This is a genomic window from Candidatus Ishikawaella capsulata Mpkobe (assembly GCF_000828515.1).
GTDB classification, from domain to species: Bacteria; Pseudomonadota; Gammaproteobacteria; order Enterobacterales; family Enterobacteriaceae; genus Ishikawella; species Ishikawella capsulata.
This window is the reverse complement of the sequence record NZ_AP010872.1, coordinates 669,385-727,055: the sequence shown is the minus strand read 5'-3', so window position 1 is coordinate 727,055 and position 57,671 is coordinate 669,385. Positions and strand designations below refer to the sequence as shown.

Here is a 57,671-nt window from a genome sequence, read left to right as displayed (position 1 = left end):
GAATAAAATACCAGAGCAGCCATGCTTACTCAAGCACATAATTAATAGCTTTGGAGTAGCTATAGTTAGTTATAAAGTATTTAATATTGACCTTTATAGATAATCCTTTTCATTTTGGTATTATGTTAAGAGAAGCATTAAACGTTGAGTAAGGTTACCAAAACACAAAAGAAATAAAAACTATTACTGAATAAATTTATAAAATATTTTTTGTAAAAATCTGTAAGAAAATTTGCTTTCTATTGATTAAAATGTACCTCTAAGGAGATAAAAATAATATTACAAATTAATACTGTAGGTATTTTATAAGGAGAGAGATTATGTCTAAGGAAGAATTAGAATTAATTTGGTATCAAATAAAAAGTGAAGCGAGAAGCTTATCAGATTGTGAGCCTGTATTGGCGAGTTTTTACCATAATACAGTGCTTAATCATATAAATCTTGCTAGTGCTTTAAATTACATATTAACCAATAAATTAGCGAATTTTAGCATTCCTTCTCTAGAAATTTATAATCTGATCGAAGAAACTTATATTCAAAATCCTTCCATTATAGAATCAGCTGCTTATGATATTCAGGCCGTATATAAACGCGATCCCGTTGTAGAGCAATATTCAGTTCCGTTACTTTATTTTAAAGGATTTCATGCATTGCAATTTTATAGAATAGGAAATTGCTTATGGAAAAAGGGACGTAATTCATTAGCTATTTATCTACAGAATTTGGTTTCTACCTTTCTAGCTATTGATATACATCCAGCATCTCAAATTGGTCATGGTGTTATGTTAGATCATGCTACTGGTATTGTAATTGGAGAAACATCAATTGTTGAAAATAATGTTTCTATTTTACAATCAGTAACGTTAGGTGGTACTGGAAAAGTAGGTGGTAATCGACATCCTAAAATTTGTCAAGGTGCAATGATTGGAGCTGGTGCAAAAATTCTAGGTAATATTGAAATAGGATGTGGAGCAAAAATAGGAGCTGGATCGGTAGTGCTTCATTCTATTCCTGCTTATGCAACTGCTGCAGGTATACCAGCACGTATTATTCCCAACTGTATGGAAAATTAAAAAATAAATACTCTTTAAAAGATCTATAATATGAATATAATTTATGTTATCATTAATAATGATTACAAATATTCTATTTTAATTAAAATTACTTTGAATAAATCAGGGGTTATCATGATAAAAAAAATAGCTGTTTTGACCAGTGGTGGTGATGCTCCAGGAATGAATGCAGCTATCCGTGGAGTTGTCCGTTCAGCTTTAAGTGAAGGGTTAGAAATATTTGGTATTTATGAGGGATATCTTGGTTTATATAGAAATCGGATAATTAATCTAAATCACTATAGCGTAGCTGATATTATCAATCGTGGGGGTACATTTTTAGGATCATCTCGTTTTCCGGATTTTAATTTGGAAGAAATACGTAAAATTGCTATAAAAAATATGAGAAAAGATAATATACAAGCTTTAATTGTGATTGGAGGCGATGGTTCATATATAGGTGCTAAACTACTTACAGAAATGGACTTTCCTTGCATTGGAATTCCTGCAACTATTGATAATGATGCAGCTGGAACAGATTATTCTATAGGATATTATACTGCGCTGGAAACTGTAGTACAAGCAATAGATCGCTTAAGAGATACTTCTTCATCTCATCAACGCATTTCTATAGTAGAAGTGATGGGTAGATATTGTGGTGATTTAACTTTAACAGCAGCTATTGCTGGTGGATGTGAATATATTGTGATTCCAGAGATCCCTTATTCTAGAGATGATTTAGTTAAGAAAATAGTAGCTGGTATTGCGCAAGGTAAAAAACATGCTATTGTTACTATTACTGAGAATATTTGTGATATATACGAATTAGCAAATTATATAGAATTAAAGACTAAACGGGAAACTAGAGCTACAGTTTTAGGACATATACAAAGAGGAGGTGCTCCATGTGCATATGACCGCATTCTTGCTTCTAGAATGGGTGCTTATGCTATTAAATTAATTATGCAGGGATATGGTGGGCATTGTGTAGGCATTAAAAATGAAAATATGGTACATAATGATATTGGATATGCTTTAAAAAATATAAAACATTCATTCAAAAAAGATTTATTTGAAACAGCAAAAAAACTCTATTAATATTTTTTTATTGAAACTGCACATTTTATAATATCTGCAAAAATTTCTGCATTTAGAGAAGCATTACCTACTAGCACACCATCAATATCAGGTTGCATAAAAAATGCTAAAGCATTTTTATTATTTACAGAACCACCATATTGAATAACTAATTGTTGGGATATGTTAAAATCTATACTGGAAATATAGTTACGGATAAATTTATGGGTTTTTTGTACTTCACTGGGGGTAGCAGATTTACCTGTCCCTATAGCCCATATAGGTTCATAAGCAATAATAGCATCTTCCAATATAGATATTCCTTGTAGTTCGAATATACTTTCTAGTTGGGTAATACATACCTCCTGAGTTTTACGTGCTTGTCTTTCTTCTTCGGTTTCTCCAATACATAAGACCGGTATTAATCCGACTTCTTTAATAATTGTAAATTTTTTAGCAATAAATGTATTGCTCTCGTTATGGTAACGTCTTCTTTCTGAATGTCCAATCAGAATATATTTAACACCTATATCTTTTAACATATCTGCGGAAATATCACCTGTAAAAGAACCGTTTTTATTAACATCTACATTCTGTGCTACTAGTTCTATATCAGTATTTTCCAGCAAACATTTCGCTTGATCCAAATAAATCAAAGGTGGAGCAATAGCTATCTTACACCCTTTTACACCTAAGAGGTTCTGTTTTAAATCGTTTATTAACTTAACTATTGTACATTTATTACCATTAAGTTTCCAGTTTCCTATAATTAAAGGATATTTCACTAATATATCTCCATATATTTTTTATCATACTATAAATAAGCCAATGAATGTATTAATGTTTTTATTAAAACATGAATATACTATAAAATCCTTTTTTAAATAAACCATACATAACATGGTGTATTATTTCTCTTACCAATAGTTTTCTGTGGTAATATGACCTGGTTTATCTCTCATATTTTTATACATATTACGTGATTCTTGTAATAATTTTTGGGTATCCACGATCATTTGAGGATTACCACATAACATAATATGATTGCTATTATCATTATTTATTGATATACCGATTGTTTCTTCTAGCAAATTATTTTTAATTAAACAAGGAATTCTACCATGTAAATGTCCGTGTTTTTTTTCTCTACTAATTATAGTTTGAATATGTAATTTTCCTTGATAAATTTCTTTTAATTCTTCCATAAGTAGTAGATAACTTAAATCCTTTATATATCTTACAGCATGTACTAAAATAATGTTTTTAAATCTCTCTAGTCCATCTCGTTGTTGTAAAATTGATAAATAAGGCCCAATAGCAGTTCCAGTTGCTAACATCCAAAGATTATCACATTTAGGAATTGCTTTTATAATAAAAAAACCAGAAGCTTCTTTAGCTATCATTAAATTATCTTCTGGTTTTAATTTTAAAAGTTTTGGAGTAAATTTGCCATCCGGTATATTAATAACATAAAATTCTAATAATTTTTGAGATGGTGCATTAACATATGAATAGGCCCGCGATATGCGCTTACCATTAACATTCAAAGATAATTTAGTAAACTGACCTGCAATAAAATTTGCAATTGGTGCGTTTATACGTAAACTGAATAAAGAGTCAGTCCAGTTGATAATATCTATTACTTCCGCATTTACCCATTCAGTCATATAATTTTCATTATCCTATTTAAAAATTAACTAATTTACCGTAATTAATCAAAATATCTTTTAAAGATTTACCAATAATTATTATTGAATGATAATATATGCGATATATACTTAATAAATATATTATACTTACTCGTAATAATTATTTTAAAAAACCTAACTTCTCATATACTTTTCTAAAAGTTTTTTTTGCTTTATCACGTGCTTTATTTGCTCCCTCGTCTATTACTGTTTTTAAAAATTTCTCATCTCCCCTATAATGATAATAACGCTTTTGTAATGTTGTTAGCAATTTAACAATTGCATCAGCAACTGCATATTTTAAATGATTATACATTTTTCCTTTAAATTCACGTTCTAAGTCATTTACACTTTTACCAGTTATACAAGAAAGTATCTCTAATAAATTAGAAATACCTGGTTTATTTTTTAGATCATAACGAATATCAGCAGGTTTATCAGAATCAGTTACTGCTTGTTTTATTTTATTGAATATAGATTGAGCATTTTCTAATATTTCAATAACATTATTACGATTAATATCAGATTTAGACATTTTTTTTCTAGGATCTAATAATGACATTATACGTGAACCCCGTTTAGAAATATAAATTTGTGGAATATTAAACGTATTACCATAAAGCATATTAAAGTGATTTGCTATATCTCGAGTTAATTCTAAATGCTGTTTTTGATCTTCTCCTACTGGTACATAATTAGCTTGATATAGTAATATATCAGATGCCATTAATATAGGATAGTTAAATAAACCTACACTAACATTTTCTGATTGTTTAAGAGACTTCAATTTAAATTGAGTCATATGAGTTAATTTACCAAAGCTAGTAAAACAATTAAGAATCCAATTTAATTGAGTATGTTCTGGTATATGAGATTGTATAAATATTGTGCTTTTATTAGGATCAAGCCCGCATGCTAAATATAATGCTATTGTATCTAGAATATTTTTTGTGAGAAATTTTGGATCCTGACGCACTGTAATAGCATGTAAATCAACAATACAATAGAAACAATGATAATCATTTTGCATTTTTACCCATTGAGTTAATGCTCCCATATAGTTACCAATAGTTAACTTACCAGAAGGTTGAGCGCCACTAAAAACAATAGGTTTAGTCATTATAATATCCTATACTCATACTTATAGTATAAAAATTTATTATTGCATTAATAAAGATTCATATAAAATATATTATATGCTTATTTCTTTTCTGATGGCATCTATTGCTTGTTTATAGTCCCTATTATTAAAAATAGCAGAACCTATAACAAAAATATCTGCTCCTGCTATAGCAAGTTGTCTTATATTATCAATTTTCACACCACCATCTATTTCGATAAGTATATTATATCCACTAAAGTCGATAATTTTTCTTAATTTACATAACTTATTTAATATGTTTGGAAGAAATTTTTGATTTCCAAAACCTGGATTTACGGACATTAATAAGATTATATCTAATTTGTCCATAATGTACTCAATATAGTCTAAGGATGTAGTTGGATTCAAAACTAAACCGCTTTTACATCCATGTTCTCTAATGATTTGTAATGTCCTATCAATGTGATCACTAGCTTCTGGATGAAATGTAATATAAGTTGCACCTGCTTTGGCAAAAGCAGGAATCAAATTATCAACAGGTTTAATCATTAAATGAACATCAAAAGGAACTCTAATACCATAATTAATTAATGATTTTAGTATCATAGGACCCATTGTCAAATTAGGAACATAATGGTTATCCATTACATCAAAATGAATAATATCTCCACCAGCGGTTATTACTTTAGTAATATCTTCCCCCAATGAGGCAAAATTTGCGGAAAGTATTGAAGGTGCTAATAAATAGTGTTTCATGCAATTATCTCAATTTTGTTACGAATATCTTAAATATTGCTGTACTACAGCTAGTAATAATATGTGTTTTGGTTACTGTAAACAGCAATAATTTTTATCTAATCACTTAGTTAATAGTATATTAGTAACAATGTTTAATCTTTAATATCAAAAAATATTACAAAACTTATTTATATACACAATATACGAATACAGATTAAAATATCATTTTAATAAATTTGAAGCATTACTGATAAAAGACTAATAATTTATTATTACATATTATGATGTTCAACAATAATAATTTTAATTTGTTTTTAAGAAACACTTAATTTAAATCTAGTAATTAGAGCATATATTAATTAAAATTTATAGTTTATTTTTTAATAAAATTTAAAGGATTTTTTCTTGCATCAAGAAATAAGACACATTTATATTTTTATTCACTTATTAATAGCTGACAATCCTACTTATAATAAATATACTATATGTTTTTGTCATATTTGAATATTATTTTTCAATTCAGTAAAGATTCTACATTCATTTATAGCAGCTACTAAGATTTTATCTGAAACACTCTTATGTAAGATTGCACTACCTATTTTGGTAGGTAAAACAAGATGCATTTTTTTAGAAAATACTTTCTTATCGCGCTGCATATAGGGTAAATAATCTGTTGCTTTCATCTCAATAGGTCCATTTACTGGTAATTTAGCTCTTTGTAGTAAAGCTATAATTCTATTAGTGTGTTGAGATTGGAAAATTTTTAAATGTTCTGCAGTGCGCGCAGCCATGATCATGCCAACTGCAATTGCTTCTCCGTGTAACCAATTGCCGTAACCCATATAAGCTTCAATAGCATGTCCAAAAGTATGACCAAAATTTAATAAAACACGTATTCCTCTAATCTCTTTTTCGTCAGATGATATTACATTAGCTTTTAATTCACAACATCGACGAATACAATATTCTAACGCTTGCGGATTTAAAGATATTAATGCATCTATATTTTGCTCAAGCCAATAAAAAAATTGTTCATCAAAAATTACTGCATATTTAATTACTTCAGCTATTCCTGAGGCAAACTGTCGAGAGGATAATGATAATAAAAAATCTGTATCAATTATCACTGCAATAGGTTGATGAAATGCACCTATCATATTTTTGCCTAACTCATGATTTACTCCTGTTTTTCCACCAATTGCTGCATCTACCTGTGCCAGAAATGTTGTAGGAATTTGAATATACTTTATACCTCTTTGATAAATTGCCGCTGCAAAACCAGTTAAATCGCCTATAACACCGCCCCCTAAAGCAATCAATATAGTATCGCGGCCATGTAAGTTATTTAGCAATTCATTAAATATATAATTTATACTTTCCCAAGTTTTATATTTTTCACCATCTGGTAAAATTACATTATTGACTTTTATACCTTGTTTATTTAAATGTTGAGTTATTTCTTTTAAAAAAATTGGAGCTAACGTTTGGTTTGTAACTATCATGACAGTACTTTTTTGCTCTAAAGGCAAAAAAGTGATCAGATTTGTTAATAAGCCAGAAGCAATTGTAATTGGATAACTGCTTTTACCAATCGATACTGTAATTTTCTCCATAGTAAGATTTATTAACCTATTTGCTTAATCTACATCCACATACAATGTAATGATTTTTTATCTAATATCTGTATGATTTGATTAGCTACTGCTTTAGCATTCTGATCATCTGTGCGAATAATAAGATCAGCTATTTCTTGATATAATGGATTACGTTTTTTTGCTAGTTTTTCCAGTACTTCATTAACAGGAGAATCAACTTGTAACAATGGACGTTTTTTATCCCTTTGTGTTCGTGAAATTTGTTTTTCAATTGTAGTTTCTAAATATACTACTATTCCTCTAGCAGACAAACATTTCCGTGTTTGAGGTGAGGTAATACATCCTCCTCCTGTAGCTAAAATGATTCCTTGCCTTTCTGTTAATTCAGAAATAATTTTTTCTTCGCGTTTACGAAATCCTACTTCTCCTTCAACATCAAATACCCATCCTATGTCTGCACCAGTGCGACGTTCAATTTCCTGATCCGAATCATAAAATTCCACATTTAGTTGTTGTGCTAATTGACGGCCAATTGTGCTTTTTCCCGCACCCATTGGCCCAACCAGAAAAATATTACGTTTATCTGCCATTTTATTGATACTAATTAAGAAATTGGTTGAAGATGTATCCCATATTATCAAATAAGGGACAGAAACTAATAACTAGTTATACAGAATATTTATTAAATATCAATATATTACTGCTGATAACTTGCTATAGTTTTATTTAGTAATTTATTTATTTTAAAAAAAATATAGACATCAATAATATACTGAGAAACAATTAGCATAACATTATTTTATATACAAGAACTTTTTTCATTAAGAGAATATGGGAAGAATAATCCATCAATTAACAAAAGTAAATTGTATATATTTCGAAACTGATATAGCTGATGACCACGGCAAGTTGGTGTCAATAAATCAATATATTTAAGATATTTAATTATTTTAAAAAATTTTACTTGTGTTTATCAAAATTATGTAGTAATAAATCACTATCATTTAAATATTAACTAAAAGGTTATTTTGGAATAATTGGTTTAAATAAATATATTTTTTTATATCCATAAAAGAAAACATATAGAAATTAAATTTTATTGAATATATTTAAATAATATGTTATAATGAAATTATTATTTCATAAATATATCATCAATATATAATGCCAGTAATAAATACAAACAATTCAACTAAACCATTGTCATGTGGAGCTACTAATAATATGAAGCCTAATAAAATCATTGAACTGACTGATGAAAATTTTCATGAGAAGGTTATTAATGCTAAGAGTATAATCTTAGTAGATTTTTGGGCTGAATGGTGTGGTCCTTGCAAAATGATGACACCTATACTTCAAGAAGTAGCTGAAGAATATGCTGATAAGTTAACTATTGCAAAACTGAATGTTGACAATTGTCCAAAAGTTGCGCCGAAATATGACCTTCGTGGTATTCCAACATTATTAATATTTAAAAATGGCAAAGTAGTAGGAACTAAGATAGGTTTTGTTACAAAAAAACAATTGATAAAATTTATCAATGCAAATTTGACTTAATATAATCCTATTATATAACTACCAAGTCGTTATTAATAATATGCTCATTCAAACTGCGGTTGTTTTTTTAGACCGCAGTTTAATAGATAGTTATGAAATTTATACTATGATCTAATAATAATTTTTCCCAAAAGTTACAATCTTGAAATATTGAATAATGCTAATTCTTCTAAAACTGCATTGATATAATTTAATGACTTTAAATAAAGTTATTCATTTTCAAATTTCATTTGAAGGATAAATTAACTTTATAATTGATGTTTAATATTAAGTATTCATGATTATTTAACTGTATTTTGTCACTATGACTAATGAATATTTATTCTAAACATTCCTATAATGACCTCGAGTTTAAGAACCCATCCTATGAATCTTACCGAATTAAAAAATATGCCGGTTTCAGAGTTAATTATTATCGGCGAAAAAAACGGACTAGAAAATCTAGCCAGATTACGTAAACAAGATATAATCTTTGCAATATTAAAACAACATGCCAAGAGTGGTGAAGATATATTTGGTGATGGTGTACTAGAAATACTACAAGATGGATTTGGTTTTCTACGATCAGCAGATAGTTCCTACCTTGCCGGTCCTGATGATATTTATGTTTCTCCTAGTCAAATTCGTCGTTTCAGTTTACGGACTGGAGATACTATTGCTGGTAAAATTAGACCACCCAAAGAAGGAGAGCGTTATTTCGCACTTCTAAAAGTAAATGAAATTAATTTTGATAAACCGGAAAATACTCGTAGTAAAATACTTTTTGAAAATCTCACTCCTTTACATGCAAATAAACGTTTACGTATGGAACGAGGTAATGGATCTACAGAAGACCTAACTGCTAGGGTTTTGGATCTTGCTTCACCAATTGGATGCGGTCAGCGTAGTTTAATTGTTGCTCCTCCAAAAGCTGGTAAAACTGTTTTATTACAAAATATAGCTCAAAGTATTACATGTAATCATCCAGATTGTGTTACCATTGTACTATTGATTGATGAACGACCAGAAGAAGTTACAGAAATGCAACGTTTAGTAAAAGATGCGGTTATTGCTTCAACTTTTGATGAACCGGCATCTCGTCATATTCAAGTAGCTGAAATGGTTATTGAAAAGGCTAAACGTTTAGTAGAACATAAAAAAGATGTGGTAATTCTACTTGATTCAATTACACGTTTAGCCAGAGCGTATAATACTGTAGTACCGTCATCTGGCAAAGTATTGACTGGAGGAGTAGATGCTAACGCATTACATCGACCAAAGAGATTTTTTGGTGCAGCTCGAAATGTAGAAGAGGGCGGCAGTCTTACAATTATAGCTACTGCTTTAATTGATACTGGTTCCAAAATGGACGAAGTGATTTATGAAGAATTTAAAGGTACTGGTAATATGGAATTACATCTTTCTCGTAAAATTGCTGAAAGAAGGATTTTTCCTGCTATCGACTATAATCGTTCTGGTACACGTAGAGAAGAGCTTTTAACTTCTATACCAGAGTTGCAGAAAATGTGGATATTGCGTAAAATTATTCATCCAATGAGTGAAATGGAGGCGATAGAGTTTCTTCTTAACAAATTATCAATAACTAAAACTAATGATGAATTTTTTCATATGATGAAACATTCATAAATATAAACAAGTTTATTATTAATATATACTAATTAATGATACTTTACATACTTGCAAGAAGTAAAATCTTGTTTATAAGCTACTAGACAAATCCTCTGGAAAAAGGTAACATAAATACAGATTTTTATCTGTATCAAGTGCACCCGTAGCTCAGTTGGATAGAGCAATACCCTCCGGAGGTAAAGGTCTCAGGTTCAAATCCTGTCGGGTGCATTATTTAATAATGGTGGCTATAGCTCAGTTGGTAGAGCTCTGGATTGTGATTCCAGTTGTCATGGGTTCAATTCCCATTAGCCACCCCATTTGATGAGTAAGCGAAGATGGCGGAATCGGCAGACGCGCTAGCTTCAGGTGTTAGTGTCTTAAGACGTAAGACGTGAGGGTTCAATTCCCTCTCTTCGCATTAGTAGTGAATATTATCAGTCGGCGGCGAGTAGCGCAGTTTGGTAGCGCAACTGGTTTGGGACCAGTAGGTCGGAGGTTCAAATCCTCTCTCGCCGAAAAAGTAATTTATTTATTATACAAGTGTATTAATTTATTTAATAGCGCTTGATTAGTAGCATTATCACATATTTCAATATTTTCCCATCCTAATTGGTAAGCTAAATTAGCTAAACGATTACTAACTACCAAGATTCTACACTGTAGTAACCATTTATTAACATCGACTATATAAAATAGTGAAAAAAGTTGTTTTAACATTTCACAACTAGTCACGACAATAGTATTAATACCATAATTTTTCCACCTGTTACATTCAATTATACTTGAATATACATTGTTATATCGTTGATAACACTCACAAAAGCTAACATTACTACCACGATCACGTAATGTATTTGCAAGTAGTTGACGTCCTCCATTACCAGATAAAATCAACGTTCTTTTATTTTTAATTTCTTGTAAAGATGGTATGTTGATTAGTGCATCACTTGTTTCTTGATTTCGAGGATATTTAACACATTTTCCAGTTATTTGTTGTAATATTTGTGCACTAGCACGACCGATAGAATAATATTCTACATTAGATGGCCAAGTTGTTTTTGTTTTTTTCAAATAATGGTCAGCATATATGATGGCTCTTTTAGAAAGCACAAAAATCATATCTCTAGGTTTAATAGATAATATTTTATTTGGTAGAAGATTTAATTCTCTACCTGGAACAAAATAAATTAATGGAAAACTCCATGCTTTTATTCCGTATTTACGTAAAAGTACAACTAGCTCAGTAGCAGCCGGGTTAGGACGGGTGACTAAAATATTCATTTATGTATTTCCTTTACGTATCTTTTGTAGAATATCATATGCTCCTAGATCTAACATTTCTTCTGCTAATAAAGTTCCTATTTGCTCAGCTAATTTTTTATGTCCTCGACGTTCTGCACTTACCATATTGGTACCATCTGGCAGGCCTATTTTACTGCGAAGCCAAATTTGGTCACCTTCTAATATAGCGAAACTACCTATAGGTACCTGACATGTTCCGCCTAAACGAGTATTTAAGGCTCTTTCTGCTTTTATACAAATAGCAGTATCGTCGTGATGAATTATTTTTAGTAATTCGATTAATCTCTTATTGTTGAGCTGACATTCAATACCTATTGCACCTTGACCAACCGCAGGTAAAAAAATATCAGATGACAATATTAATTGTACTCTATGATCTAATCCTAGGCGTTTTAATCCAGCATAAGCAAGAATAATAGCATCATATTCTCCATTATCTAATTTAGATAATCTAGTATCTATATTACCACGCAGTGGTTTAATAACTAAATCAGAACGATATGACATTAATTGACATTGACGACGTAGACTTGAGGTTCCTACTATTGCACCATAAGGTAGTGTATTAATAGAACTATATAAATTGGATACAAAGGCATCATGTGGATTTTCGCGTTTACAAATACTAACTAAACCCAGTCCTGGAGGAAAATATAATGGTACATCTTTCATAGAATGCACCGCTAAATCAGCACGTTGTTCTATTATAGCTAATTCAAGTTCTTTAACAAATAAACTTTTACCTCCGAGCTGTGTTAGAGGATGCTCAATAAGTATATCTCCTTTAGTTACTATTGGTAGTAATTCGATATGAATATTAGAATAAGCACTGGCTAAACAGTTTTGTATATATTTAGCCTGCCATAACGCTAAAGGACTTTTTCTGGTAGCAATTTTAAATTTATTTTTCATAGTAAAAATTATCATATTTTATAGAATAAAATATAATAAAAAATTACTAATTGATATTTTTTCTTTTTACAACAATGAAATAAAATTTAGCATTTTATACCTGATAACATATAGCTAAGTAAATAAATATATTTGTGAAATGTATTAATTAAAAATTAGGCATAAAATTAATATCTAAAATTTTATTTTAAGGAAGCATGAATGAAATTTTCTAAAATGCACGGTCTCGGTAATGATTTTATGGTTATAGATGCTGTGACGCAAAAAGTTTCCTTGTCTGCTGATCTTATCAAGAAATTATCTAATCGTCATAAGGGAATTGGTTTTGATCAATTATTAATTGTAGAACCTACATGCAATCCATCTATAGATTTTAATTATCGGATTTTTAACGCTAATGGTGTTGAGGTAGAACAATGTGGTAATGGAGCACGTTGTTTTGCATTATTTGTCAGATTGAAAGGATTAACAGAAAAAAGCGATATTTGTGTGAGTACCAAAAATAATCGTATCCTACTAAATATTAAAGAAGATAATTGGATACGTGTAAATATGGGAGAACCTCTTTTTGATCCTAATCAAATACCGTTTTTAGCAAAAAAAACACCAAACAATAGATATAATATACTATTACAAAATAATAATATTATTTTTAGTGTCGTATCTATAGGTAATCCTCATTGTGTTATTCAAGTGAAAAACGTTAAGACTACAGCAGTAGAAATTATTGGATCAATATTAGAAAGTCATCCTCTTTTTCCAGAACATGTTAATGTAGGATTTATGGAAATAGTAAATCCTGAATCTATTCGTCTACGTGTTTATGAACGTGGTGTAGGAGAAACTCAAGCTTGTGGCAGTGGTGCTTGTGCTGCTGTAGCTTCAGGCATTCAACAAGGCCTACTGATGAAAAAAGTACGTGTTACTCTAAATGGTGGTATAGTATATATTAGTTGGAATGGCATAGGACATCCGTTATTTATGACGGGTTCAGCAACCTATGTTTATGATGGATTTATTAATTTATATAATTTTAATAAAACTTATGAGAAAAGTTGACTTGTTAATGAATTTAAATAATGAACAACGTAAAGCGGTACAATCTTCATCCAATCATTTACTGATTTTAGCAGGGGCAGGCAGTGGAAAAACACGTGTTTTAGTTCACCGTATTGCCTGGTTATTATCTGAACAAAAATGCTCACCTTGTTCAATAATAGCAGTAACATTTACTAATAAAGCAGCTATAGAAATGCGTGCTCGTATAGAACAGTTAATGAGTATAAATTGTGATAAAGATGGTATGTGGATAGGCACATTTCATCATATAGCACATAAATTATTACGATTTCATTATGTTGATGCTCACTTGCCGAAAGATTTTCAAATTATTGATAATGAAGATCAAATACGTTTAATTAAACGCTTAATTAAAGCTCTAGATTTAGATGAAAAAAAGTATACCATTCGTAATATTTTACGATATATTAAACATAAAAAAGATAATGGTTTACGTCCAGATAACATAGAAATTTCGAATAATTATGCTGAATCAAATTTGCTAAAGATATATAAAATATATGATGATACTTGTAATCGTTCTGGACTAGTTGATTTTTGTGAATTGCTATTACGTGCTTATGAATTATGGCTTAAAAAACCACATATTCTTAAAATTTATCATGAACGCTTTAACAATATTTTTATAGATGAATTTCAAGATACCAATCGTGTACAATATTCTTGGATTCGCCTCCTTGCTGGAAAATCAAGTAGAATCCTTACTGTAGGGGATGATGATCAATCTATTTATGCTTGGCGTGGAGCAGAAGTAACAAATATGCAGCGGTTTTTAAAAGATTTTTCTGACTCAAAAACTATTCGTTTAGAACAAAATTATCGTTCAACTAAAAATATTATTAAAGTAGCTAATGCTCTTATTAAAAATAATCATGATCGGTTAGGAAAAAAATTATGGACAAACAGTCAAGATGGAAATCTAATATCTTTATATTGTGCATTGGATGAATTTGATGAGTCACGATTTGTAATGAACTATATTAAATCTTGGCAAGCAAAGGGAAATTCATTAATAGATTGCGCTATTCTTTACCGCAGTAATGCACAATCACGTTTATTAGAAGAAGTACTATTACAAAATAGTATAAGTTATACTATTTACGGTGGTCTTCGCTTTTTTGAGCGGCAAGAAATTAAAGATGTTCTAGCATATTTACGTTTAATATTGAATAATAATGATGATACTGCTTTTGAACGAGTGATAAATACACCATCTAGAGGTATAGGTATAAGCACCCTGAATTTGATTCGTGAAATAGCGCGCTCTTATCAATTAACTCTTTGGCAAGCAGCTAATAAATTATTACAGGAAAATAAATTGTCAACTCGTGCAGCATCATCAATAAAAAGTTTTTGCGAGCTTATTAAAATACTGGAAAAAAAAACTATTAACATGCCTTTACATATACAGGTAGATAAAGTTATTAAAGATTCTGGTCTTTGGTGCATGTATAAAGAAGAAACAGGAGAAAAAGCAGAAGGAAGAATTGAAAATCTCAAAGAACTTGTAAATGCTACTAGACAATTTGGCAATATTAATAATAATTTAATATTACAGGATTTTCTTTCTCAGACTATGTTAGAAATGACTAAAGAACAAGGAGTAAGCTCAAGAGATGCAGTGCAATTAATGACTATACATGCATCTAAAGGATTAGAATTTAAACAGGTCTTCATGATAGGTATGGAAGAAGGTTTATTTCCTAGTCCTGCATCTTTAAATAAATCAGTAAAATTAGAAGAAGAACGTCGTCTTGCTTATGTAGGTATCACACGTGCTAAGGAAAATTTAGTTTTAACTTATTCCATTATGCGACGCATATATGGTAAAATAGCTTATAATTTACAATCGCGTTTTATCAAAGAATTACCTCAAGAATGTATTAAAAAAATTATTTCATATAATTAGTTTTAATCAGTAGATATAGAAATATTCTAAGTATAGAATATAAATGTTTTTTATACTAAATTGAGTAAAGTACTATTTTTAACTAAAAAACTAATCTTAAGAGCCACCGTATCAACTGTTGTTAGTAAATAATAAATAAAATTATTATGTTTAACAAAAAAATTTTTTAAATTTTGTGAACTATATTTATATTTATGGTAATAGATACTATCTTGTTATAATAGAATTATTACATCTGTTAATTTTAATGTAAATAGAATGTTTATATATTAAATCATTAAACACAGTATTATAATAATGTTATTATTAATGCAATATTCTTGAATACTTTATAAGGAGTTATTGTTATGCTAAGGATCTTTAATGTAAATAATAGCCGCTTGACTAGCATTAACCCAATCGAGTCAGCAAATTTATTTTCAGCCATATGGATTGATTTAATCTCACCAAAAGATGATGAACTTCAGCTCATTAATAATAGTTTCGGTCAAGTTTTAGTCACCTCTCAGGAAAATATATCAGAGAATCCTGATATTTCTGTGCGTTATTTTGAAGATTTAGATGGATTACATATAAAATCTTTATTTTTTTATATAAAAAAAACAGAAAAATTAAATGAATTTGGTAATACAAATGTAGAGTTCACTATTCGTGATGGTCGTCTTTATACATTAAGAGACCGTGAATTACCTGTTTTTAGTTTATATACTATGCACGCTAGCAATAAAAAAATGGCAAATGCAAATCCATTTGAAATTTTACTGGATTTATTTGAGATAAAAATTGAACAAATTAATAGTGAAATTGAGAATTTGTATCTTATTTTAGAACGTGTCGCAAATTTCATTATGAAAAGTACAATGTCTGAAAAAAATTTCACTTGGCTTTATTCTTTATCAGAAGTAGAACAAATAGCCGGGAAAATTACATCGTGTTTAATGGAGACCCAACGGACCTTGAATTTTTTGATAGGTAACCAAAAATTACAAGACAATGAATTAATAAAGGCAAAAAAATTTGCACGGGATGTTACATCTCTGTCATCCCATAACGAATCTGTTTTTCAAAAAGTGAACTTTTTAATACAATCAGCAATGGGATTAATTAATATTGAACAAAATCGCATTATAAAAATATTTTCCGTACTGTCAGTAGTTTTTTTGCCACCAACACTAATTGCTTCAATTTATGGTATGAATTTTAAGGATATTATACCTGAATTCTCATGGAAATACGGTTTTCTTGCAGTTATTTGTGCAATGATAGTAGTTGGATTTACACCTTATATATATTTTAAACGAAGAAAATGGTTATAATAAATGATTTTTAATTTATTCTAGCTAATAGTACACAGTATTAAATACTCATGTAGCATATATTCATTATATGGAACTACAGGTTTGTTAATTATATAGTGGCAATAAAATGATATGATAATTGCAGATATTTCATATCTTTAAAATATAAGTTCTTGGTCAGAGGTTTGAATGTACCACATTATTGCATCAGATCTAGATGGCACGTTGCTTTCTCCTAATCATACTATAACATCTTTTGCATGTGATACTCTTAAATTAATTGCAAAACGAATTAACTTTGTTTTTGCTACAGGACGACACCACATTGATGTAATACAAATGCGTAATAGGATCGGAATCCAAGGTTATATGATTACATCAAATGGAGCGAGAATACATAATGCAGAAGGAATATTAATGTTTAGTAAAAATTTGGATAAAGATATTGTACGTGACTTATACACACTTGAATATAATAAAGATATATTAATGCATGTTTATGATGATCATAAATGGTTTATCGACGGAAATAGTATGTCGAAGAAGCATTCTTTTGTTAAACCAAAACTATTTAACTATCAATTAGTAGAATCCAAATGGTTACCAACAGATGGTATCAGTAAAGTATTTTTTACCGGTAATGATCCTGATCATCTTTTAAAAATGGAACATGTAATTGAAAAACGTTGGACAAATCGTGTTAATGTAAGTTTGTCATCACCACTATGCTTAGAAGTTATGGCTGGAGGTGTATCTAAAGGACATGCTTTGAAAAACGTCGCAAGAATATTAAATATCTCCCTAAAAAAATGCATAGCTTTTGGTGATGGTATGAATGATAAAGAGATGCTTAGTATAGTAGGAAAAGGATGTATCATGGCAAATGCACATCCTCGACTGAAAAAATTTTTACCAGAGCTAGAAGTTATTGGAAGCAATAATGAAGACGCGGTACCTTATACATTGCGTCAAATTTTTCTACAAAATTAATATTTATTGATATTTAATAAATCATTTTTTATGTGAGATGATATTTCATCATCATGAGCAAATTATTAAGATCAATGACAAAGTCGTAACTTATTTGCCTAAAAATGCATATTTTTTGCTAACTTATGTGAATATATTGTTTTTGATAAAAAATATTCTTTATAAGTGTCCTATTAAAACTCAGTGATCTTAAAAAGATATATTTATGATATAGTAATTTAGTAAATTAATACACTATTTTAAAATATATAAATTATGGTTGCTTTAAAAAATAACCTATGAAATAGTATTAATGAACCAGAATCTCCGGAGAATACTTCATGACTATTTTGAACCATACCCTAGGATTTCCGCGCATTGGATTACGCAGAGAATTGAAGATAGCGCAAGAAAAATATTGGTCTGGTAATTGTACGCAAGAGGAATTATTAACTACAGGGAAAATTCTACGTCAGCGTCACTGGCAACAGCAAAAAGAAGCTGGTATAGATTTATTACCGGTAGGAGATTTTGCTTGGTATGATCATGTATTAACTACAAGTTTATTATTAGGTAATATACCACTGCGTCATCAAGATCAAGATGGTTCTGTTAATATCGATACTTTATTTCGCATAGGTCGTGGATGTGCACCTACCGGAAAACCTGCACCTGCAGCAGAAATGACTAAATGGTTTAATACAAACTATCATTACATAGTTCCAGAGTTTTATAAAAATCAAAGATTTAAACTTACTTGGATACAATTATTAGATGAAGTAGATGAAGCATTAGAGTTAGGCTATAAAATAAAACCTATTTTATTAGGACCTCTTACCTACCTTTGGTTAGGTAAAGTTAAGAACAGTGATTTTGATCGACTTTCATTATTAAATAATATATTACCCGTATATAAAAATATTTTAAATGAGTTGGTTAAACGCCAGATAAAATGGATACAAATAGATGAGCCTATCTTGGCATTAGAATTACCTACAAATTGGATGAGTGCTTTTAAATATGCTTATTCAGCTTTACAGCAAAATATAAATATATTACTGACTACTTATTTTGAGAGTATAGAGCACAATATTAACTTTGTAAAAGATCTTCCAGTTGATGGATTACATATAGATTTAATACATGGTAATTATAATCTTGAACTAATAAACAAAAAAATACCATCTTCTTGGCTATTGTCTCTAGGTATTATTAATGGTCGGAATGTTTGGCGGACTGAATTGAAGCAATGGTTTAATAAAATTAAACAATTACTCAAAGAACGAAATGCTGTTTGGATTGGTTCGTCTTGTTCGTTATTACATACTCCTATCGATCTGAATGCAGAAACTAAATTAGATAATGAAATAAAAAGCTGGTTATCTTTTGCTATACAAAAATGTGTAGAATTGGGATTATTGACTAAAGCCATCAATACAAATGATCCTTCCATATTAGAAGATTGGAGTAAAGGAATACATTCACGGGTGCATTCTACTCGTGTTCATAATTCTGCCGTTAATCAGCGTCTATCTACAATTACTCTAGAAGATATTAATCGTAACAATCCTTATCCACAACGATCAAAAGCACAACATGATAAACTAAACTTACCATTATTGCCGACAACTACTATTGGTTCTTTTCCACAAACAGTAGAAATTCGTAAATTACGTTTAGATTTTAACAAAGGAAGAATTACTAAAGATAAATATTATTTTGAAATATCCAAACATATTAAAAATGCTATTTCAGAACAAGAAAAATTAGGATTAGATGTGCTTGTTCATGGTGAAGCAGAACGTAATGATATGGTAGAATATTTTGGGGAAAATTTAGAAGGATTTGTTTTTACTCAGCATGGTTGGGTACAAAGTTATGGGTCTCGATATGTTAAACCACCAATTATTATTGGCGATATAAGTCGTCCTAAGCAAATTACTGTAGATTGGGCTAAATATGCACAGTCACTTACCAATAAACCTGTTAAAGGTATGTTAACTGGTCCGGTAACTATTTTTTGTTGGTCATTTCCCCGTGAAGATTTACAACATGAAGATATAGTTAAGCAAATTGCATTAGCTCTTCGCGATGAAGTATTAGATTTAGAAAAAGCTGGTATTAATATTATTCAAATAGATGAACCTGCATTACGAGAAGGGTTACCTTTACATAGATCTAAATGGAATATCTATTTAGAATGGGCTGTTAATGCTTTCCGTCTGACTGCATCTGTAGTACAAGATTCAACTCAAATTCATACACATATGTGTTACTGTGAATTTAATGATATTATAGATTCTATAGCAGCATTGGATGCAGATGTTATAACTATTGAAACATCACGTTCTGGTATGGACATTTTAGATTCATTCAAAAATTTTTCCTATCCTAATGAAATAGGTCCAGGAGTTTATGATATTCATTCTCCTAATATCCCTAGTATTAAATGGATAGAAGAATTACTTGAAAAAGCATCAAAATATATTCCTATTATTAGATTATGGGTCAACCCAGATTGTGGATTAAAAACTCGTAGTTGGCAGGAAACATATCTTGCATTAACTAATATGGTTAAAGCAGCTAAAAATTTGCGCGATAAAATATCGTAATATTAATTATTTTGCATATATGCAGATCAAATCTATGATTATTAAAATATATCTAGTAGGGAGAGGTGATAATTAAGAGATTGTTATCTAATATAATGTGTAAATTATTACTAAAAAATAAGAGGTAATTTAATGGGGGAAATAGGTGTTGGACAATTGCTCATTATAGCAGCTATTATAGTGCTTTTATTTGGAAGTAATAAATTAAGCAACTTAGGTACAGATTTAGGAACCGCTATTCGTGGATTTAAAAAAGCTATTAATGATGAAGAAACAAAAGAAGATCAAGATAAGGATCTAAAATATTAGTTCATATTTCAAATGGATAAACATTAAAATAAATTTGGTAGGTATATATTTGTGTTTGATATTAATTTTAGTGAGCTAATATTGATCTTCGTTATCGGGCTTATTGTTTGCGGCCCACAACGTCTACCTAAAATAGTAAATATTTTAGTACGTTGGATTAATACTTTTCGATATATAAAAACAAAACTCAATAATGAACTCACAAAAGAACTTAAATTGCAAGGATTAAAAGACAATACAAAAAATTCATCTGAAATAAAAACCCCTATAGAATAATATAAATACATAATATGTATGTAGGTAAATATTACTTTCAGACTAGAAATATCTTAATATCATAAAGATATAATACTATTGATATAAAAAATAGTCAAGAATATCTCCGTATAATGGCCATAAAATACTGATAATGTAATAATTAAAAATTATATTTCTTCTTTAAAAGATTAATTTTAATTATGTGTATTGAAGATACTGAACCACTGATTAGTCATTTAATTGAATTACGTAAACGCTTATTGAATTGTATATATACAATATTTATTATATTTTTATCTTTAGTATATTTTTCCAACAATATTTATCAATTAGTTGCTGCTCCATTGATAAAGCAGATGCCAGTAGGTGCTAATATGATAGCTACTGAAGTAGCATCACCTTTTATTACTCCAATTAAATTAACAATTACAGTTTCAGTATTTCTAGCAATGCCGGTAATATTTTATCAAATATGGAAGTTTATTGAACCTGGACTTTACATTCATGAACGCAAGTTAGTAGTACCTATGTTATTTTTTAGTGTATTACTTTTTTACATAGGTATTATTTTTGCTTATTTTATTATTTTTCCCTTAATGTTTAATTTCTTTTCTCATACTATTCCCCACGATGTTAGAATAGCAACAGATATTACTCATTATTTGAATTTTGTAATAGTGGTTTTCATGGCTTTTGGGATAGCTTTTGAAATACCAATTATAATTATTTTAATATGTTGTAGTGGTATTATTACAAGACAAACCTTAATAAAAAATCGTCCTTATATCTTTTTAGGTAGTTTTATAATTAGTATGCTTCTTACACCTCCAGATATTTTCTCGCAAATTTTATTAGCGGTTCCTATATATTTCTTATTTGAAATAGGGTTATTTTTTTCTTATTACTATAGTAAAACTTCTATAAAAAAATAACAAAACTTAAATACTGACAATAATTTTATTTATATAAATATCTTTTATGTAAATAAGTATACTATTGAAACTTAATTAGTTGATCAGAAAAATCTGATCTAGAATTTTCTTCCCTTGCAAAGTTCATTACAGCTATGAATATTTATTCTCATTTTTGAGAATACTTACGTATGTATAATAAGTACTAATATAAATAGAAAAAATCTAGGAGGATGTTTTTTAGCTTGTTAATAGACTATAAATATAATTTGATACTACATCAATTACTACTTGTTATAAATATTTTAAATCAATGAGAATAAGTATGCCAATTAGGATTTCAGATGAATTACCGGCAGTTCAATTTTTACGTAAAGAAAAAATATTCATTATGACTTATTCACATTCTAATATGTATGAAATCCGTCCCTTAAGAATACTGTTATTAAATCTCATGCCAAAAAAAATTGATACTGAAACCCAAATATTACGATTACTATCTAATTCATCTTTACAAATAGATATTCAATTATTACGTGTTGATAAACGTGAATCTCGCCATACTTCTATGCATCATCTCAATAGTTTCTATTGTACTTTTGAAGATATTCAGTATCAGCAATTTGATGGTATGATTGTTACAGGAGCTCCATTAGGCTTATTAGATTTTAATAATATAGCTTATTGGCAACAAATTAAGTATATTATAGAATGGGCAAAAGAACATATTACTTCCACTTTGTTTATTTGTTGGGCAGTACAAGCAGCTCTTAATATTTTTTATAAATTACCTAAAGAAACCAGAAAAAACAAGCTATTCGGAGTTTATGAACATCATCTTGTACATTCTTCATACACACCTTTAACGCGTGGTTTTGATGATAATTTTCTTGTACCACATTCGCGCTATGCGGAGTTTCCTTCTCATAGAATTTTTAATTCTACTGATTTAGAATTATTAGCTGAATCAGAAATTACAGGAGCTTATTTGATAGCAAGTAGAGATAAACGTCTAGTTTTTGTTACTGGTCATCCAGAATATGATGCAATGACGCTTAAAAATGAATACTATCGAGATAATATAGCTGGATTAAAAACATCTATACCCGTAAATTATTTTCCTAATGATGATCCACAACTTACTCCTTATGTAACTTGGCGTAGTCACGGAAATATGTTATTTTCTAATTGGTTAAATTATTATGTTTATCAAATTACACCATATGATTTAGATGAAGTACATCTATAATTATTAATGTTATTAGCAAAGGTAAATAGAGAAATTTATATTTTTAGATTATTTCAAGTGAAACTCCAATCTTTATAAAAAGAAATTAATCCGTTAGTTGAACTATCATGATTTTTAATTATTTTGTTATTAGTTAATTCTAGGAAAATAGAATTAGCTAATTTTTTACCTAATTCTACACCCCATTGATCAAAGCTAAATATGTTGAGTATAACACCTTGTGTAAAAATCTTATGTTCATACATAGCCACAAGTGCCCCCAAGTTAAATGGGGTTATTTTACGTATTAAAATAGAATTAGTTGGCCGATTACCTTCACATTTTTTAAAAATTGATAAATATGTATCTCTATCAGAAATCTTAAATAAGTTATTTGCTTCCTTATTCATATAGTCTGAAGTACCAAAAGCTAACGCTTCAGTCTGGGCAAAGAAATTGGCTAGCAATTTTTGGTGATGATCATACAGCATATTATGACTTATAACAGGTGCTATAAAGTCACAAGGAACTAGCTTAGTGCCTTGATGTAGTAACTGATAAAAAGCATGTTGGCCATTAGTTCCTGGTTCTCCCCAAATAATAGGACCGGTTTGATAATTAACTGCATGTCCGTTACGATCTACACACTTACCATTTGACTCCATATTACCTTGTTGTAAATATGCAGCAAATTTATGCATATATTGATCATAGGGGAAAATTCCTTCTGTTTCAGTTTCAAAAAAATTGTTATACCAAATACTGATCAATGCCATTATAACTGGTAAATTTTTTTTTATATTAGTGGTAGCAAAATGTTCATCCATTGCATGAGCACCATTTAGTAGTTGTTCAAAATTATTAAATCCAATAGAGAGAACAATGGATAAACCAATAGCTGACCAAAGTGAATAACGACCTCCTACCCAATTCCAAATTTCAAACCTGTTATTAGGATCTATTCCAAATTCATTTACCGCTTGAACATTAGCAGATAAGGCAATAAAATGTTTTGCTATCTGATTTTTATCAGAAGCAGTTTTAAGAAACCATTTTTGTGCACTATGAGCATTTGTCATAGTTTCTTCAGTATTAAAGTTTTTTGAAGCTATTAAGAATAATGTAGTTTCTGCATTAACATTTTTTAATGTCTCACTGAGATGAGTTCCATCAATATTAGATACAAAATGTATATTAAGATGATTTCTATAAGGTCGCAAAGCTTCTGTAATCATTAATGGTCCTAAATCTGAACCTCCTATTCCAATATTTACTACATCAGTAATTGACTTTCCTGTATACCCTTTCCATTCACCACTAATAATTTTATTAGAAAATTTTTTTATTTTATCTAATACCTGATTTACATCTAACATTATATTTTTACCATCCACTATAATGGGATGATTACTACGATTTCTTAATGCTATATGTAATACGGCTCTATCTTCAGTAAGATTAATTTTTTTACCAGAAAACATTTCTTTAATTGCACCTACTATATCTGCTTCCTGAGCTAAATTTTGCATTATATCTAAAGTTTTTTCTGTAATCCTATTTTTTGAAAAATCTAATAATATCTCATTATTAAATATTAAAGAAAAATTTTTAAAACGATCAGGATCTTTTGAAAAAAGCTCAGTTATCGTTACGTTTTTCATTTCTTTAAAGTGTTCTTTTAATAAGTGCCAAGAGGCAGTTTGAGTAGGATTGATATTTTTCATGAAGCTCTCATTTTAAAAATTAAATAGTAGATATTTAATTAACAAATTAATTGATATAATGAGTATATTTTATTATAGCAAATTAATCTTAATTAAAATGTTATAAACTTATAGTTTATGCACAATTCACTTATGAAGTTATTTTTATAATAATTATAATTTGAAATTAATCTCTTAAATAATATTTAGTTGGTTTAATTTATGTACTTATATAAATCTTTTAATTGAAAGATTTGATACTAATTTTAAATTTGCCCCTAATAAAAAACTCTGTATAATAGGTACTAATATATTGCAGCTCCTAGAAACATTATAGGCTATACAATAATAAGGATACTTACTATTAAAATAATAACGTTATATTTAATATATTTCATTAATGTCTAACAATAAATTTAATAACATCCGTAATACTAAGCTAGAAGATATTAAGATACCACCTCATTCTTTAGAAGCGGAACAATCTATTTTAGGTAGCTTAATGCTGGACAACTATCTATGGGATAAAGTATCTGATCACATAGTAGAAACAGATTTTTTTACACGTCCTCATCGTTTAATTTTTTCTGCAATGCATAAGCTTTTAATGATAGGAAAACCTATAGATCTCATTACTCTTTCAGAACACCTAGAAAATAGTAATAAGCTTGAATTAGCTGGTGGTTTTGCCTATTTAGCAGAATTAGCAAAAAATACTCCTAGTACAGCTAATATAAGTGCTTATACTGATATTGTTCGTGAATATTCAGTGATAAGAGAAATGATTAGTGCAGCTAATCAAATTTCTAATGCTGGTTATGATACTCAAGGTCGCAGTAGCCAAGAATTACTTGATTTTGCTGAATCAAAAATTTTTCAGATTGCAGAACAAAGGATAAAAAAAAATGAAGGACCTAAAAATATAGGAAAAATATTAGAACAAACAGTTTCACAAATTGAATCACTATTTAAAAATAATAATAGAGGAATAACCGGGATTGATACCGGATACCATGATATCAATAAAAAAACAGCAGGTTTGCAAAAATCTGAACTAATAATTATAGCTTCTCGTCCTTCTATGGGAAAAACTACTTTTGCTATGAATTTATGTGAAAATATTTCTATATTATATGAAAAACCAGTAATAATTTTTAGTTTAGAAATGTCTAGTGAGCAACTAATGATGCGTATGCTAGCATCATTATCAAGAGTAGATCAAACTCGCATTCGTACTGGTCAACTTAATAATGAAGATTGGGCACGTATTTCTAGTGCAATGGGTGTTCTTTTAGAAAAACAAAATATTTACATAGATGATTCTTCTAATTTAACTCCTACTGAAGTTCGTTCAAGAACACGTCGCATCTTCCGTGAAAAGGAAGGTATTAGTATGATTATGATTGATTATTTACAGTTAATGCGCGTTCCATCTCTATCAGATAATCGCACATTAGAAATAGCAGAAATTTCACGTTCTTTAAAAGCTTTGGCTAAAGAACTTGATGTACCTGTAGTAGCTCTTTCTCAATTGAATCGTTCGGTAGAACAAAGAGCAGAAAAACGTCCGGTAAATTCCGATTTAAGAGAATCAGGTTCTCTTGAACAAGATGCTGATTTAATCATGTTTATTTATCGTGATGAAGTTTATCATGAGCACAGTGATTTAAAAGGAATAGCCGAAATTATAATAGGTAAGCAACGTAATGGTCCTATAGGAACTGTACGTCTTACATTTAATGGAAAATGGTCTCGTTTTGACAATTATGCCGGTCCCCCACAATATACTGATGAATTATTAAGATAATAAAGCCATACATAAATAAAGTTACTCATATCGGTATACATATTTTATATATAGCTAAAACATCAATTCATCTTTAGATGCTATACTTACAATACTAGTAACCAGTTTTCTCATACCTTTCGGCATAATAATGTTGAAACAAACAGGAGCTCTCACTGGAAATACGGATGGTTTAGCTTTTCTGATTAGTTACGTTTCTCTGTTATAGTCGTACTTTTCTTATCATTAATTGACAATTTTATGACTTAGCCATAAGCAATATGGGATGGGAATTTACTCTTAAGAGATTTTTTACTTTAGTATTAATTTCATTATTGATCTAAACATATTATTTATACATTTTCATTTATTAATTTTTTTATGCTACTATTATAGGTAATTTAATTATAGGTCTAGGTTGTATAGTTTTTTTGAAACATCAATCTAGTATTCGTGGAATTAATATATTATAACCTTTATAAGGTAGCATATATCGATCTATCTGAATATAAAATCAATTTTTGAAAATGAAATATTAGATATTCCTAATATACAGGATATTAATTGTATGTCATAATGCGAATTTATATTGAATCGGATGTTTATTGTGATTAAGTATTTATTAGGAATAACATATCTAATATGTTACTTATGAATTGATTTTATCAAATAATTTTTTCTTAATATAATAAACATGAGGAGATATTAATATGGCTAATAGAGGAATTAATAAAGTAATGCTTATTGGAAATCTAGGTCAAGATCCTGAAGTACGTTATATGCAAAATGGTAATTTAGTTGTTAATATTAACTTAGCTACATCAGAAACTTGGCGTGATAAAAAAACTGGGGAAAAGAAAGATAATACAGAATGGCATCGTATTGTATTATTTGGAAAACTAGCTGAAGTAGCTAGTGAATATTTACGTAAAGGTTCTCAAGTTTACATTGAAGGTCAACTTCGTACACGTAAATGGCAAGATCAAAATGGAAAAGATCGGTATACTACTGAAATAGTAGTAGGGTCAAATGGTACTATGCAAATGCTCGGAAATCGTCAAGTAAACAGTACTATTACACCACTAAGTGTTACTAATAAAAGTAATTGGAAGAATACGCAGGATAATACTGAGCAATATAATTGTGATATAGAAGAATCTTCTTTATCTGATGAACTAAAAGATAAAAATACTCCTTTAGAATTAGATGAAGATATTCCTTTTTAAATTATTTTTAATAGATCTCTTAATTTATAAAACATAACTTAGAATAGAAGTTCTTCTTGGATAAGACCAAATATGCATTTATATGTTATTATGCATATTTGGTTATATAATCAACATGAAATATCATTTTAAATACATTGTATATAACAAATCAATTAAGTACTTTACTTATAATAGTAACTATCATTAATAAAATGATCACAATTAATATTTTTTTAAAATATAATCAACATGAAATATCATTTTAAATACATTGTATATAACAAATCAATTAAGTACTTTACTTATGATAGTAACTATCATTAATAAAATGATCACAATTAATATTTTTTTAAAATATAATCAACATGAAATATCATTTTAAATACATTGTATATAACAAATCAATTAAGTACTTTACTTATAATAGTAACTATCATTAATAAAATGATCACAATTAATATTTTTTTAAAATATAATCAACATGAAATATCATTTTAAATACATTGTATATAACAAATCAATTAAGTACTTTACTTATAATAGTAACTATCATTAATAAAATGATCACAATTAATATTTTTTTAAAATATAATCAACATGAAATATCATTTTAAATACATTGTATATAACAAATCAATTAAGTACTTTACTTATGATAGTAACTATCATTAATAAAATGATCACAATTAATATTTTTTTAAAATATAATCAACATGAAATATCATTTTAAATACATTGTATATAACAAATCAATTAAGTACTTTACTTATAATAGTAACTATCATTAATAAAATGATCACAATTAATATTTTTTTAAAATATAATCAACATGAAATATCATTTTAAATACATTGTATATAACAAATCAATTAAGTACTTTACTTATAATAGTAACTATCATTAATAAAATGATCACAATTAATATTTTTTTAAAATATAATCAACATGAAATATCATTTTAAATACATTGTATATAACAAATCAATTAAGTACTTTACTTATGATAGTAACTATCATTAATAAAATGATCACAATTAATATTTTTTTAAAATATAATCAACATGAAATATCATTTTAAATACATTGTATATAACAAATCAATTAAGTACTTTACTTATAATAGTAACTATCATTAATAAAATGATCACAATTAATATTTTTTTAAAATATAATCAACATGAAATATCATTTTAAATACATTGTATATAACAAATCAATTAAGTACTTTACTTATAATAGTAACTATCATTAATAAAATGATCACAATTAATATTTTTTTAAAATATAATCAACATGAAATATCATTTTAAATACATTGTATATAACAAATCAATTAAGTACTTTACTTATAATAGTAACTATCATTAATAAAATGATCACAATTAATATTTTTTTAAAATATAATCAACATGAAATATCATTTTAAATACATTGTATATAACAAATCAATTAAGTACTTTACTTATAATAGTAACTATCATTAATAAAATGATCACAATTAATATTTTTTTAAAATATAATTGACTATTATAACATTTAGTTGAATATATAATATATCTACATATTGTTATGTAGATTCACCTCTATATATAAATAATCGATACATAATTAATAATTATTATCGATAAGATATATAGGTATCATTAATAATTTTATTAAATGATCTTACTGTAATTTGTTGAATATTATAACAATATAAGTAAGATGTTTCAAGGAAACAATGCAAATATTTTTTATCGCATTGATAATGATATTCATTGTATCGCTTTCAAGTGTGATTTATCAAATATTACCTTTTTATGTTCCTGTGCCATTAGTGCAAATTATTACTGGCGCCCTGTTGGCTTCGTTAAAAATGGTAAAATTACATGTTACCTTTGATCCGGATTTATTTTTCGTTTTATTTATTCCTCCCCTTTTATTTGCTGATGGTTCGAAAATACTCCCGAGTGATTTTTTTGCTCAAGGTTTAGAAATAATTTCCTTAGCCTTATTCTTGGTATTATTTACAGTAATTAGCATGGGGTATTTAATTTATTTATTAATACCTGGTATTTCCCTATTACCAGCTTTTGCTTTAGCAGCAGTACTCGCTCCTACCGATGCGATTGCATTGTCTGGAATAGTTGGGGAAGGAAGAAAAATGCCTAAAAAAATAATGTTTATTCTACAGGGCGAAGCTCTGATGAATGATGCTGCTAGCTTAGTTTCACTTAAAATTATATTATCTATGGCATTCGGTAAGTTATTATTTGAATGGACACGAGCTGGCGCGGATATGTTGTTATTGTCAATAGGAGGCTTAATCTCAGGAATAACCATCTGTATGATATATAGTCGTTGTTTACGCCTATTCAGCAAATGGAGTGGAAATGATCCTACTACTCAAATTATATTAGTATTATTATTACCTTTTTTCTCATATTTAATAGCTGAATATATAGGAGTTTCTGGCATATTATCTTCTGTAGCTTCAGGTATGACTATAACTCATTCAGGCATTATTAGGCAGGCTCCTTTGACTATGCGTTTGAAAGCTAATGGTATTTGGCAGGCTTTGGAATTTATTTTTAATGGTATCATCTTTATCATGTTAGGACTTCAACTGCCATATATCTTTAACCTGACAATTGCAAAAGCTCGTGTAGATACTAATCTTGATTTATGGATGCTAGTGGTCGATATTTTTATAGTCAATATTGGTTTGATATTTATTCGCTTTGTTTGGCTATGGATGATGAAAATAATTAGTTTATATATTTTGCCAAAAAATACATTATCTTTTGCTAATTATTCATTAAATGAAATTTTAATAACTTCTTTTTCCGGTGTACGCGGTACTATAACATTAGCTGGAGTACTTTCTATTCCTATTTTCATTAACAATATTCCTTTTACTTCTCGTTATGAATTAATTGGTATTGCTACTGGAGTAATCATCTTATCAATTTTTAGTTGCGCAGTAATACTTCCGATATTGCTACATTATAATATAAAAAATACAGATAAATATGAAAACAAACGTGAATTACAAATAGCACGTTCAATAATTGCCGAAGTGGCTATTGAAAGTTTAGAGAAGATGACATCTCGCTTAGAGAAAGATACAGAACAAAATATCGATATTGAATTACTGAACGAGATTAGTACGCGTGTTATAAGTGATTTACGTAGTCGTACTACAAAAGATCACGAGGATATAGAAAAGGTATTATTTACTGAAGATATTGAACGTCGGTTTAGATTAACAGCATTATGGGCAGAACGAGCAGAGATTTATCATTTACGTGCTACTAAAAAAATTTCAAGCGAAACAATGGAGAAATTATTACATGAGCATGATTTACTAGAAGAGCTTTTAGTTATAACAGCAAAAGAATAATATTTATATCTGATGATGCCCGAAGGCGGAATTGAACCGCCGACACAAGGATTTTCAGTCCCTTGCTCTACCAACTGAGCTATCCGGGCAGAATATTAATTATGCCTTAATGCACTTAAATGGTCAATAATTTTTATATAAAATTTATTATAAATAATATATCTAAAAAAATTGTCTAAATTCCTAATGTATTTAAGATAGTTATCTTCGATAAAACTAATTAATATAACCATGTTAAATATTTAGCTTCTCCACTATCTATTAATATAGAAAATATTTCTGGTAATTTATATGGATGCAACTTTTTTATTAATTTAAAAAGTTCTTGTTGATGACATGCATTGCCTTTGAATAACATTTGCAACTCATCAGATGTTACTATATTGTTTTCCCACAAATAAATAGACTTTACATGAGGTAATATTGTAACACAAGTTGTAATTTTTTCTTTAAGAGTTTCTTTGGCTAACATTTCTGCGGTTGCTTGATCAGGAACAGTACACCATACTATAATCGCAGATTGAACTTCCATCAAATATATTTCCTTAGTTAAATAGGCCATTTTATGGATATATTATTTACATGAAATAACTAATAACTTTTTAATTACTATTAACTTAGTATTATATTGACATTTCAATGATATTTTGAATAGGCTTTTCTAAGCTAGAAAAACGTATATAATACATAACAATATAATCCTATTTGTGATCATTTCATTATCAATCATACTAAATATAGTATATATTAGGTTAAATAAAATTATAAATTCAGTTTTTTATTTAAAAATTGAATATTTATTTTTTCTAGTCTATCTTAGATACGATTTTATAAATATTTCCTATATTTTATATCAAATAGGAAATAATAAGTTGTTATCCCAAATACTGCAGAAGAAGACAATGGTTTAAAATGCTGTTGCATTTTATCCAACAGTAATGGTATATGGCTATACTAATTAATATTGTTATTATGTATATAGAATAATACCATGTGTAAATGCATGTAACTTAAATATAAAAAGTTATTTTGCTTCTTACTAAAACTTATATTATACACGTCAGTTAGCATTTTTATAGTAATATATAAATAATGGAGTGGTATTAATACCATTCTACTATATACAAATGTATTTTTGTAAAAATAAATACCTATTTATTATCAATATAACATTGTGCATTATATCCAGGATGCATTAAATTTTGGACAGAAAAAATTTTATTTAGTTCCTCTTCAGTAAGTAAGCCACGTTCCAATACTACTTCTTTTACACTTTTTCCAGTTTCAGCGCATAATTTACCTACAATATCTCCATTATGATGACCAATATAAGGATTAAGATATGTTACAATACCAATTGAATTAAAAACATAATCTTCACAAATTTTTTTATTAGCAGTTATTCCTTTTATACATTTTGCTAATAAGTTATAACTAGAATTAGTTAGAATACTAATTGATTCAAACAAAACTTGACTAATTACAGGTTCCATGACATTTAATTGTAGTTGACCTGCTTCAGCTGCTATAGTAACTGTAATATCATTACCAATAACTCTAAAACAAACTTGATTAACAACTTCAGGTATGACTGGGTTTACTTTTGCAGGCATAATTGACGAGCCTGCCTGTAATTCAGGTAAATTAATCTCATTGAAACCTGCACGCGGTCCTGAAGAAAGCAATCTTAGATCATTACAAATTTTTGATAATTTAACAGCAAGTCTTTTTAATGCAGAATGCAACATAACATACGCACCACAATCAGATGTAGCTTCAATAAGATCCTCTGCTGGAGTAATTGAAAGATTACTAACTTCAACAAGTTTTTTAATAACTAATTGTTGGTATCCTTCCGGTGTATTTAAACGTGTTCCAATTGCTGTAGCACCTAAATTTACTTCTAGTAAAAGATTTGCAGTACGTATGATATTTTTAATTTCTTCATTTAATAACACATTGAAAGCATGAAATTCTTGACCCAAGGTCATGGGAACCGCATCCTGCAATTGAGTTCTTCCCATCTTTAAAATATTACTAAATTGCTGTGATTTATTTTGAAATCCTAGAGCTAATTGCTTTATTGCCTCTACTAATTTTAGAATACAATTATAAGTTGCAATCCTGAACCCAGTAGGATAAGCATCATTAGTAGATTGACATTTATTTACATGATCATTAGGATTGAGAAAATGATATTCTCCTTTTTTATGTCCCATGATTTCTAAACCAATGTTAGCTATTACCTCATTGATATTCATATTTAATGAAGTACCTGCTCCTCCTTGATAGACATCTATAGGAAACTGATCCATATATTTGCCCTTATTTAGTATTTCATCACAAGCACAGATAATAGCATTAGCGATATTCTCAGGAATCGTTTTAAGTTCTTTATTGGCTAATGCTGCCGCTTTTTTTACCATTACCATACCATGGATAAATTCTGGAATATCATTTATCTTATTTTTACTAATGGAAAAATTTTCTTTGGCTCGTAGAGTATGGATGCCAAAATAAGCATTTATAGGCACTTCTCTCATGCCTAACAAATCTTCTTCAATGCGAATATTATTTATCATGATTACCTTATAACTTAATAGTTGACTTTATTGTATTAAATTTGTTTTATTATTGATATATAATTTATCATAGAGCATTATAGTAAATAACTCACTATTGAATTAAACTAAATAATACTAATTTGAGTATACTAGATATTTTATCTTTCTTGTTTTATGATCTTTATATAATACTTAATATATTAAATATTACTTATTATTCTGAAAATAGGAGTATGTAGTGTTTTGGTTATTTTTGATATTTTTACCTTTGATATTAGGTCTTGAATTTTTCTGGTTTATGCATATATTGCTGATATTAGGTATGATATTTGCTATAATATTAACTATTTATACTTTTTTTATAGGAATATCATTCTTAAAATATAACTTTAGAAAACAATATAAATTTGTTGAAAGCAATAACATATCTTATACTGAAATTATCAAAAAGCTTTCATTAATATCTGCAATTATTTGGTTTATATTACCAGGATTTTTTACTAATGTACTTGGAGTAATAATACTCCTTCCATTGATCCACGAATATTTTGTATTAAAATTAGTGCGTTATTTCACTTTCGACTTTGATGATAAAGGGCAGTCAAATACCAAAAAAGGTCATACTATTGAAGGAGAATACGAAAACTTAGATGAAGATAAAGAATAGCAGATATATTTTATATATAAAATATTAACATTTATCTTATTTAAATAACTACCTAATAAAGATAAATAATATGTAGATATATACTTATAATATTACTATTACTGTGAGTATGATTCTGTATGTTCCAGAATATAATTAAACTTGTTCATAAAGGAAACATATTAAATGAAATACAAAAAGATCATAATATGCCTATGTTTTATTTTATCTGTTAGTGGTATGAGTAGTTTAATGCTGGTTGGTTATTGTATTTTTATTAATTCTCATTAAATATTGCTTAAGGAAAGTAATTCATTTCCATTTGACAGAGATTATAAATAGCAATGTTTATTGTTAATATATATCATATAAAGATAAATAATATATTTAAATATAATATATAATCTTAACTAATCACTAGTACTTTAAGGAAACTATATTTTGCATTGGGATATTCATATTCACCAATTAATCAAACAATATGGTTATATTGCTTTGCTTATAGGCTGTACTGCTGAAGGAGAAACATTTACTATTATTGGTGGTATGGCTGCACATGAAAAAATACTTTCTTTGAGTGGTGTACTTTCTACTGCAATATTAGGCGCTTGTATAGGGGATCAATTCCTATTTTGGATAGGATACAATTATGGTACCAATTTTTTTAATAGATTTAAAAAATTTCAAAATAGATTAAGAAAGATACATAATTTCATAGATAAATATCCTAGTTTATTTATAATTGGTGCGAGATTCATGTATGGATTGCGTCTTCTAGGTCCTATCATTATAGGAGCTACCAAGCTAAATCCTATTCATTTTTTAAAATTTAATATTATTGGAGGCATCTTGTGGGGATGTTTTTTTTCTGCAATAGGATATTCTGCTGGTGAATTAATTCATAACAATAAATCCTTTAAGTATTTGATATATATATTAGGTGTAATAATAGGTATTTTTATTATTAGATCAATTCGTCGTTGGTACATGAAACCTAAACAATAAACATATTAAACTTTTGTCATAATGATACAAGATTTAATCTATTCATCATATTTTATGAATTTTTCATATTACAATAACAGTGAGTAATAGCAATAGCTAATGCATCAGCCGCATCTTGGGGTATTTTTATTTGGAGATTCATAAGAGTACATACCATATATTGTACTTGTCTTTTATCTGCATTACCCACTCCTACAACTGTATGTTTTACTTTACGTGCGGCATACTCAAATACTGGTAATCCTAAATTTGCTATTGCAGATAATGCGGCTCCACGAGCATGGCTTAATTTCATAGCTGAATTGAAATTCTTAGCTATAAAAATCTGCTCTATAGCCACAGAATCTGGAGAATATCGCTTGATAATGTCTGTAATACCTTTATAAATCAGTTGGAGACGAACAGATAAATCTGCTGCTGTGTCAGTGCGAATATTCCCGCTGTTAAGATAGCTTAATTGGTCGTGGTATTTACAGATAACACCATAACCAGTTATTCTTAAACCAGGATCAATTCCAAGAATTATTGTCATATAATTATAATATGTTTATATTAGATTATTAATAAATAATACTTTTATTATATTTAAATATTTTTGATAGATAAATCATTTAATATTGCAGCATCAATGAAATCTGGCGAATTAGTCATTAAACATGATGCATTGGTACTTTTAGGAAAAGCAATAACATCACGAATATTATTAGTATCTGTTAATAACATGGTTATACGATCCAGACCAAATGCAAAACCGGCATGTGGAGGAGTGCCAAATTTTAATGCATCTAAAAAAAAACCAAATTTTTCTTTTTGTTCTAATTCAGTCATACCTAAAACATCGAAAATGGTTTTCTGCATTTTTGTATTATTAATTCTTACTGAGCCACCACCTACTTCATATCCATTAATTACCATATCGTAAGCATTAGCAATGACAGATAAAGGAGATTTAATTAAATCTTCTACTAAAATATTACAAGGTGATGTAAAAGGATGGTGCATAGTAGTTATTATTCCTGCACTATTCTGTTCAAACAAGGGAAAATCAATAATCCAAGTTAGAGCATAAATATTTTTATTAGTTATATTCAAGTCATTCCCTATCTTGATACGAAGTGCACCTAATGCCTCTGTGACTATTTTTTCTACATTAGCACTTAAAAAAATAATATCTCCATTCTGGGCTTTAGTTCTATTTATAATATATTGTACCGTATTAACATCTAAATTTTTAACTAGCGACCCGTTGATGTTATTTATTCCATGCGAGTTTAGGTTAATTTTCATCCAAAATAAACGTTTTAGTCCATAATTTGCTACAAATTTTGTATATGTATCTATTTGTTTTCTACTGATCTTAGCTCCATTGGGAATTTTTAAAACAGCTACTCTGGCTTGTGAATAGTTTATATTGTTTAATAAAAATTTAGATTCTACTGTATTTAGTAAATCTTTTATATCAACTAATTCTAGAGGATTTCGTAAATCTGGTTGGTCAGAACCATACCGACACATAGCATCTTTAAACGTAATCTCCGAAAAACTACCAGGATCTATTCCTTTTATATTGATCCACAGGTCACGAATCAAATTTTCCATTATTTCTCGTAACTGTTTAGCTGTCATAAAAGATGTTTCTACATCAATTTGAGTAAATTCCGGTTGACGATCTGCTCGTAAATCTTCATCACGAAAACATTTTACAATTTGATAGTATTTATCAAAACCAGAGATCATAAGTAACTGTTTAAATAATTGAGGAGATTGAGGTAAAGCATAAAATTTTTTTTTATGGATCCTACTAGGAACTAAATAATCTCTAGCTCCTTCGGGAGTTGCTTTGTTTAATATAGGTGTTTCAATATCTAAAAAACCTTGTTGATCCATAAAATTACGAATAAAACTAGTAATTTTTGCTCGTTGCTTTAAACGTTGTATCATATCAGGACAACGTAAATCAAGATAACGATATTTAAGACGAGTTTCTTCAGAGTTTTTTTGTTTAATATCAATAGGTAGAGGTTCCGCAGAATTGAAAATAATTAAATTCGTAGCACAGATTTCTATCTCACCTGTCCTCATGCTTAAATTTTTATTTTTTTCTTCTCTAGCTCTTACAATTCCCTTAATTTGAACACAAAATTCATTACGCAGTTCCCCAGCGAGGGCAAATAAATCTGTACAATTAGAATCAAAACATACTTGTACAATACCTTCTATATCACGCAGATCAATAAATATTAATTTACCTAGATTACGATGACTATTCACCCATCCACAAAGAGTCACCTCCTGATTTATCATAGATGTAAATATATTTCCACAAAATTCTGTTCGCATGTACTATCCTTATTATCAATTACTAATTTATATACATTATTAACTTATTAGTTAAATCTATAAAAATATTAACTTCCTTCTTTGTAAGAAGATGATTATTTATATATAGTATATTACTATGTTTCACCGTTATACATTATAACTAAGTGAGGAGTTTGGGTATTTAATGAATAAGTAGCTGTATTTCCCTATATAGTAAAACGTTCGTCTAATATGATTTCTATGCTAGGCATATTAGCAAGCAATTTGTTAAACCAAATAATTATATTTCTATTAATAATACTTACTTGGTTGTATTAAATTTTACCTGACAGTTTTTAGAGAGAAAAAAACGCTTAAGATTAGTACGTAAAATTTGGCATGGTTTAAGTAAGGGTGGTGTATTAGTTTTTCATAAAATTATTGATATGCATTAGTATTTTAAACGTGCTAATGGTGATAGTGATTTATAGATTCATTAAAAAGCAAAAATTTTTTAAATGTTATGTTAACTAACAGCATATAAACCAATAAATCCCATTTAAGAGCCACAGGTTTTTCCAATATAGAACTGTGGTTTCAATGTCTGAATTTCGATTCCCTTATTGCATTTAAATCATTAATTTCTAAAATATATGCTCATATTGCAATGAGTCGCCTGCATAGTTGACTTAAACTATTACAGAGATAACACAATATAAAGTTTCATAAATACTTTAATTTATAGCAGAAAAGTGTAAACTTTTTACCAGTAATTATTAATAGCTTAGCTTAAAGAATCATTTTTACTTCACAGTATTAATTCTGAATGGCGTTATTATTGGAAAAAACGCACCTTATTTCTGCACTACGCTTAAAAATTGATTAGAAAAATATGGTGTTGTTAATATAACAATGGTTAACTGTTCTAACAACGTAGTACTAGCTTGATTAGCACACTTATTAAAAAGGTAAAAGGTTAGCTCACACAGATTAGAGCGGTATTTATAGCTAATACACTTTAAATAAAAATTAATTATTATAAGTTTAAATTAAGTAAAACTAAGTCTTTACTCATTAGTATTTATAAAAATATGTTACTGATCATATACAAAATTCGTATATATTATATCACATACAGGTAGTTAATTGAATATTAAATATGTTCTTTCCCAAGAAATTCAGAAAGCAATGTTTTTAACTGGTATAAAAACTGATTATATATCAGAAGTAAATTATTGTAATAATCCAAAATTTGGTGATTATCAATTTAACGGTATTATTGCAATAGCAAAAAAGCTGAAAAAAGCACCTTATCAATTAGCAAGAGAAGTAGTTACTAATCTTAATCTTAATTATATAGCCAAGAAAGTAGAAATCGCCCATCCAGGTTTCATTAACATTTTTCTCAAGCCTACTTGGTTGGTTCAGCAAATATATTATGCTCTTAAAAAACCATATTTAGGTATTGACTCTACACATCATCAAACTATCGTAATAGATTATTCTTCTCCTAATATAGCTAAACAAATGCATGTTGGTCACTTACGTTCTACTTTAATTGGAGATGCTGTCTCACGTACTTTATCTTTTCTAGGTCATAATGTTATTCGGGTCAATCATGTAGGAGATTGGGGCACCCAATTTGGGATGTTAATAGCTTATATTAAACATAATAAAATTCAATATTTTGAAAATTTTTCTTTAGAAAATTTAGAATACTTGTACCGTTGCGCAAAAGATTTTTATGATAAAGATGAAAAATTTGCCAAAAGTGCACGCAATTATGTTGTGCTCTTACAAAAAGGAGATGCAGATTGCATATGTATATGGAAAAAAATGATATATATTACTATGCAACAAAATCAAAAAATTTATGATCGACTTAATGTAAGTTTAACATCTAAAAATATCATGGGAGAAAGTCTATACCAAGATATGTTACCTGATATTATTTCCGATTTAATACAGAAAGGGATAGCTACAAAACATGCAGGTGCTGTTATTGTTTTACTGGAAGATGTAAAAAATAAAGAAGGCCAGCAAATGGGAGTTATTATTCAAAAACAAGATGGTGCCTATCTTTATACAACAACGGATATAGCATGTGCTAAATATAGATACGAAAAATTCAAAGCAGATCGTATTTTATACTATGTAGATTCACGTCAACATCAACATTTTATGCAAACATGGGATATTGTCCGAAAAGCTGGTTATGTTCCAGAAAATGTTTCTTTAGAGCATCACTCTATAGGTATGGTTTTAAGTAAAGATGGACGTCCCTTTAAAACTCGTAGTGGTAGTACAATCAGATTATCTGATTTGCTTGACGAAGCCTATGAACGAGCATTAATCTTGCTTAGAAAAAAAAATATTAACATGACAGAAAAAAAATTAAAAAAATTAGCGGAAATATTAGGAATTAGTGCAATAAAATATGCTGAACTCTGTAAAAATCGCACAACTGATTATCGTTTTAATTGGGACAATATGATTTCTTTTGAAGGAAATACAGCCCCTTACTTACAATATGCATGTACGCGTATATTTTCGTTATTTCGAAAAGCAAAAATTGAAATAGATAATATTACAGGAAAAGTCTTTCTTGATACTAAATATGAAATAAGTTTAGTCACTCGTCTTATTCAATTTGAAGAAATTTTAGTTCAAGTAGGAAAAGATGGTACTCCACATATTATGTGTAATTATCTATATGAATTAGCTGAACTTTTTTCGCTTTTTTATGAAAAATGTCCTATTTTATCTGCTGAAGATAATAGTATACGTCAAAGCAGATTAAAGATTGCTGCACTCACTGTAAAAACCTTGACCAAGGGTCTGGATACACTGGGTATTAATGTAGTAAAAAACATGTAGATGTAAATAAAAATAGCTATTTCCAACTTTATGATTAATAATATCTTATAGTAATTATTTATATCAACTACTATGTAGTAGTTGTTCTCGTGAAGAATAAGATATAGGTGAGGTGTCCGAGTGGTTTAAGGAACACGCCTGGAAAGCGTGTATATGGTGACGTATCATGGGTTCGAATCCCATCCTCACCACCATGATTATATAATTCAGTAACATAGCAATATTTATGCTGATTAAATCTAATTTAGAATATTATATTAGTAAAATTTACTGTTTTATAACCAATTCAATACCAAGTTGAACTGAGTGAGTATCTTATTTAATTACCATATTTTTTATATCATATCTGATGGTGGAAGACTATCCTATTTATTCATAATGCTTACGCAACAATATATAATAAAAATATTGTAATTATTTTATAGATATTTAATAACTAATATTGTTTCCAAATTAAAATAGGAAATGTTCCAGTAAATACCCTCCAGGTCATACGTTTCCAGTATATGTATAATTGGCTAGCCCACGCATAACTTACTAACGAAGCCAAGTACCAGATGATTTTATAATAAGCAATCTTGATATTTAAGTAATACTAATAATACCATTGCGTACTACCTATATTTTTATCTATCTTTAATAGAAATATTCTGTAATCTATCGAGAATATATCAACTATTGGCAACTTAAAGTAGAGATTTTTTGCAGCAAAAACTGCTTAAAGCAAAATACCACAATCTAGCTAATCGTCTGGATGCACAAGGATATCCAATACCACTAATTGCTGAAACCGAAGGTTTGAATGCTATGATTTTAGATTAATCAGCACTTACTTTACTGAACAAGTGGTATATATTCTTACTTCAGATTTGATAGTGTGTGTTGTTCAGCGCTACGATTATGTATACAAGAAAAATGTTAATAGGAGCTTTGTTAGAATACTGTAGAGGTAACCCAGAATATCTTAGTGTTGTAGATATAGGTCTAGTAATTGATATTTCAGCAAAAAGCAATATAGAAGATCACATTCAAATAATGCTTAAAAAATGTTTTAAAGTTTATCAACCCCTACATGATAATTTGCCAGATAGTAAGGAATGAATAGGTAGTGGTACTACCTACCATAATTGAAATAAGCGAAGTGAGTGATTTAGATAAAGAAATATTTTTCCAGTTTTACATATTTTAATATTTTCATTTGCAAAATTGCAAAAATTAATGAATGAGATAAACTCAGCTGGATATACATAGTCGTATAAATGAAACTAACTATTATACAAGTAAATAATAAAACCAATATAGGAAATATTTATGTGACTCGTAATAGTGTTGGAGAATAGAGGTTTAACGTTTTGGTCTGGAAGGTCTTTCTGGAACTGGGCCAAAAGCAGGATAATTATATCGTTTACTATCCTGCGAGTGCAGATAATGCGGTATTTTTAACATTATAACGTCAATGTTTAGAACATGTAGTTAATCCAAACATTCATAGGATTTTAATATAACCTCATCAATATAAAGATAAACCTTACTGGCTATTTGCAATAGTTACGAACTTTCATTAAGCGGAATAATTCGATTATTACCTGGGCCTATTGGTGCAATAGAATATTTTTCTTACCAAGATATCATATCGTATACTTTTAAAGAACAAGATGTTTTAATGCAATTAGCAGCTAATCGTTCAAGTGCTATTAATTTAATATTATAATTATAAATAAAATCTGATTACCTTAAAGTAATTTGTCTAGATAATTATCTGAAAAAATAACTTTGACAAATTACTCATAAGTCGGTATTATATAAATACTAATATTTACTCCTCTGTAGTTCAGTTGGTAGAACGGCGGACTGTTAATCCGTATGTCACTGGTTCGACCCCAGTCAGAGGAGCCAATGTGATTATCGAGAGAATGAGTAAAATATTATTTACAGTATATTAATTATATTTTACCAACTAAATCCAATGATGGTACTAAGGTAGCATGCCCTGATTTCCACTTAGCTGGACATACTTCTCCTGGATGCTTATGAATATATTGAGCTGCTTTTAATTTACGTAATAAATCAGAAGCATCTCTTCCAATGCCTTCAGCTGTTATTTCTATAGTTTGAATAAATCCATATGGGTCTAATATAAAAGTGCCACGTTCAGCTAATCCATCTATTTCACGCATTACATTAAAGTTACGAGTTAATGTACCAGTTGGATCACCGATCATAGCGTATTGAACTCTACTAATCATCTCTGAAGTATTATGCCAAGCTTTATGAGAAAAATGAGTGTCCGTAGAAACTGCATAAATATCTACATTTAATTTTTTAAACTCTTCATAATTATCTGCTAAATCTGCTAATTCCGTTGGACACACAAAGGTAAAATCTGCCGGATAGAAAAAAAAAATACTCCACTTACCTATTATATCTTTTTCACTGATCGAAATAAATTCATTGCTTTTAAAAGCCATATTATAAAAAGGTTTAATCTTTGTATTGATGATAGACACTATATTATCTCCGTACAATTATTTATGAAATGTTTTATTAACATATTTTAGATGGATGCTCATGAATGCTTTAAGCAATATAGAGAATAATTCACACCACTGATTATATCATATGCTTTTTTAAAAAAGCAATAGTGCTGTACAACAAGATAGGACAATTAATAGATTTAATTTGTCGATTAGATATTTAATAACTAAAAATTATATAACATGAATCAACTAAGAAAAATAATGGTGACATGTGCTTTACCATATGCAAATGGTTCTATTCATATAGGGCACCTACTTGAACATATTCAGGCAGATATTTGGGTACGTTATCATAAGATGCGAGGCCATGAAGTATATTTTATTTGTGCTGATGATGCTCATGGTACTCCAATTATGCTAAAAGCACAAGAGTTAAATATCTCACCTGAAAAAATGATAATTGATATGAATAAGGAACATCAGAGAGATTTTGCTAATTTTCATATTAGCTATGATAATTACTATTCTACTCACAGTAAGGAAAATCGATATTTTTCAGAGCTTATATACAATCGTTTAAAAAAACATGGTTTTATTAAGACTCGTATTATTTCGCAACTTTACGATTCTGTGAAGGGTATATTTCTACCAGATCGTTTTGTAAAAGGTAAGTGTCCAAAATGTAAATCTACCAATCAATATGGTGATAATTGTGAAGTATGTGGCGCAATATATAATCAAATAGATTTAATAGAACCAAAGTCAGTGATGTCAAATGTAACGCCAGAAATACGCTGTTCAGAACATTTCTTTTTTGATTTACCTTATTTTGCTGATATGCTATATCAATGGATTAGATCTGGTATTCTACAAGAAGAAGTAGCAAATAAGATACAAGAATGGTTCGATTCGAAATTACAAGAATGGGATATATCGCGTGATGCTCCATATTTTGGTTTTGAAATTCCAAATACTATAGGTAAATATTTTTATGTTTGGTTAGATGCCCCAATAGGTTACATAAGTGCTTTTAAGAATATGTGCAATAAGAATCAAACAATTGATTTTGAGGAATTCTGGAAAAAAGATTCAGATACTGAACTATATCATTTTATTGGCAAAGATATAATATACTTTCATGGATTATTTTGGCCAGCAATACTACACGGAAGTAATTTTCGTAAACCGGATAACTTATTTGTACATGGTTATGTTAATGTTAATGGTACAAAAATGTCAAAGTCTCGTGGTACTTTTATTAAAGCTAGTACTTGGTTAAAGTATTTCGATTCGGATAGTTTACGTTATTATTATGCGACTAAACTCTCATCTCGTATTGATGATATAAATTTAAATTTAGAAGATTTGGTTTATCGTATAAACAGCGATATTGTTAATAAAATTGTTAATTTGGCTTCTCGCAGTGCGAGTTTTATCGAAAAATACTTTAGATGTAAATTATCAGCAAGTATGGCTGATGCTGATATTTATAATTATTTTATTGATTCTTCAGAAGGTATTGGAAAATATTTAGAAAATAGGGAATATCATCTAGCAGTAAGAAATATTATGAATTTAACTGATATTGCCAACCGTTATATAGATGAACAAGCACCTTGGAGAATCTATAAACAAGAACAGAGTTCTACTCGTTTGCATGCTGTTTGTTCAATGGGTATTCATTTATTTAGAATAATTATCACTTGGTTAAAACCGATAGTACCATGCTTAAGCAAAAAAGTGGAGTGTTTTTTAAATACTGAATTAAGATGGAATACAATTCATAAACCATTGCTTAATCATAAAATTATACCATTTAGGTATCTTTATAAACGTATAGAAATGAGTAAAATTAATATGTTATTACAAGCATCTCAAGAAGAATATGAAGGCAATAATTAAGAAACATTAAATATAGCTATACCAATAACATAAATTTATATGTATCATTTCCATACTATTTATTCTAGTTATGATTTAACATTTTTTATGTTGTAAAAATCAATTTATCATAAATATAAAATAATATAAATATACTTTATTTAAAATATGTCCTGATAATTAACATTCTGTCTTTAATAAAGATTATAGTTATTATTATACATATATCAGTTGGAGAAAACTGCATGCTATTCGATTATGAGAATAAAGATCCCCTATATATACCTTATACTGGTGATGTTCTGCTAGGATTTCCATTATTAAATAAAGGTAGCGCTTTTTCTAATAGAGAACGACAAGAATTTAATCTTACTGGTTTACTACCTGAAGCAATAGAAACTATTGAGGAACAATCAACACGTGCTTGGCGCCAGTTCAAAAGTTTTAAAACTAATAATGATAAATATATTTATCTGCGTAATATTCAAGATACTAATGAGACTTTGTTTTATCATTTAGTAAAAAATCACCTAGAAGAAATGATGCCTATTATTTATACACCAACAGTTGGCATAGCCTGTGAACAGTTCTCTGAGATATATCGCCGTGCGCGGGGGATATTTATTTCTTATCCTAATCGTGACATGATAGATGTTATATTAGGTAATGTTCGTCGACAAGATGTAAAAGTAATCGTAGTAACAGATGGGGAACGTATTCTCAGTTTAGGTGATCAAGGTATAGGTGGTATGGGTATTCCCATTGGCAAATTATCACTATATACGGCGTGTGGTGGTATAAACCCAGCTCATACATTAGCAATAGTATTAGATGTTGGTACCAACAATCATTATTTATTAAATGATCCATTATATATGGGCTGGCGTCATCAACGTGTTACTGGTGAAGAATATAAAAAATTTATTGATAAATTTATACAAGCAGTAAAAAAACGTTGGCCTAAAGTGCTTTTACAATTCGAAGATTTTTCTCAAATAAATGCTATGCCCATACTTGAAGAATATCGTAATCAAATATGTTGCTTTAACGATGACATTCAGGGTACTGCTGCGGTTACTTCTGGGACACTAATAGCTGCTAGTGCTGCAGCTGGTAAACGTTTATGTCAGCAAAAAATAGTATTTTTAGGTGCAGGTTCTGCTGGATGTGGTATAGCGGAACAAATTATTGCTCAGATGATATCTGAAGGAATAACTGAAGAAGATGCCAGAAATAGAATTTTTATGGTTGATCGTTGTGGTTTATTAACGGATAAATCAGTAAACTTACTGAAATTTCAAAAAATGTTAGCGCAAAAAAGTAAAAATATAACAGCCTGGAAGGTAAACCGTAATTCAATTACATTACTAGAAGTAATTAGTAATGTCAAACCAGATATTTTAATAGGTGTTTCTGGTCAACCTGGACTTTTTACAAAAGAAATTATCAGTGAAATGCATAAATACTGTAAACATCCCATTATAATGCCACTATCTAATCCAACTTCTAGTATGGAAGCCTTACCTCTAGATATTATTCACTGGACTAAGGGTGGCGCTTTAATTGCTACTGGCAGTCCTTTTCAGCCCGTAATTTGGAATGGTAGAGAATATAATATTGCTCAATGTAATAATTCTTATATCTTTCCAGGAATTGGGTTAGGAGTAATTGCTTCTGGTGCTACCAGCATAACAGATTCTATGTTGATAATTGCTAGTCGAACATTAGCTAAATGTTCTCCTTTAGTAAAGGATGGCCAAGGATCAGTGTTACCAGTACTTAAAGATATTCAAAATGTATCCAAAATCATTGCTATAGAAGTAGGTAAGGAAGCTCAACGATCTGGTGTCGCATTAGTAACATCAGAAGAATCACTAGCACAAGAAATATCCAAAATTTTTTGGATACCCCAATATCGTCCCTATCGACGTATTTCAATGTGATCGAGTAAGATATTTATCCGGACCGATAGGTCCGGTAGCACCAAAATGGTTAATTTTTACATTACTTAGTAATTTTTTATAAAATAAAACGACTAAGATCTTCATCAGCTACTAATTCATCCAAATGCTTACTAACATATTCTTCATTGATGATGATATGCTTTCCTTTTAAATCACTTGCATTATAAGATACTTCTTCCATTAGATGTTCGAGCACTGTATGTAAACGACGTGCTCCTATATTTTCTGTTTTTTCGTTCACTTGCCAAGCAGCTTCAGCTATTTTACGAATACCTCCTGTAGTAAATTCAATGATTACTCCTTCTGTAGCCATTAATTCTTTATATTGTACAGTGATAGATGCTTTAGGTTCAGTCAAAATACGTTCAAAATCGTTTACGGTTAGTGCTTGTAGTTCAACTCTAATAGGTAATCTGCCTTGTAGTTCCGGTGCAAGATCAGATGGACTTGATACTTGAAAAGCACCTGATGTAATGAAAAGGATGTGATCGGTTTTTACCATACCATGTTTAGTTGATACTGTACAACCTTCCACTAAAGGAAGTAAATCTCTTTGTACTCCCTCACGCGAAACATCTGCTCCTGTCATCTGATTTCCTCTACAGATTTTATCTATTTCATCAATAAATACTATACCATTTTGTTCAACAGCATCAATAGCTGCATATTTTATTTCTTCTAAATTTATTAATTTTGCAGCTTCTTCTTCCACTAATAATCTCATTGCATCTTTAATTTTAAGCTTACGTGTTTTTTGTTTTTGCATTCCTATATTTTGGAACATAGATTGTAATTGATTAATCATTTCTTCCATTCCTGGTGGTGCCATAATTTCTATGCTTGTAGGCATTGTCGAAAAATTAACTTCTATTTCTTTTTCATCTAATTGACCTTCTCGTAGTCTTTTTCTAAACGTTTGTTTAGTGGCTACAGGTTCATTAGGAGGTGTTTCTGATTTTCCCCAATTCTTTTTTGCTGTGGGGACAAGTATATCAAGGATACGTTCCTCAGCCATCTCTGCAGCACGTGTCTTGTTTTTTTCAATTGATTGTATACGAACCATTTTTACAGCAGTATCTGTAAGATCGCGAATAATGGAGTCCACTTCTTTTCCTACATAACCCACTTCAGTAAATTTTGTAGCTTCTACCTTAATAAAAGGTGCATTAGCTAATTTGGCTAATCTGCGTGCTATTTCAGTTTTACCTACTCCTGTAGGACCGATCATCAAAATGTTTTTTGGAGTAATTTCATGACGCAATTCACAATTAAGTTGCATACGTCGCCAACGATTGCGCAAGGCAATAGCTACTGCACGTTTAGCTTGATCTTGCCCAATAATAAAGCGATTAAGTTCACTGACAATTTCACGAGGGGTCATTTCAGACATGATTGAATCCTTATGCCTTAGTAAGATAATGCTTCGATATTAATGTTATGATTGGTGTAAATGCAGATATCACTTGTGATATCTAAAGATTTTTGCACTATTTCACGTGCGTTTAGCTTAGTATTTTCTAATAATCCACGTGCAGCAGCTTGAGCAAAAGGACCTCCTGAACCTATTGCTATTAAGTCATTTTCTGGTTGCATTACATCTCCATTACCACTGATAATTAATGAAGCGCATTCATTAGCCACTGCAAGCATAGCTTCTAAACGACGTAGTATACGGTCGGTGCGCCAATCTTTTGCTAGTTCTACAGCTGCTTTAACTAAATGACCTTGATACATCTCTAACTTACGTTCAAATAGATTGAATAATGTAAATGCATCTGCCGTACCACCAGCAAATCCTGCTATCACTTTATCTTCATAAAGACGACGCACTTTTTTTACATTGCCTTTAATTATAGTATGACCCATAGTAGCTTGGCCATCACCACCAATAACTACCTCTGTGTTACGTCGTACACTTAATATTGTTGTCACCTAAAAACCCCTTGTTGCATTTAAAAATAAATTCAGTCATGAATTATATTTGATAACTATCATACAATTTTATATGAGCATGACTACTAATTAATGCAATAATTACTTATAGCTGATCATAATGCATATTATGCTAATATTGTTAAAACAATTTAGCTACTATTTATATTAATTTTTAAAGTACTTTTAGGCATATTTTCCTTTATTACTTTAGCATATTTAGAAAATTTTGGTTTGATTTTTTGACCATTCCATAATACTTTATTTAAAATCACCGGCTTTTGACTCTCATCTATTTGTATTTCTTTTAGAAATTGCAGCTGTTGTTTTGTTAGAGATATTTGATTACGTGATTTATTATGCATAGCATTATCACAATAAATAATTTTAGGAATTTTAATGTTAACTATATTCTCTTGTAATCCTTGAACATATTTCCATTTCTCCTTAGGTTTAGCAGGTAAATTATCGCTAATAGATTTAACTATCGGATCTACCAGAAGAATGCCATTTTCTTTATTATATATATAAAAGCAATATTTAATAGAAACAATAAAGAATATTGTTATTACACAATATAAAACGACATTAATATCGTTAGTAGACTTATTTCTTCTATACACCTTTTTTATTTGTTGAGAGTTTATATAATCTTTGTTGATCATTGGACTTTTAACAATTATGCAAATAATATTTCATAATAAAGATTATATGTGTGTAAATCAATAGTTAATTCATATATTTTTTATGTTTCAAATAATCTACATTATAAATAATAATTTATATTTGTATAATATAAGATATTTACTTATATTAATTGCCTGCTTTTTATAAATATTATTTAATATTGAACAACTACTATTGTATATAGAATATTTATTTTATTTTTAAATATTTTATATAGCATATATACCAAGATAGTCTTTTAGTAAATTTATTATTCACAATACTTTTTACCAAGTACTTTTGATACCTATATATTGAGGTATATTTTTATCTAATTTATTTGCAATATATAATTAATTTTATAGCAAATTGCTAATTAAGCAATATATTAACAACAAGTATATATTGTAAACAATATGCTTTACAGCATAAAGTACTTTGTTGTAAACATAAAAAATTAATTTTCATAAAATTGATTATTTCAATTTAAGAGCACATATATTTGCTTTATTTATGATAATATAGTTTAATTTGCAATAGGATCTATATCTATTATCCATTTCACCTTATATGTAGTAAGAGGATTTTTTTCTATTAATAATATCAGCTGAGCTATTATTGCATGTAAAATATTACGGTAAGGATGTTGAAGTAAAAGTTGCCAATGCCAAATTCCATTGCCTAGCACAGGACCCATAATGAAAAAATATTTATCATTATATGAAATATTTTCTAATAAATTACGTAACTGATATAAAAAATATTCTGCTTTTTTACTATCAGGATTTCTTGCTTTTAAGAGTACATGATGAGTCCAAGGAGGTAAAGAAAATAACCTACGGTTTATTAATAAACTTTCCGCAAAAGCAAAATAACCCTTTTTTATTAAATTTTTTAAAAAAAAATTTTCTGGATTAGAGCTTTGCAATATAATTTCTCTTTTCATTGGATAAAAATGTAAGTATTGATTCATTTGTATATAGAATTGAGCAAAACGTTCAGAAGCTCGAAAATCATTAAAAAATAAAATATTATCTATATCTAATAATATCAATAATGTTACATTAGTAAAATATTTTATTTTTTCTAATCGGTAAGTACTTAATATAATACAGGGTTTTTTCATAATATTGTGCCTATATTTTTGTAATTTTTCTCTTTGCTCAATTGTATCTCTATCAATGCGCAAAACAGGAATATTAGGGAAAAGTTGGTAAAGATTTTCTTCCAGTTTTTCTGTACGCATACCAACAGTTAAAAGATTAATTGAACAACAATTCAAACATTTAATAGGTATTAAACTTTGCGTATTACAATTATGACAACGTAATTTGTGTAATTTACGATATAAAGTATAATAACTACTGCATAAGGGACATTCTGCTATCCATCCACAATCATCACAAATAATTTCAGGACGATAACTTTTATTATTAAGTAATAATAGAACCTGATTATTATTTTTAATATGTTCATGGAGTTTATGAATTAATACCGGAGATAATCCACCATATTGTGCTATATGTTTTAGATGATAGTTATCATCTATAGATACTTTTGATTGAATTAAATTTTTGCCTAAAATAAGCTGATTATATTTTCCTTGTTTGACATTATATAATGTTTCTATCGTAGGTGTTGCTGAGGCTAATATAATAGGAATATTTTCTTTTTTTGCTCTAAGTATTGCTAAATTACGAGCATGATAGTGCCATCCATATGGTTGCTTATAAGAAATATCATGCTCTTCTTCAAGAAGAATTATTCCTGGATAAGCTAAAGGAGTAAAAACTGCTAAACGGGTTCCAATAATTATAGCTGTTTCACCACGTTTAGCGCGTAACCAAATAGTCATACGTTCTTTATCTTTCAACTCAGAATGCAATAAATCAATAGGTACTTTAAATATTTTACGTAATTTAAAAGTAATTACTTGCGCTATTTCTATAGTAGGGACTAAAAACAAAATTTGTTTACCATTCAATAGCATTTGTTCTATAATGGAGAAATAAACTGGTGTTTTATCAATACTCATCATAGTTACTAACAGCCAAACATGAAAATCTTTTCTTTTATCCATTACCGCTTCAAATACACTTTTTTGTTCACTGTTTAATACTACCTTTGTGTTTTTTAATGATACACTATTTCGCCAATCTTTGGTTTGCAAAAGACATTTTTCTACTATACAAAGTCCTTTGTCACACAGAATATTTAATATATTTTTATTTAAATTAAACTTAAATATTTCATGATTAGTTAAAGATTTTTGACGTAGAATATTTAATATATGTTGTTGTTTGGGTGTTTTGTATAAATAATTTATATCTATTTCTTGACCTTTAACTGTAATTTTCCATTTACATATATATTCTTCATCTATCAATTTGCCTTGACGTAAAAATTTTGGTAAGGCATTAATCAAAACCTTACTTAGTGAAATATGATAATATGTAGCTGCCCATTGTAAACAGTGCCACAATGTGGGTGAAAACAATGATTCATTATCTATTACTTCGGTAACATGTTTTAATTTAGTATAAGGTAATTTACTATCTTTACTTATATTAGCTACAATACCAATAAGTTTTTTATTACGAAATGGTACTTTAACTCTTGCTCCTTGTACTGTATACATATGAGGAGGTAAAATATAATCAAAAAGCGATGGTAGATGAACAAATAAAGCTACCTGAATAAAATTCATTGTATTTTTAATTCTAAAAAAAATAATATACTGACTTTTCTTAAGAAAATTATTAGCTTGCGCTACTATAGTAAAGCATATAATATGCTTAAAATAAATTAGGAATAAGTCAAAATATCGAGTTTTTATAAGAGGTATAATTTTGAAAAAAACAAATATTCATCCTACATATCAAAATGTTACTATAGCATGTTCCTGTGGTAACATAATTAATACACGTTCTACTCTAAAGCACAAAATAATTTTAGACGTCTGTGGTAAATGTCACCCATTTTATACTCGGAAACAACGCATCGTTGATACTGGAGGTCGTGTAGAATTATTTAACAAACGTTTTAAAATACAAGGTTCTAAAGAAAAATAAATTTCTTTCAATAGACAACTATATAGAATATTTACTCTTTAAATATACTAGATATTTAAATAAATAAGGTTATCCTATTTATTTTATTGTGCCGCTCAGGAACATTAAATGTTATGACCTACAAACAGGAAACAACTGCAGTTCATAGTGGTTTGAATAATGATGAGCAACATGGCTGTGTTGTTCCTCCTATTTATCTCTCAACTACTTATAATTTTATAGATTTTAATACACCACGTATTTATGATTATTCACGTCGTGGTAATCCAACTCGTGATATAGTTCAACGAACTTTAGCAGAGTTAGAAGGTGGAATAGGAGCTGTATTAACTAATACAGGAATGTCTGCTATTCATTTAATAACTACAGCATTTCTTAAACCTAAAGATTTAATTATTGCCCCATATGATTGTTATGGTGGAACATATCGTTTGTTTGATAGTTTAAGTCAACGTGGAGTTTACCGTGTAAAATTTATTGATCAAAACAATAAAGTGGGTTTAGAAAAAGTTTTTTTAGAAAAACCTCAGCTACTATTAATTGAAAGTCCTAGTAATCCTTTATTACGGGTAGTAGATATACCATACCTATGCAAAATTGCACGTGAAAATGGCACTCTCAGTGTTGTGGATAATACTTTTCTTAGTCCAGTATTGCAGAATCCATTAACTTTAGGTGCTGATTTAGTAATTCATTCTTGTACTAAATATCTTAATGGTCATTCTGATACTTTAGGTGGTGTAGTAATATCTAAAGATTCATCAATAGTAAATGACTTGGCTTGGTGGGCAAATAATATAGGTGTTACAAGTGGCGCTTTTGATAGCTATTTATTACTTCGCGGGTTACGTACATTAACGTTGCGCATGCTGTCTGCTCAAAATAATACTTTATTGATTATAGAATTTTTAAAAAAACAACCATTAGTTAAAAAATTATATCATCCGTCATTACCAAGTAATCCTGGTTATAAATTCGCCGTATGTCAGCAACATGGATTTGGAGCTATGCTGAGTTTCGAGTTAGATGTTGATGAGTATGATTTAAGAAAATTTTTAAAATCACTTAGACTGTTTACACTTGCTGAATCATTAGGAGGTGTAGAAAGTTTAATATCTCACGCTGCCACAATGACACATGCAGGAATATCAGCGCAATCACGTGCTAAAGCTGGTATTTCAGAAACATTACTCCGGATTTCGGTTGGTATTGAAAATCCTCAGGATTTAATTACAGATTTAGATAATGCATTTAAGTCAATAACTAAAAACTGACATAGTTTTATATGTGTATTAAAAACAAATTATGTAATAATATTATAATTAGTTAAACTACTTCTTGATACATTTATTGAATGTTTTTCTGTTCCAGAAATACTATATATTTAACCACTAAGGTAACTAAATGGTTTTTTTTCACGTTAACCAAAGAGAAATACTCAATCAAAGTATCTCCAAATTAAATGGAGATGTTAATGTTTCTTTTGAATTTTTTCCTCCTCGTACGAACGAAATGAAAAAGATACTTTGGCAGTCCATACTTCAATTAAGTAGTTTAAAACCAAAATTTGTTTCTGTTACTCAAGGTGTTAATCCTGAAGATTGTCAATTTACATATAATGTTATTAAAGATATTAAAAATAACACTAAATTAGAAGTGGCTCCTCACTTAACTTGTATTAATAATACATGTGAAGAATTACACATGATTGCTCAAAAATACTGGTCTAATGGAATTAGACATATTGTAGCATTACGTGGAGATTCATTTAAAAATAAAAAAAATGCAAGAATTTACGCTTCTGATCTTGTCTATTTACTGAAAAAAATAGGTGATTTCGATATTTCTGTAGCCGCCTACCCTGAAGTTCATCCGGAGGCTAAGAGTGCACAAGCTGACTTAATTAATTTAAAACGCAAGTTTGATAATGGTGCTAATAGAGCTATTACACAGTTTTTTTTTGATATAGATAGTTATTTACGTTTTCGTGATCGCTGCCTTGCCATTGGAATTGAATCGGAAATTATACCAGGAATATTACCTATTTTAAATTTTAAGCAAGTTCAAAAATTTGCTTCATTTACTAATGTAAAGATACCTAACTGGATGAAAATTATGTTTCAAGGCTTAGATAATCCGGAAATATGCAAAATGATTGGAGCAAGTATTGCCATAGAGATGGTAAAAATTTTATCTTACGAAGGTGTCAAGAATTTTCATTTCTATACTATGAATCGCTATGATATAAGTTATGCTATTTGTCATACTTTGGGAATAAAATAAAATATTCACAGTTGATAATTTATAAGTTTCTTATTCGGTTATAAAAGCTTATTTAGTGCTTAAATAATTTAGTTACTTATTTTACTTATATTTGATCTGATTATTAATGATAAAAAAGTTACCTAACTTATTGCATATCTCAATAAATTTTAATTTAAATTAAATTTATTTTTTGTTATTAGCCATAATTTAAGATTTTTATACATTATTGTACAGCGTTCATCACTACATATCTAAAAATTTTACTACTTAAATTTTAGTACTATTAGGAGAGCTAGGAGAGCAAGCTATATGTTTGATGAGTATAGCAGGATGTTTATCGGAATCTAATAATAACATATATGCTGCACCTTTGAATGTTTGTGCAGCAAAATAAGTCTGGTCTATGCTGATGATACCCTTTTGGAGGATCTGCTATAGCTTATATAGACCTAAATACATAAGTTAGTGTAGAACTAACTTATGTCTACTACTTGATTAAATATTCATTTTTTACATAAGTAATTTTTCAAAAGTTTTATAAAAATGAAGGACTTGATCAATGTATTTTTTCAACCTTAAGATTAGGAGTGACAGATCCATAGCTTCATTTACTAATGTGGGTAAATTTAACATCATACGAATGATTTTGTGATCTTTTTATAGTTCTTTTATTAATTATTTTATAATACATGTTGTGATATAAACTACTATAAGATCTTTTATTATATTTTTCTCCAAACTTTTTAATAAATCTCAAATGTTAGATAGTTTAACTGCACAACAGAAAAATTTTTGTTCGTAAAAATTGATAGGTTTTCTGTATAAAGAATACCATATTGATTAGTTAATTGTTACTCTTTGATTTTATATCATAATATAACTATATGTTAGTGGAATGAATTTTATCTTTCAACCTACCATCAATAATAGTCTATTTCATATTACTATTACCACTATCCATAAATAATTTTTTTCATTTATCATACATAGCTTATGTCAATAAATAATCACGCTTAATTGAATTAATAAAAAACATATGTTGCATATCTAAAGAAATTTTACTGTCCCCAATTTAACCACCTAAATAACCAAGGAATTTCATTTGTATTAGTTTTATGGTTTTTACAAATCTTTTCTTTAATTTTCTTTATTAATGATGGGCCTTGTGCATTATCCCAGGGTAATCCAGTAAGAATTTGTAAAGCTTGATCCACATGTTTTATAGCCCAAATATGAAATTTTTTTTCTTGTATTGCTTTAATAACATCTTCATTTAAGCTAAGATGATTAACATTGTCTGCTGGAATAATTACTCCCTGATTATGAGTAAGATATCTTTTATAACAAATATAGAAAAATCCTTCTATTTTCTCATTAAGACCAGCCACCGGTTGAACATTTCCAAATTGGTCAATAGATCCTGTCACCGCGATTTGTTGATCAATTGGTTGAGAGCTAATTGCACTTATTACAGCACATAGTTCAGCCAATGATGCACTGTCACCATCTATTTCTTCGTATGATTGTTCGAATACTAAAGAGGCAGAAAAAGGTATATGTTGTTCCAATGCTAACTTTGAATGTAAATAAGATTGCATAATCATTACACCTTTAGCATGAATATTATTTCCGAGTTGGGTTTTGCTTTCTATGTCTATACATTCACCATCACCTAGATACACTACACATGTGATGCGTGAAGGTTGTCCCCATAACAATGGATGTCCAGCATATTCAAATACAGATAATGCATTAATTTGCCCTATTACTTTACCTTCTGTTTGAACTGAAATAGTTTTTAATATAATTTCATTATACATCTTTTTATAAACATAATTTTCATGCCAATAGCGTATTTCAATAGCTTTTTGCAAAGATTTTTTATTCAATATATTACCATAGAGCATAGCTTCTTGTAATTGCCGTAACAACCAACATGGACATAAAGATAAAGTGTTTTTCGCACCTGTATAACGTGAACTTTCATGAATTAACACAGGCCAAAAATCTGCTTGAGGATGTGGAATTTTAGCTTCTCTTGCAATAACAGAAGTCCAGTGACACCATGCAAACATATCTTTTCTAGTAATTATTGTGATTTGTTCTTCAAATTCAGTATAAATAGCTAATTTATGTATTTCTGGCTCTAATTGTTGTAGAGAAGCTAATGAATCATATTCACCACATAGTACTAATCGTAAATTCATAGGTAAAGCAGGGATTGAACTGCTTATCCGAGTAATATTATTAGGAATAAACCATTCAAATAATTTTTTGATTATGCATTGTTTTAATCTTTTCCACATAAGAGGTTGTTTTAATAAAGTACGCAAAGAAAGAAGTAGAAAGCCGCCATTTGCTTGATGAACTATACCGGGTATTAAATTGATATATTTTTTATATGCATGTACAGATCCTAATAGTTTTTCCAGTTCTATCCATTCTGCATATATAACTTTGCCTAAACTGGTAAATGGATTAGAAGGATCTTTAGGTGGTTTTAAAATAATATTATTAGAAGTTATATGATATTCACCACCATAAAGTGTACCATCTTGAATATATAAACGTTTAATCACATTAGCAATCTTAGCTAAATAGTTTATGTTTTCTTGACTACGAATCAGTAGTATTGGAAATGTATATTTACGTCTACAAAAATTAGTTAATGTGCTGAATAATCTGGGCTGCACTAAAGAAAAACTGTCTATATCATCTATAAAATTTTGCGAAAA

At 28.8% G+C, this 57,671-nt stretch carries 40 protein-coding genes, 7 tRNA genes and 4 pseudogenes (1 of these 51 running past the window's edge); 31 read left to right on the top strand and 20 right to left on the bottom strand.

Annotated elements, in window-relative coordinates; genetic code table 11:
- Positions 1-320: 320 nt before the first annotated feature.
- Together cysE and pfkA are read left to right on the top strand one after the other, a co-directional pair.
- Positions 321-1,052: pseudogene (gene cysE / locus ICMP_RS03190) on the top strand (serine O-acetyltransferase); the annotation flags it as partial.
- Positions 1,053-1,187: 135 nt separating this feature from the next.
- Positions 1,188-2,150, top strand: coding sequence for a 6-phosphofructokinase (gene pfkA / locus ICMP_RS03185; RefSeq protein WP_041070201.1), 963 nt, complete (start codon positions 1,188-1,190; stop codon positions 2,148-2,150).
- Here pfkA and tpiA read toward each other — a convergent pair.
- From tpiA to aroK, 6 genes are all read right to left on the bottom strand, one after another.
- Positions 2,147-2,914 (bottom strand): triose-phosphate isomerase, encoded by a 768-nt coding sequence (gene tpiA / locus ICMP_RS03180; RefSeq protein ID WP_041069914.1) that lies wholly within the window; start codon positions 2,912-2,914, stop codon positions 2,147-2,149. The genes pfkA and tpiA overlap by 4 nt on opposite strands.
- Positions 2,915-3,046: 132 nt before the next feature.
- Complete coding sequence (fpr, locus tag ICMP_RS03175) at positions 3,047-3,796, bottom strand: ferredoxin--NADP(+) reductase (RefSeq protein ID WP_041069911.1); 750 nt, start codon at positions 3,794-3,796, stop codon at positions 3,047-3,049.
- Between the two features lie 142 nt (positions 3,797-3,938).
- Positions 3,939-4,937, bottom strand: a complete 999-nt coding sequence (trpS, locus tag ICMP_RS03170) for a tryptophan--tRNA ligase (protein WP_041069909.1) — start codon at positions 4,935-4,937, stop codon at positions 3,939-3,941.
- Positions 4,938-5,009: 72 nt separating this feature from the next.
- A complete protein-coding gene (gene rpe / locus ICMP_RS03165; RefSeq protein ID WP_041069906.1) occupies positions 5,010-5,675 on the bottom strand; it encodes a ribulose-phosphate 3-epimerase in 666 nt (221 codons plus the stop codon).
- Positions 5,676-6,151: 476 nt separating this feature from the next.
- The gene (aroB, locus tag ICMP_RS03160; RefSeq protein WP_041069904.1) at positions 6,152-7,270 is read right to left on the bottom strand and encodes a 3-dehydroquinate synthase; all 1,119 of its coding nucleotides are present in this window, start codon (positions 7,268-7,270) and stop codon (positions 6,152-6,154) included.
- Positions 7,271-7,299: 29 nt separating this feature from the next.
- On the bottom strand, positions 7,300-7,842 hold the full coding sequence (gene aroK, locus ICMP_RS03155) for a shikimate kinase AroK (protein WP_041069901.1): 543 nt from the start codon (positions 7,840-7,842) through the stop codon (positions 7,300-7,302).
- Positions 7,843-8,476: 634 nt separating this feature from the next.
- Between aroK and trxA the strand changes: the two genes are divergently transcribed.
- The 6 genes from trxA to ICMP_RS03125 all read left to right on the top strand — a co-directional run bounded on the left by trxA (position 8,477) and on the right by ICMP_RS03125 (position 10,936).
- Positions 8,477-8,809, top strand: a complete 333-nt coding sequence (gene trxA / locus ICMP_RS03150; RefSeq protein WP_041069899.1) for a thioredoxin TrxA — start codon at positions 8,477-8,479, stop codon at positions 8,807-8,809.
- 366 nt (positions 8,810-9,175) lie between these two features.
- A complete protein-coding gene (rho, locus tag ICMP_RS03145) occupies positions 9,176-10,435 on the top strand; it encodes a transcription termination factor Rho (RefSeq protein ID WP_041069896.1) in 1,260 nt (419 codons plus the stop codon).
- Between the two features lie 139 nt (positions 10,436-10,574).
- Positions 10,575-10,648, top strand: a tRNA-Arg gene (locus ICMP_RS03140).
- A gap of 13 nt (positions 10,649-10,661) precedes the next feature.
- Positions 10,662-10,737, top strand: a tRNA-His gene (locus ICMP_RS03135).
- Between the two features lie 12 nt (positions 10,738-10,749).
- Positions 10,750-10,838 (top strand) — tRNA-Leu (locus ICMP_RS03130).
- Between the two features lie 24 nt (positions 10,839-10,862).
- Positions 10,863-10,936, top strand: a tRNA-Pro gene (locus ICMP_RS03125).
- A gap of 9 nt (positions 10,937-10,945) precedes the next feature.
- Here the strand turns inward: ICMP_RS03125 and ICMP_RS03120 are convergent.
- On the bottom strand, positions 10,946-11,701 hold the full coding sequence (locus tag ICMP_RS03120; RefSeq protein ID WP_041069894.1) for a uroporphyrinogen-III synthase: 756 nt from the start codon (positions 11,699-11,701) through the stop codon (positions 10,946-10,948).
- On the bottom strand, positions 11,702-12,634 hold the full coding sequence (gene hemC / locus ICMP_RS03115; protein WP_041069891.1) for a hydroxymethylbilane synthase: 933 nt from the start codon (positions 12,632-12,634) through the stop codon (positions 11,702-11,704).
- A gap of 201 nt (positions 12,635-12,835) precedes the next feature.
- On the opposite strand from hemC, the gene dapF reads away from it, so the two are divergent.
- From dapF to metA, 9 genes and pseudogenes are all read left to right on the top strand, one after another.
- Entirely contained in the window at positions 12,836-13,693 is an 858-nt protein-coding gene (gene dapF / locus ICMP_RS03110) for a diaminopimelate epimerase (protein ID WP_041069888.1), read from the top strand.
- Positions 13,680-15,608 (top strand): annotated as a pseudogene (gene uvrD, locus ICMP_RS03105) (DNA helicase II); the annotation flags it as partial. The gene dapF and the pseudogene uvrD, both read left to right, overlap by 14 nt.
- 362 nt (positions 15,609-15,970) lie before the next feature.
- Positions 15,971-16,939 carry a magnesium/cobalt transporter CorA gene (gene corA / locus ICMP_RS03100; RefSeq protein WP_041069884.1) on the top strand — a complete coding sequence of 323 codons (969 nt, stop codon included), beginning with the start codon at positions 15,971-15,973 and terminating at the stop codon, positions 16,937-16,939.
- A gap of 171 nt (positions 16,940-17,110) precedes the next feature.
- Positions 17,111-17,911: a sugar/pyridoxal phosphate phosphatase YigL gene (yigL, locus tag ICMP_RS03095; protein ID WP_041069881.1), complete on the top strand. Its 801-nt coding sequence runs from the start codon at positions 17,111-17,113 to the stop codon at positions 17,909-17,911.
- A gap of 320 nt (positions 17,912-18,231) precedes the next feature.
- A complete protein-coding gene (gene metE / locus ICMP_RS03090; RefSeq protein ID WP_041069878.1) occupies positions 18,232-20,502 on the top strand; it encodes a 5-methyltetrahydropteroyltriglutamate--homocysteine S-methyltransferase in 2,271 nt (756 codons plus the stop codon).
- A gap of 132 nt (positions 20,503-20,634) precedes the next feature.
- Complete coding sequence (gene tatA / locus ICMP_RS03365) at positions 20,635-20,811, top strand: twin-arginine translocase TatA/TatE family subunit (protein WP_069888626.1); 177 nt, start codon at positions 20,635-20,637, stop codon at positions 20,809-20,811.
- A gap of 51 nt (positions 20,812-20,862) precedes the next feature.
- A complete protein-coding gene (gene tatB, locus ICMP_RS03085; RefSeq protein WP_052456842.1) occupies positions 20,863-21,087 on the top strand; it encodes a Sec-independent protein translocase protein TatB in 225 nt (74 codons plus the stop codon).
- A 182-nt stretch (positions 21,088-21,269) separates the two neighbouring features.
- On the top strand, positions 21,270-22,001 hold the full coding sequence (gene tatC / locus ICMP_RS03080; protein WP_041069875.1) for a twin-arginine translocase subunit TatC: 732 nt from the start codon (positions 21,270-21,272) through the stop codon (positions 21,999-22,001).
- A 304-nt stretch (positions 22,002-22,305) separates the two neighbouring features.
- Positions 22,306-23,229, top strand: coding sequence for a homoserine O-acetyltransferase MetA (metA, locus tag ICMP_RS03075; RefSeq protein ID WP_041069873.1), 924 nt, complete (start codon positions 22,306-22,308; stop codon positions 23,227-23,229).
- Between the two features lie 53 nt (positions 23,230-23,282).
- Here metA and pgi read toward each other — a convergent pair whose 3' ends face one another.
- Positions 23,283-24,932 (bottom strand): glucose-6-phosphate isomerase, encoded by a 1,650-nt coding sequence (gene pgi, locus ICMP_RS03070; RefSeq protein ID WP_041069870.1) that lies wholly within the window; start codon positions 24,930-24,932, stop codon positions 23,283-23,285.
- A 379-nt stretch (positions 24,933-25,311) separates the two neighbouring features.
- On the opposite strand from pgi, the gene dnaB reads away from it, so the two are divergent.
- The 3 genes from dnaB to ICMP_RS03055 all read left to right on the top strand — a co-directional run bounded on the left by dnaB (position 25,312) and on the right by ICMP_RS03055 (position 31,287).
- Positions 25,312-26,718 (top strand): replicative DNA helicase, encoded by a 1,407-nt coding sequence (gene dnaB / locus ICMP_RS03065; RefSeq protein WP_041069867.1) that lies wholly within the window; start codon positions 25,312-25,314, stop codon positions 26,716-26,718.
- A 689-nt stretch (positions 26,719-27,407) separates the two neighbouring features.
- Positions 27,408-27,923, top strand: a complete 516-nt coding sequence (gene ssb / locus ICMP_RS03060) for a single-stranded DNA-binding protein (RefSeq protein WP_041069864.1) — start codon at positions 27,408-27,410, stop codon at positions 27,921-27,923.
- A gap of 1,702 nt (positions 27,924-29,625) precedes the next feature.
- Positions 29,626-31,287, top strand: coding sequence for a Na+/H+ antiporter (locus ICMP_RS03055; RefSeq protein ID WP_041069862.1), 1,662 nt, complete (start codon positions 29,626-29,628; stop codon positions 31,285-31,287).
- A 16-nt stretch (positions 31,288-31,303) separates the two neighbouring features.
- Here the strand turns inward: ICMP_RS03055 and ICMP_RS03050 are convergent.
- The 3 genes from ICMP_RS03050 to aspA all read right to left on the bottom strand — a co-directional run bounded on the left by ICMP_RS03050 (position 31,304) and on the right by aspA (position 33,869).
- Positions 31,304-31,376: transfer RNA gene (locus ICMP_RS03050), tRNA-Phe, on the bottom strand.
- Positions 31,377-31,507: 131 nt separating this feature from the next.
- A complete protein-coding gene (cutA, locus tag ICMP_RS03045) occupies positions 31,508-31,819 on the bottom strand; it encodes a divalent-cation tolerance protein CutA (protein ID WP_041069860.1) in 312 nt (103 codons plus the stop codon).
- 619 nt (positions 31,820-32,438) lie between these two features.
- Positions 32,439-33,869 carry an aspartate ammonia-lyase gene (gene aspA / locus ICMP_RS03040; RefSeq protein ID WP_041069858.1) on the bottom strand — a complete coding sequence of 477 codons (1,431 nt, stop codon included), beginning with the start codon at positions 33,867-33,869 and terminating at the stop codon, positions 32,439-32,441.
- Between the two features lie 220 nt (positions 33,870-34,089).
- Here aspA and ICMP_RS03035 point away from each other — a divergent pair, with 220 nt between their 5' ends.
- Together ICMP_RS03035 and ICMP_RS03030 are read left to right on the top strand one after the other, a co-directional pair.
- Entirely contained in the window at positions 34,090-34,518 is a 429-nt protein-coding gene (locus ICMP_RS03035; protein ID WP_041069856.1) for an FxsA family protein, read from the top strand.
- A gap of 420 nt (positions 34,519-34,938) precedes the next feature.
- On the top strand, positions 34,939-35,502 hold the full coding sequence (locus tag ICMP_RS03030) for a DedA family protein (RefSeq protein ID WP_041069854.1): 564 nt from the start codon (positions 34,939-34,941) through the stop codon (positions 35,500-35,502).
- A 73-nt stretch (positions 35,503-35,575) separates the two neighbouring features.
- On the opposite strand, the pseudogene ruvC reads toward ICMP_RS03030, so the two are convergent.
- Both ruvC and aspS read right to left on the bottom strand, forming a co-directional pair.
- Positions 35,576-36,034: pseudogene (gene ruvC / locus ICMP_RS03025) on the bottom strand (crossover junction endodeoxyribonuclease RuvC); the annotation flags it as partial.
- Positions 36,035-36,087: 53 nt separating this feature from the next.
- Entirely contained in the window at positions 36,088-37,842 is a 1,755-nt protein-coding gene (aspS, locus tag ICMP_RS03020) for an aspartate--tRNA ligase (RefSeq protein WP_041069852.1), read from the bottom strand.
- Positions 37,843-38,949: 1,107 nt separating this feature from the next.
- Here aspS and argS point away from each other — a divergent pair.
- The 4 genes from argS to ICMP_RS03000 all read left to right on the top strand — a co-directional run bounded on the left by argS (position 38,950) and on the right by ICMP_RS03000 (position 42,576).
- Positions 38,950-40,680: an arginine--tRNA ligase gene (argS, locus tag ICMP_RS03015; protein WP_041069850.1), complete on the top strand. Its 1,731-nt coding sequence runs from the start codon at positions 38,950-38,952 to the stop codon at positions 40,678-40,680.
- A 106-nt stretch (positions 40,681-40,786) separates the two neighbouring features.
- A tRNA-Ser gene (locus ICMP_RS03010) sits at positions 40,787-40,874 on the top strand.
- A gap of 706 nt (positions 40,875-41,580) precedes the next feature.
- Entirely contained in the window at positions 41,581-41,781 is a 201-nt protein-coding gene (locus ICMP_RS03005) for a hypothetical protein (RefSeq protein ID WP_158386975.1), read from the top strand.
- Between the two features lie 719 nt (positions 41,782-42,500).
- Positions 42,501-42,576: transfer RNA gene (locus tag ICMP_RS03000), tRNA-Asn, on the top strand.
- A gap of 47 nt (positions 42,577-42,623) precedes the next feature.
- On the opposite strand, the gene ahpC is transcribed toward ICMP_RS03000, so the two are convergent.
- A complete protein-coding gene (gene ahpC, locus ICMP_RS02995) occupies positions 42,624-43,187 on the bottom strand; it encodes an alkyl hydroperoxide reductase subunit C (RefSeq protein ID WP_041069846.1) in 564 nt (187 codons plus the stop codon).
- 210 nt (positions 43,188-43,397) lie between these two features.
- Here ahpC and metG point away from each other — a divergent pair.
- A pseudogene (gene metG / locus ICMP_RS02990) lies at positions 43,398-45,041 on the top strand (methionine--tRNA ligase); the annotation flags it as partial.
- 242 nt (positions 45,042-45,283) lie between these two features.
- On the top strand, positions 45,284-46,981 hold the full coding sequence (locus tag ICMP_RS02985; RefSeq protein ID WP_041069844.1) for an NAD-dependent malic enzyme: 1,698 nt from the start codon (positions 45,284-45,286) through the stop codon (positions 46,979-46,981).
- Between the two features lie 76 nt (positions 46,982-47,057).
- Here ICMP_RS02985 and hslU read toward each other — a convergent pair whose 3' ends face one another.
- From hslU to priA, 4 genes are all read right to left on the bottom strand, one after another.
- Complete coding sequence (hslU, locus tag ICMP_RS02980; RefSeq protein ID WP_041069842.1) at positions 47,058-48,392, bottom strand: HslU--HslV peptidase ATPase subunit; 1,335 nt, start codon at positions 48,390-48,392, stop codon at positions 47,058-47,060.
- A gap of 17 nt (positions 48,393-48,409) precedes the next feature.
- Complete coding sequence (hslV, locus tag ICMP_RS02975; protein WP_041069840.1) at positions 48,410-48,934, bottom strand: ATP-dependent protease subunit HslV; 525 nt, start codon at positions 48,932-48,934, stop codon at positions 48,410-48,412.
- 152 nt (positions 48,935-49,086) lie between these two features.
- The gene (locus ICMP_RS02970) at positions 49,087-49,599 is read right to left on the bottom strand and encodes a hypothetical protein (RefSeq protein WP_041069838.1); all 513 of its coding nucleotides are present in this window, start codon (positions 49,597-49,599) and stop codon (positions 49,087-49,089) included.
- A gap of 527 nt (positions 49,600-50,126) precedes the next feature.
- Positions 50,127-52,307, bottom strand: a complete 2,181-nt coding sequence (gene priA, locus ICMP_RS02965) for a replication restart helicase PriA (protein WP_041069836.1) — start codon at positions 52,305-52,307, stop codon at positions 50,127-50,129.
- Between the two features lie 142 nt (positions 52,308-52,449).
- On the opposite strand from priA, the gene rpmE reads away from it, so the two are divergent.
- The 3 genes from rpmE to metF all read left to right on the top strand — a co-directional run bounded on the left by rpmE (position 52,450) and on the right by metF (position 54,954).
- Positions 52,450-52,671 (top strand): 50S ribosomal protein L31, encoded by a 222-nt coding sequence (gene rpmE / locus ICMP_RS02960; protein WP_148310060.1) that lies wholly within the window; start codon positions 52,450-52,452, stop codon positions 52,669-52,671.
- A gap of 113 nt (positions 52,672-52,784) precedes the next feature.
- On the top strand, positions 52,785-53,945 hold the full coding sequence (gene metB, locus ICMP_RS02955; RefSeq protein WP_041069834.1) for a cystathionine gamma-synthase: 1,161 nt from the start codon (positions 52,785-52,787) through the stop codon (positions 53,943-53,945).
- 130 nt (positions 53,946-54,075) lie between these two features.
- On the top strand, positions 54,076-54,954 hold the full coding sequence (gene metF / locus ICMP_RS02950; RefSeq protein ID WP_041069832.1) for a methylenetetrahydrofolate reductase: 879 nt from the start codon (positions 54,076-54,078) through the stop codon (positions 54,952-54,954).
- Positions 54,955-55,994: 1,040 nt separating this feature from the next.
- Here the strand turns inward: metF and ICMP_RS02945 are convergent.
- A protein-coding gene (locus tag ICMP_RS02945) for an AAA family ATPase (RefSeq protein WP_102032548.1) crosses the window boundary here: on the bottom strand, positions 55,995-57,671 show its 3' portion. 63 nt of this gene lie beyond the right edge of the window; only the last 1,677 of its 1,740 coding nucleotides appear in the window; its start codon lies off the right edge, out of view; its stop codon occupies positions 55,995-55,997.

Excerpts from the sequence above, each read along its gene's own strand:
- rho (WP_041069896.1), top strand. The coding sequence starts at position 9,176 with ATGAATCTTACCGAATTAAAAAATATGCCGGTTTCAGAGTTAATTATT.
- ICMP_RS02970 (WP_041069838.1), bottom strand. The coding sequence starts at position 49,599 with ATGATCAACAAAGATTATATAAACTCTCAACAAATAAAAAAGGTGTAT.
- rpe (WP_041069906.1), bottom strand. The coding sequence starts at position 5,675 with ATGAAACACTATTTATTAGCACCTTCAATACTTTCCGCAAATTTTGCC.
- cutA (WP_041069860.1), bottom strand. The coding sequence starts at position 31,819 with ATGGAAGTTCAATCTGCGATTATAGTATGGTGTACTGTTCCTGATCAA.
- ssb (WP_041069864.1), top strand. The coding sequence starts at position 27,408 with ATGGCTAATAGAGGAATTAATAAAGTAATGCTTATTGGAAATCTAGGT.
- tatA (WP_069888626.1), top strand. The coding sequence starts at position 20,635 with ATGGGGGAAATAGGTGTTGGACAATTGCTCATTATAGCAGCTATTATA.
- ICMP_RS03005 (WP_158386975.1), top strand. The coding sequence starts at position 41,581 with ATGTATACAAGAAAAATGTTAATAGGAGCTTTGTTAGAATACTGTAGA.
- hemC (WP_041069891.1), bottom strand. The coding sequence starts at position 12,634 with ATGAAAAATAAATTTAAAATTGCTACCAGAAAAAGTCCTTTAGCGTTA.
- tatC (WP_041069875.1), top strand. The coding sequence starts at position 21,270 with ATGTGTATTGAAGATACTGAACCACTGATTAGTCATTTAATTGAATTA.
- ICMP_RS03120 (WP_041069894.1), bottom strand. The coding sequence starts at position 11,701 with ATGAATATTTTAGTCACCCGTCCTAACCCGGCTGCTACTGAGCTAGTT.
- metF (WP_041069832.1), top strand. The coding sequence starts at position 54,076 with ATGGTTTTTTTTCACGTTAACCAAAGAGAAATACTCAATCAAAGTATC.
- dapF (WP_041069888.1), top strand. The coding sequence starts at position 12,836 with ATGAAATTTTCTAAAATGCACGGTCTCGGTAATGATTTTATGGTTATA.
- metB (WP_041069834.1), top strand. The coding sequence starts at position 52,785 with ATGACCTACAAACAGGAAACAACTGCAGTTCATAGTGGTTTGAATAAT.
- trpS (WP_041069909.1), bottom strand. The coding sequence starts at position 4,937 with ATGACTAAACCTATTGTTTTTAGTGGCGCTCAACCTTCTGGTAAGTTA.
- aspA (WP_041069858.1), bottom strand. The coding sequence starts at position 33,869 with ATGATAAATAATATTCGCATTGAAGAAGATTTGTTAGGCATGAGAGAA.
- aroK (WP_041069901.1), bottom strand. The coding sequence starts at position 7,842 with ATGGCAGATAAACGTAATATTTTTCTGGTTGGGCCAATGGGTGCGGGA.
- corA (WP_041069884.1), top strand. The coding sequence starts at position 15,971 with ATGCTAAGGATCTTTAATGTAAATAATAGCCGCTTGACTAGCATTAAC.
- metA (WP_041069873.1), top strand. The coding sequence starts at position 22,306 with ATGCCAATTAGGATTTCAGATGAATTACCGGCAGTTCAATTTTTACGT.
- yigL (WP_041069881.1), top strand. The coding sequence starts at position 17,111 with ATGTACCACATTATTGCATCAGATCTAGATGGCACGTTGCTTTCTCCT.
- pfkA (WP_041070201.1), top strand. The coding sequence starts at position 1,188 with ATGATAAAAAAAATAGCTGTTTTGACCAGTGGTGGTGATGCTCCAGGA.
- ICMP_RS02985 (WP_041069844.1), top strand. The coding sequence starts at position 45,284 with ATGCTATTCGATTATGAGAATAAAGATCCCCTATATATACCTTATACT.
- dnaB (WP_041069867.1), top strand. The coding sequence starts at position 25,312 with ATGTCTAACAATAAATTTAATAACATCCGTAATACTAAGCTAGAAGAT.
- metE (WP_041069878.1), top strand. The coding sequence starts at position 18,232 with ATGACTATTTTGAACCATACCCTAGGATTTCCGCGCATTGGATTACGC.
- aspS (WP_041069852.1), bottom strand. The coding sequence starts at position 37,842 with ATGCGAACAGAATTTTGTGGAAATATATTTACATCTATGATAAATCAG.
- trxA (WP_041069899.1), top strand. The coding sequence starts at position 8,477 with ATGAAGCCTAATAAAATCATTGAACTGACTGATGAAAATTTTCATGAG.
- fpr (WP_041069911.1), bottom strand. The coding sequence starts at position 3,796 with ATGACTGAATGGGTAAATGCGGAAGTAATAGATATTATCAACTGGACT.
- ICMP_RS03055 (WP_041069862.1), top strand. The coding sequence starts at position 29,626 with ATGCAAATATTTTTTATCGCATTGATAATGATATTCATTGTATCGCTT.
- pgi (WP_041069870.1), bottom strand. The coding sequence starts at position 24,932 with ATGAAAAATATCAATCCTACTCAAACTGCCTCTTGGCACTTATTAAAA.
- hslU (WP_041069842.1), bottom strand. The coding sequence starts at position 48,392 with ATGTCTGAAATGACCCCTCGTGAAATTGTCAGTGAACTTAATCGCTTT.
- aroB (WP_041069904.1), bottom strand. The coding sequence starts at position 7,270 with ATGGAGAAAATTACAGTATCGATTGGTAAAAGCAGTTATCCAATTACA.
- priA (WP_041069836.1), bottom strand. The coding sequence starts at position 52,307 with ATGAATTTTATTCAGGTAGCTTTATTTGTTCATCTACCATCGCTTTTT.